Source organism: Nocardioides sp. NPDC127503 (assembly GCF_040302165.1).
In the GTDB taxonomy this organism is placed as follows: domain Bacteria; phylum Actinomycetota; class Actinomycetes; order Propionibacteriales; family Nocardioidaceae; genus Nocardioides.
This window is the reverse complement of record NZ_JBEORH010000021.1, coordinates 1-41,200: the sequence shown is the minus strand read 5'-3', so window position 1 is coordinate 41,200 and position 41,200 is coordinate 1. Positions and strand designations below refer to the sequence as shown.

51 protein-coding genes and 1 pseudogene are annotated in these 41,200 nt (G+C 33.0%); 7 read left to right on the top strand and 45 right to left on the bottom strand.

What is annotated here, in order from left to right; genetic code table 11:
• Window positions 1-656: 656 nt before the first annotated feature.
• The 4 genes from ABTW65_RS29180 to dut form a co-directional block, all read right to left on the bottom strand.
• On the bottom strand, window positions 657-1,103 hold the full coding sequence (locus tag ABTW65_RS29180) for a DUF722 domain-containing protein (RefSeq protein ID WP_002468152.1): 447 nt from the start codon (window positions 1,101-1,103) through the stop codon (window positions 657-659).
• A gap of 16 nt (window positions 1,104-1,119) precedes the next feature.
• Entirely contained in the window at window positions 1,120-1,269 is a 150-nt protein-coding gene (locus ABTW65_RS29435; protein ID WP_002468131.1) for a DUF1514 family protein, read from the bottom strand.
• A gap of 42 nt (window positions 1,270-1,311) precedes the next feature.
• Window positions 1,312-1,437 carry a transcriptional activator RinB gene (rinB, locus tag ABTW65_RS29175; protein ID WP_350666660.1) on the bottom strand — a complete coding sequence of 42 codons (126 nt, stop codon included), beginning with the start codon at window positions 1,435-1,437 and terminating at the stop codon, window positions 1,312-1,314.
• A gap of 541 nt (window positions 1,438-1,978) precedes the next feature.
• Entirely contained in the window at window positions 1,979-2,401 is a 423-nt protein-coding gene (gene dut / locus ABTW65_RS29170) for a dUTP diphosphatase (protein WP_002468111.1), read from the bottom strand.
• A gap of 44 nt (window positions 2,402-2,445) precedes the next feature.
• Here dut and ABTW65_RS29165 point away from each other — a divergent pair, with 44 nt between their 5' ends.
• The gene (locus ABTW65_RS29165; RefSeq protein WP_350666653.1) at window positions 2,446-2,775 is read left to right on the top strand and encodes a hypothetical protein; all 330 of its coding nucleotides are present in this window, start codon (window positions 2,446-2,448) and stop codon (window positions 2,773-2,775) included.
• A 207-nt stretch (window positions 2,776-2,982) separates the two neighbouring features.
• On the opposite strand, the gene ABTW65_RS29160 is transcribed toward ABTW65_RS29165, so the two are convergent.
• The 6 genes from ABTW65_RS29160 to ABTW65_RS29135 form a co-directional block, all read right to left on the bottom strand.
• Window positions 2,983-3,435 (bottom strand): DUF3310 domain-containing protein, encoded by a 453-nt coding sequence (locus ABTW65_RS29160; protein WP_002468121.1) that lies wholly within the window; start codon window positions 3,433-3,435, stop codon window positions 2,983-2,985.
• Window positions 3,432-3,791 (bottom strand): SA1788 family PVL leukocidin-associated protein, encoded by a 360-nt coding sequence (locus ABTW65_RS29155; RefSeq protein WP_002468115.1) that lies wholly within the window; start codon window positions 3,789-3,791, stop codon window positions 3,432-3,434. Before ABTW65_RS29155 ends, ABTW65_RS29160 begins: the two co-directional genes overlap by 4 nt.
• A 198-nt stretch (window positions 3,792-3,989) precedes the next feature.
• The gene (locus ABTW65_RS29150; RefSeq protein ID WP_002468165.1) at window positions 3,990-4,397 is read right to left on the bottom strand and encodes a RusA family crossover junction endodeoxyribonuclease; all 408 of its coding nucleotides are present in this window, start codon (window positions 4,395-4,397) and stop codon (window positions 3,990-3,992) included.
• Between the two features lie 8 nt (window positions 4,398-4,405).
• Window positions 4,406-4,651: a DUF3269 family protein gene (locus tag ABTW65_RS29145; protein ID WP_002468151.1), complete on the bottom strand. Its 246-nt coding sequence runs from the start codon at window positions 4,649-4,651 to the stop codon at window positions 4,406-4,408.
• 154 nt (window positions 4,652-4,805) lie between these two features.
• A complete protein-coding gene (locus tag ABTW65_RS29140) occupies window positions 4,806-5,576 on the bottom strand; it encodes an ATP-binding protein (RefSeq protein WP_038399446.1) in 771 nt (256 codons plus the stop codon).
• A gap of 12 nt (window positions 5,577-5,588) precedes the next feature.
• Window positions 5,589-6,362: a conserved phage C-terminal domain-containing protein gene (locus ABTW65_RS29135; protein ID WP_002468137.1), complete on the bottom strand. Its 774-nt coding sequence runs from the start codon at window positions 6,360-6,362 to the stop codon at window positions 5,589-5,591.
• Between the two features lie 43 nt (window positions 6,363-6,405).
• Between ABTW65_RS29135 and ABTW65_RS29130 the strand changes: the two genes are divergently transcribed.
• On the top strand, window positions 6,406-6,888 hold the full coding sequence (locus tag ABTW65_RS29130; RefSeq protein ID WP_002468164.1) for a hypothetical protein: 483 nt from the start codon (window positions 6,406-6,408) through the stop codon (window positions 6,886-6,888).
• A 15-nt stretch (window positions 6,889-6,903) separates the two neighbouring features.
• Here the strand turns inward: ABTW65_RS29130 and ABTW65_RS29125 are convergent.
• The 6 genes and pseudogenes from ABTW65_RS29125 to ABTW65_RS29100 all read right to left on the bottom strand — a co-directional run.
• Window positions 6,904-7,503 (bottom strand): annotated as a pseudogene (locus ABTW65_RS29125) (putative HNHc nuclease); the annotation flags it as partial.
• Window positions 7,504-7,586: 83 nt separating this feature from the next.
• On the bottom strand, window positions 7,587-8,141 hold the full coding sequence (locus ABTW65_RS29120; RefSeq protein ID WP_049374172.1) for a single-stranded DNA-binding protein: 555 nt from the start codon (window positions 8,139-8,141) through the stop codon (window positions 7,587-7,589).
• A gap of 28 nt (window positions 8,142-8,169) precedes the next feature.
• Entirely contained in the window at window positions 8,170-8,946 is a 777-nt protein-coding gene (locus tag ABTW65_RS29115) for an ATP-binding protein (RefSeq protein WP_061749171.1), read from the bottom strand.
• Window positions 8,947-9,432 (bottom strand): siphovirus Gp157 family protein, encoded by a 486-nt coding sequence (locus ABTW65_RS29110; RefSeq protein WP_002468176.1) that lies wholly within the window; start codon window positions 9,430-9,432, stop codon window positions 8,947-8,949.
• On the bottom strand, window positions 9,416-9,610 hold the full coding sequence (locus tag ABTW65_RS29105; RefSeq protein ID WP_350666648.1) for a hypothetical protein: 195 nt from the start codon (window positions 9,608-9,610) through the stop codon (window positions 9,416-9,418). Before ABTW65_RS29105 ends, ABTW65_RS29110 begins: the two co-directional genes overlap by 17 nt.
• Window positions 9,611-9,923: 313 nt before the next feature.
• A complete protein-coding gene (locus tag ABTW65_RS29100) occupies window positions 9,924-10,139 on the bottom strand; it encodes a hypothetical protein (protein WP_002468180.1) in 216 nt (71 codons plus the stop codon).
• A gap of 108 nt (window positions 10,140-10,247) precedes the next feature.
• Between ABTW65_RS29100 and ABTW65_RS29095 the strand changes: the two genes are divergently transcribed.
• Window positions 10,248-10,451 (top strand): hypothetical protein, encoded by a 204-nt coding sequence (locus ABTW65_RS29095; RefSeq protein ID WP_002468183.1) that lies wholly within the window; start codon window positions 10,248-10,250, stop codon window positions 10,449-10,451.
• Between the two features lie 108 nt (window positions 10,452-10,559).
• Here ABTW65_RS29095 and ABTW65_RS29090 read toward each other — a convergent pair whose 3' ends face one another.
• Together ABTW65_RS29090 and ABTW65_RS29085 are read right to left on the bottom strand one after the other, a co-directional pair.
• On the bottom strand, window positions 10,560-11,048 hold the full coding sequence (locus ABTW65_RS29090; protein ID WP_038399444.1) for an ORF6C domain-containing protein: 489 nt from the start codon (window positions 11,046-11,048) through the stop codon (window positions 10,560-10,562).
• 287 nt (window positions 11,049-11,335) lie between these two features.
• Entirely contained in the window at window positions 11,336-12,217 is an 882-nt protein-coding gene (locus ABTW65_RS29085; RefSeq protein ID WP_038399443.1) for a DUF3102 domain-containing protein, read from the bottom strand.
• A 48-nt stretch (window positions 12,218-12,265) separates the two neighbouring features.
• On the opposite strand from ABTW65_RS29085, the gene ABTW65_RS29080 reads away from it, so the two are divergent.
• Window positions 12,266-12,484, top strand: a complete 219-nt coding sequence (locus ABTW65_RS29080) for a hypothetical protein (RefSeq protein WP_038399442.1) — start codon at window positions 12,266-12,268, stop codon at window positions 12,482-12,484.
• Window positions 12,485-12,659: 175 nt separating this feature from the next.
• Here ABTW65_RS29080 and ABTW65_RS29075 read toward each other — a convergent pair whose 3' ends face one another.
• A complete protein-coding gene (locus ABTW65_RS29075; protein WP_038399441.1) occupies window positions 12,660-12,872 on the bottom strand; it encodes a hypothetical protein in 213 nt (70 codons plus the stop codon).
• 171 nt (window positions 12,873-13,043) lie between these two features.
• Here ABTW65_RS29075 and ABTW65_RS29070 point away from each other — a divergent pair, with 171 nt between their 5' ends.
• The 3 genes from ABTW65_RS29070 (at window position 13,044) to ABTW65_RS29060 (ending at window position 16,291) form a co-directional block, all read left to right on the top strand.
• The gene (locus tag ABTW65_RS29070; RefSeq protein ID WP_038399440.1) at window positions 13,044-13,655 is read left to right on the top strand and encodes a LexA family protein; all 612 of its coding nucleotides are present in this window, start codon (window positions 13,044-13,046) and stop codon (window positions 13,653-13,655) included.
• Window positions 13,656-13,869: 214 nt separating this feature from the next.
• Window positions 13,870-15,027 (top strand): CapA family protein, encoded by a 1,158-nt coding sequence (locus ABTW65_RS29065; protein ID WP_038399439.1) that lies wholly within the window; start codon window positions 13,870-13,872, stop codon window positions 15,025-15,027.
• A 214-nt stretch (window positions 15,028-15,241) separates the two neighbouring features.
• Window positions 15,242-16,291, top strand: coding sequence for a site-specific integrase (locus tag ABTW65_RS29060; protein WP_002468148.1), 1,050 nt, complete (start codon window positions 15,242-15,244; stop codon window positions 16,289-16,291).
• 1,578 nt (window positions 16,292-17,869) lie between these two features.
• Here ABTW65_RS29060 and ABTW65_RS29055 read toward each other — a convergent pair.
• The 26 genes from ABTW65_RS29055 to ABTW65_RS28935 form a co-directional block, all read right to left on the bottom strand.
• Window positions 17,870-19,333: an SH3 domain-containing protein gene (locus ABTW65_RS29055; protein ID WP_038399459.1), complete on the bottom strand. Its 1,464-nt coding sequence runs from the start codon at window positions 19,331-19,333 to the stop codon at window positions 17,870-17,872.
• The gene (locus ABTW65_RS29050) at window positions 19,308-19,763 is read right to left on the bottom strand and encodes a phage holin (protein ID WP_350666644.1); all 456 of its coding nucleotides are present in this window, start codon (window positions 19,761-19,763) and stop codon (window positions 19,308-19,310) included. The genes ABTW65_RS29055 and ABTW65_RS29050 overlap by 26 nt, the downstream gene beginning before the upstream one ends.
• Before the next feature lie 18 nt (window positions 19,764-19,781).
• A complete protein-coding gene (locus ABTW65_RS29045) occupies window positions 19,782-20,126 on the bottom strand; it encodes a YxeA family protein (protein WP_350666642.1) in 345 nt (114 codons plus the stop codon).
• 211 nt (window positions 20,127-20,337) lie between these two features.
• The gene (locus tag ABTW65_RS29040; RefSeq protein ID WP_038399457.1) at window positions 20,338-20,745 is read right to left on the bottom strand and encodes a hypothetical protein; all 408 of its coding nucleotides are present in this window, start codon (window positions 20,743-20,745) and stop codon (window positions 20,338-20,340) included.
• Window positions 20,732-21,157 carry a hypothetical protein gene (locus ABTW65_RS29035; RefSeq protein WP_002497615.1) on the bottom strand — a complete coding sequence of 142 codons (426 nt, stop codon included), beginning with the start codon at window positions 21,155-21,157 and terminating at the stop codon, window positions 20,732-20,734. Before ABTW65_RS29035 ends, ABTW65_RS29040 begins: the two co-directional genes overlap by 14 nt.
• Complete coding sequence (locus ABTW65_RS29030) at window positions 21,154-21,789, bottom strand: poly-gamma-glutamate hydrolase family protein (protein WP_502890703.1); 636 nt, start codon at window positions 21,787-21,789, stop codon at window positions 21,154-21,156. The genes ABTW65_RS29035 and ABTW65_RS29030 overlap by 4 nt, the downstream gene beginning before the upstream one ends.
• On the bottom strand, window positions 21,782-22,996 hold the full coding sequence (locus ABTW65_RS29025; protein ID WP_038399456.1) for a BppU family phage baseplate upper protein: 1,215 nt from the start codon (window positions 22,994-22,996) through the stop codon (window positions 21,782-21,784). The genes ABTW65_RS29030 and ABTW65_RS29025 overlap by 8 nt, the downstream gene beginning before the upstream one ends.
• Window positions 22,996-24,858: a M14 family metallopeptidase gene (locus tag ABTW65_RS29020; protein ID WP_049386821.1), complete on the bottom strand. Its 1,863-nt coding sequence runs from the start codon at window positions 24,856-24,858 to the stop codon at window positions 22,996-22,998. Before ABTW65_RS29020 ends, ABTW65_RS29025 begins: the two co-directional genes overlap by 1 nt.
• A gap of 15 nt (window positions 24,859-24,873) precedes the next feature.
• On the bottom strand, window positions 24,874-25,047 hold the full coding sequence (locus ABTW65_RS29015; protein WP_002504159.1) for a hypothetical protein: 174 nt from the start codon (window positions 25,045-25,047) through the stop codon (window positions 24,874-24,876).
• Window positions 25,040-26,581 carry a phage tail protein gene (locus ABTW65_RS29010; RefSeq protein ID WP_350666639.1) on the bottom strand — a complete coding sequence of 514 codons (1,542 nt, stop codon included), beginning with the start codon at window positions 26,579-26,581 and terminating at the stop codon, window positions 25,040-25,042. Before ABTW65_RS29010 ends, ABTW65_RS29015 begins: the two co-directional genes overlap by 8 nt.
• Window positions 26,582-26,608: 27 nt before the next feature.
• A complete protein-coding gene (locus ABTW65_RS29005; RefSeq protein ID WP_002468177.1) occupies window positions 26,609-27,442 on the bottom strand; it encodes a phage tail domain-containing protein in 834 nt (277 codons plus the stop codon).
• A gap of 1 nt (window position 27,443) precedes the next feature.
• Window positions 27,444-32,204: a phage tail tape measure protein gene (locus ABTW65_RS29000; RefSeq protein ID WP_049386822.1), complete on the bottom strand. Its 4,761-nt coding sequence runs from the start codon at window positions 32,202-32,204 to the stop codon at window positions 27,444-27,446.
• A gap of 28 nt (window positions 32,205-32,232) precedes the next feature.
• On the bottom strand, window positions 32,233-32,361 hold the full coding sequence (gpGT, locus tag ABTW65_RS29430; protein ID WP_396816463.1) for a phage tail assembly chaperone GT: 129 nt from the start codon (window positions 32,359-32,361) through the stop codon (window positions 32,233-32,235).
• Between the two features lie 56 nt (window positions 32,362-32,417).
• Window positions 32,418-32,780: a phage tail assembly chaperone G gene (gpG, locus tag ABTW65_RS28995; RefSeq protein ID WP_002485828.1), complete on the bottom strand. Its 363-nt coding sequence runs from the start codon at window positions 32,778-32,780 to the stop codon at window positions 32,418-32,420.
• 70 nt (window positions 32,781-32,850) lie between these two features.
• The gene (locus ABTW65_RS28990) at window positions 32,851-33,036 is read right to left on the bottom strand and encodes a hypothetical protein (RefSeq protein WP_002456405.1); all 186 of its coding nucleotides are present in this window, start codon (window positions 33,034-33,036) and stop codon (window positions 32,851-32,853) included.
• Between the two features lie 18 nt (window positions 33,037-33,054).
• Window positions 33,055-33,684, bottom strand: a complete 630-nt coding sequence (locus ABTW65_RS28985; RefSeq protein ID WP_145466028.1) for a major tail protein — start codon at window positions 33,682-33,684, stop codon at window positions 33,055-33,057.
• Window positions 33,685-33,696: 12 nt separating this feature from the next.
• The gene (locus ABTW65_RS28980) at window positions 33,697-34,101 is read right to left on the bottom strand and encodes a hypothetical protein (protein ID WP_002485830.1); all 405 of its coding nucleotides are present in this window, start codon (window positions 34,099-34,101) and stop codon (window positions 33,697-33,699) included.
• 4 nt (window positions 34,102-34,105) lie between these two features.
• The gene (locus ABTW65_RS28975) at window positions 34,106-34,510 is read right to left on the bottom strand and encodes a hypothetical protein (RefSeq protein WP_049386823.1); all 405 of its coding nucleotides are present in this window, start codon (window positions 34,508-34,510) and stop codon (window positions 34,106-34,108) included.
• On the bottom strand, window positions 34,507-34,836 hold the full coding sequence (locus tag ABTW65_RS28970) for a hypothetical protein (RefSeq protein ID WP_002456401.1): 330 nt from the start codon (window positions 34,834-34,836) through the stop codon (window positions 34,507-34,509). The genes ABTW65_RS28975 and ABTW65_RS28970 overlap by 4 nt, the downstream gene beginning before the upstream one ends.
• Entirely contained in the window at window positions 34,826-35,167 is a 342-nt protein-coding gene (locus ABTW65_RS28965; RefSeq protein WP_002456400.1) for a head-tail connector protein, read from the bottom strand. Before ABTW65_RS28965 ends, ABTW65_RS28970 begins: the two co-directional genes overlap by 11 nt.
• Before the next feature lie 18 nt (window positions 35,168-35,185).
• Window positions 35,186-36,544, bottom strand: coding sequence for a phage major capsid protein (locus ABTW65_RS28960; protein WP_038399451.1), 1,359 nt, complete (start codon window positions 36,542-36,544; stop codon window positions 35,186-35,188).
• 41 nt (window positions 36,545-36,585) lie between these two features.
• Window positions 36,586-37,107 carry an HK97 family phage prohead protease gene (locus ABTW65_RS28955; RefSeq protein ID WP_502890705.1) on the bottom strand — a complete coding sequence of 174 codons (522 nt, stop codon included), beginning with the start codon at window positions 37,105-37,107 and terminating at the stop codon, window positions 36,586-36,588.
• Between the two features lie 25 nt (window positions 37,108-37,132).
• The gene (locus tag ABTW65_RS28950; protein WP_038399449.1) at window positions 37,133-38,365 is read right to left on the bottom strand and encodes a phage portal protein; all 1,233 of its coding nucleotides are present in this window, start codon (window positions 38,363-38,365) and stop codon (window positions 37,133-37,135) included.
• 205 nt (window positions 38,366-38,570) lie between these two features.
• A complete protein-coding gene (locus ABTW65_RS28945) occupies window positions 38,571-40,328 on the bottom strand; it encodes a terminase TerL endonuclease subunit (protein ID WP_499269360.1) in 1,758 nt (585 codons plus the stop codon).
• The gene (locus tag ABTW65_RS28940) at window positions 40,315-40,785 is read right to left on the bottom strand and encodes a phage terminase small subunit P27 family (protein ID WP_038399447.1); all 471 of its coding nucleotides are present in this window, start codon (window positions 40,783-40,785) and stop codon (window positions 40,315-40,317) included. The genes ABTW65_RS28945 and ABTW65_RS28940 overlap by 14 nt, the downstream gene beginning before the upstream one ends.
• Before the next feature lie 142 nt (window positions 40,786-40,927).
• Window positions 40,928-41,068 carry an HNH endonuclease gene (locus ABTW65_RS28935; protein WP_350666655.1) on the bottom strand — a complete coding sequence of 47 codons (141 nt, stop codon included), beginning with the start codon at window positions 41,066-41,068 and terminating at the stop codon, window positions 40,928-40,930.
• Between the last annotated feature and the right edge of the window lie 132 nt (window positions 41,069-41,200).

The following is a 41,200-nucleotide window of genomic DNA, read 5'->3' as shown; positions in this document are numbered from 1 at the left end:
TGTTTACGTAACTTACGCCACTGAGAACTGTTGTAGAACGATGTATACTCTTTGTTGCGCTTATTATGCCTAACCTCTTGGTTATACCTTTGTACATTGGCTTTCCTATAGTCTTGTAGCTCGCTTTGACTATAAGTTCTGTTTCCTAATCTAACTTTTGGTTCTTTAAACAAATTTTCTTTTCAACTTCTTTCAAAGAATTTTACTTCAATTACAAATATAAAAAATAAAAGACAAAACGAAATAAGATTTATAATCTCAAATCATTCTGTCTTTTACATAAAAAATATTTTATTATTAGAATGTAAACAAATTAAGAAAACTTTTTATTCATTAATACAAACAACAAACTTCATTTCGTAATAATCTTTTTGTTTCATTCAATCTTTTAAACTAAAGAAACTTTTTAGCTTCATTGAATGTTTGTTACACATAAGAATTTACTTAAATTGATATGATAACCTTCAAAAGATATATTGAAGGTTATATACAACACATGCACTTAAGCACTGCTTTATTAACATAAGCCCTTAAATATAGGTGCTAAGAAACACAAGGTCTTTATAATTGAGGGGTAAATAACCATGTGTTTATATTAGGTACGATACAAGAATACCCTATTGACAACCCGCAATTCACTATACGCCCAATTGCGACTAATCGAAGTATATCCATCCAATCCTTTTTGCTACATCTCTCATTATTTGATTACGCATTCTAATAGCCGAATGTTGACTAATCACCTTGCCATCTTCTCTACATTTAGTTAACTCGTGAGCGATATCTTCCCACTCATATATTAATAAGTCCTTTTCCCAATATCTGTATTCAATAATAGCTTTCTGTTCAGGTGTCGCATTTCTATACACATCTTCAACCGCTGTGATAGTTGCCTGTAAGTTACGATATTTATCATCTTTATGTAGCTCAATTATTTCATTTTCTACAGGCCTGCTTGGAAGATTAGATTTACCCCCACCAGTATTTGTATCTTGAGGCTGATATAATAATTCGTATCGTCTGTATAATAACTGTCCTTTCATATCTTCATAATTACGAAAGAACTGTTCTAACTTTGGTATGTCTTCTTTACCTAGACTCATAAGAAACCTCCGATACTTATTTTCTATTATCTTTAAAATATTTAATCTGCTTATTCAATAATTCATTAAGTTGTTTATGCTCGCTTAGTTTAATTCTCAATCCAGTTTGAACACATAATGATATTAAGAGTGCAATAGCTAATATAATCGAAATGATAATCCACATTTAAAATTCATCGTCCTTTCGTATATAATTTTCTATATCTATTTAATCGTTCTTTTCATAAAAATCTTTAGGTACTTTGACACTATCATATGAGGTAAGCTTATAATATATTTCTCTTCCAATCCATTTACCTAGTTCATACATAGCGATAGTAAACCATATTCTCATTAATCTCTTAATCATTTTATCGACTCCTTTAAAATTACAATTTTGTAAGATTAAGAAAAACTCCTATAAATCTTAAAATTATTGCGTTATATTTGCAGTATAAATTTGGAGGTGTAGCTATGGACAAATCAGCAAATAATATTCTTTCTTCATTTTGTTATTTCAGTGTGTTTTTTGCACCATTTATCTTTCCACTCATAGTTTGGATATTGGCAAGTGGAGATACTTCAAGACATGCTGGAAAAGCTTTACTTTACCATATTTTGCCAATCATCTTTTTCATCGTGTCATTTCTAATCCTTTCTGCATATAGTTACGATCACAATAATATAACGCTGACAGTAGGTCTGATTACAGCCTTCCTTACATTTTACTATATAATTAAAAATTTATATTTAGGAATAAAATTACTTTTCGCATAAAAATAAAAAGTCTTTATAGGCTTTTTATTTTTCTTTTTTAATTATTAATTTATTGCATTTCTTACCCCACTTTTCATTACTCTTTGCGAAGTATTCTTTTAACCTCTTCTAATACGTCTTTATTCTCCTGTGCTTCCATATGCACCTCTATCACTTTCGTTTTCGAACCAATCCACCTGCTTAGGTTTAGGATATACAACGGGAGCTATAACCAATTGTGCAATTCGAGTGCCTTTTTCTACTGTGATAGGTTCATCCCCAATATTGTCAGTAATAACACCAATTTCTTTATTGTACGTGTAGTCTATAGTCCCAAAGTTAACGCGCAATTTAGTTTTTAATGTTTTACCAGATCGTGGTCTTACCTGTGCTTCATAACCAAAAGGTAAATCAATTGCTATATCAGTTTTAACCACTTTAGTTGTGTTTGCAGGTATGTGAATCGTTTCTGATACATAAAGGTCTAATCCGCTATCTGTAGGATTTGCTCTTTTAGGAATTGTCGCGTTCACAGATAATAATTTAATCTCTAAGTACTTCATTCTTATTCTCCTATTCTGATATAATTAACCTATATAAAGATAAGGTGGTCTTAGCTTTGAACATTTCAATGTTTTTGAAGTTGCGTACTTGCGTAAGAGAAGGCAGTGTTAAAATGCCATCTGACTATAAGCACTTTGAATATATGCTATCCAAAAATTGGATTGTTCCAACGATTGTCTACTATAATACTGATTTAAGTGAAAATACTCCTTTAATGACTCCAAAATATAGTGACTATGTTGAAGCAACAAGAGAAGGCGAAGAAAAGTATTATTCAGTAAAAGACTTTTGGATTAAATGGATACTAATTTTCATCTTCTCTTTTTTTGGAACATGCGCAGTTATTACTGGAATATTAATAAAATTGTTATAGTAATAGATAATCAGAATTCATCTCAAGCACTCCCTATTTGTTTTTATATCTTCTATTTTAACTTTCATTTTTACTTTTCTAGATGTCATACCAACTATGAATCCTTTGACACCCAAATTTCTCAATTCATGTTGTACCTCTGTAGGTGTTTTACCCTTAGTTTGGTACTTGTATGTCTGATTAATTGTGTCAGATAGTTCTATTGAGTTATCTGCCATTCTCTAGAGCTCCAACAAATCTATTAGCATATTCTTCCAATTTCTTTTGATTTTGAATATCATTTTCTTTTCTCCCTGTTCTAAGTGAATATCTCATCTGGGTGAATTTCATCGCACCTCTAAATTCCTCTTCAGTGAATTGTTGACGGCAAAATTCGATTAAGTCTATACCTTTCTCACTATTGTAATGTGACGGGTGGTTAACCTTATCATCTAACGTCTTTTTAGTTTCTTCATTTCCATTAGGTAATGAGTAAAAATCATAACAATCATCAATAGTCCAAGTTCTCTCGTCAATTGCTTCTACATCAGCAACCCATTTATCTATATCAAGACTTGACTGAACTAAACGATAAACATTTTTTATTTGCACTGTAATTTCAACACCGTTAACTTCTTGGATTCTGATTCTATCGCCTATAATCAAATCTTTAATACTCATGATCTAACCACCCTTTTTGGAAAAATATCGTACTTCATAAGGTGTACACACCATTCTCTTCTAGGATGTACTTGAGGCACTTCAAATAAGTGCGGTTTCTTGCGTTTCAATTCCTGTAATCTGCGTTGCTCCATTCTCTCTTTATAACTTGTGATTTCGTCCTCTTTAGGTTTCAAACTATCCCACTCACTACGTCTTACTCCAATAGATGCTTCTATTGCATCTTCAAACTTCCAACCAGAAGCCAATCTTTGTCTTAAGATATCTGAATTGATATCTGCTTCTTTCATTTTCTCTACTACATCTGGTGTAATAGAGAAGTATTTATTTTTAACTCTCATTTTTGTCGCTTCCATTTAATTCAACTCCCATCCAGTTTCATCTATATCTACTCTCACAAATTCTGCTTCTGACAAAAACTTGTCTTTATTATCGTGGTATAACTTGTTATAGAATTCTTCCTCTTCATACATATCGCTTACTCTGTTGACTTCAACAGGAACTTTTATTTTCATATCAACTTTCGCTTTAATTTCTATTGTCCCTTTGTACATTCACTCCACTTCCTCTACATTCATGATTATTTTTGGTTCTTCTGCATATTGCTTAAAGCTTTCAATGTGTGCAATTTGGTTATCATCTTTCCATAAGTGATCGTTAGCAGCGTCTAGCACTGTTTTGATTAAATTGTCTATATCTGGTTTCGTACGTTTGTATTGACCTATCGATATTAACTTTTGATTCTTTGTCCAACTCTTAGGTGGTGCGAAGTAAAAATATATTGATACTTTCAATCTACTGTTCAACATCTTTTTAGGTAATTGACTCTGTATATATGCTTTATGCTTCGTATAAGACGTTGGCATGTATGTTTGAATGAATTTACCTGCATTTCTAAAACGTGGACGAGGAGAGCCAATAGGTTCCTTATACGTATCATTGAAATTAATCTCTATTTCCATAACTCACCTCAAAATAATAATTCGTTAATTGTCATTTGTTGTTGCAGTTCTTCTTTTCTGAACAACTTGTGTTTACGTTTGAGTTTTTCTAGTTCATCTTTCGTTACCGTTCCTGAAAATGTGTTTCTAAAGTGTATCCCTGCACAGTTACCTAATTTATAAGTATCTTCTCCTAGCGGCGTTACACTACACATCTTCCAACCGTCAATTTGATACAACATGTATTGCTTTTTAAGTCCGTCGATAAGTCCCATTAGGACACCTCCGTTATTGCCTGTCTGTTGCCTTTTTCTTCCAATTTGTCATTGATTAACTTGATGAGTGCAGCTTGATTCCCACTGCACCAATCAATCATTTTTTTAGCATACACATCGGAACACTCAAGTATTTGCATAACATTCTCTTTCGTTACCATGTGTCACGCTCCCTGTAATCATCTCCTAGTACCTTTACAGTCCTAGCGTTATGTTTCATTCTTGAATTGATCCGTTGCCAATTCATATTTTGATTGAGTTCTTTATCACTAAAATTTGTAGTGAAAATATTATTCTTTCCAACTCTGTTATCTACAATGCTGAATAGTTTATTTAATGTGTGTTCAGTGTTTTCTACACCTATATCGTCGAGTACTAACAAATCTATGTTGCTTAGCAGTTGTACAAGTTCATCTGTTGTTTCTGCAGCGTTCTTGTTGTATGTCGCTTTAATACGCTCCATTAACATTGGAATGTGCATAAAAGCCACTGAATATCCTTCGTTTTTAATTGCTTTAGCTATGGCATACGCTATATGGCTTTTTCCGGTACCGTATGAGCCTTGTAAGATTAAAGACTTAGGTTTATCTACAGAAAAGGTTTTAACGTACTCTATAGCTGTTTTTTTGGCGTATATTTGTTTTTCGTTTTGGGGTTTGTAATTGTTTACTGTTGCATCTCTTAGCGAACCATTTACAGTAGATTGATTGAAGATATTATTTATATATTTTTGCTTACGTTTCTTCTCTGCTTCTTTACCAGCTTGTATCATTGAACAGTCACAACCATGTCTGAACTCATGCCCGTTACTAAACTTGTAATAGTCGTATGTGTTTCCACACTTATTACATTTAAGGTTGTGTTGCTCTTCTACGATGTTTTTACTAGGTTTGATATTTCTAGCTAAACTTTCCATTGATTGCATTTATAATCACTCCTAGTCCCAATAACTCTCGTCATACTTCATACGTTCTAACTGATCCATACCAGTTGATTTTGTCTTTTGATTTAGATAACCTTCAAATTTAGTACCGAATAACGTTTCAGGTCGAAGGTACTTATCACTGTCTGTGTTTAACCACTCATCAGTTTTGACATCAATTACCTTTTTAAAATCGTCCAATCTAAAATCTTGGTTCCATCTTGCTTCAATAAACTTTCTTGTTTTAGCTGTTTTATGCTTGAAGTTTTTACCAGTTTTCTCATTAAGGTAATCAACAATTTCTTTATAAGGTATTCGAGACACAGTCGGGTTGCCCGACAATATATTATTGTTAGTAGTCTCTGTAGTAATGTCTGTGTAGTCTCTGGTATTGGTTGTATCATTTTGATACACTCCATCGTTTCTTTTTGATACGCTCGTCGTATCATTTTGATACGATGGTCGTTTCACATCCTCTAACTTTCCATAATTAATGCTATACCATTTTGTTTTATCGAATTTAGCTTTGTTGTAGTTACCTACATGCAATAAATCTTGTTTTTCTAAACTATATACAGCACGCTTAATTGTCATCACAGACCAAAAAGGAAAGTGTTTTTGCCATTCAGAAAATGAATTGTATATCCAGCGTCTACCATCGTAGTTATGATTGCTTTTCTTTAACCAATAGTGCATTTGTTGTAATACAATTGCTTCATTAAGTCCTATCTCAGTAGCTAACTTTGGTAAAACTAATATAGGATAATCATCAATCAATAAGTTGTTCATCTACTCAACTCCTTTTTGATATAATATTTTCGAGGTGATAAAAATGAATTGGATTTCTTTAATTGCGTTAATAGTTTCAATAATTTCTTTATGTTTAACTGCTTATAAATACTGGCGTGACTACAAAGAAAATCAATTAAATATTTCAGTAGATTTAAAAAATCATTTTGTTTCTGGCGAAAGAAATGTATTTGAACTGAATGTAGTAAATGAAACTAAAAACCCAGTTTCTATTACTAAAATAGTTTTAATAGACGAAAATAAAGGCTTAAAATTCGAGTGTATTCAAAACAAAGTGTTATTAACTAAAGGTAAACATATTAGAAATGAAAGCAGTTTGTTACCAATTAATTTAAACGCTTATGCTTCTCATAAGATGTTTATTGTTTTTGATTTAAAACAAATTTTAGATATTTATAATTTTGAAATTTATACTAGTAAAGGTGTTTATATTACTAATTACAAAGAGAAACAATTGAAAGAACAACCGCTATTAAACTTAGGATCAGTATCGATAAATAAATGATATGATCACGTTTTTTCATACATTTTTCTCTCCTTTCAGGATGGCGTTTAATTTATCATCAACTTTTATCCAACTATCTTGTAATTGGTAATATTTGTTAAAACTGTCTATCCCCATCTGATGTTGAATTGTATGGTGCTTACGACATAACGCTAATACGTATTTATCGTAGTGGTCTATCTTGTTCCTGTTCATACCTCTACCTACTGTTTCAAAGTGTGCTAAGTCTGAATTAGGTTTGCCGCATATCACACAATTTCTGTTAATCGTTGACCAATATAGATAACTCTTATCTTCTTTCATCAACTTACTCGTCTTTAATCTCATAGGAACTTGATGATGAAACATAAAAGCAATAATCATTTCGATTAATTCTCTTGCTATTTTTTTAGAACAATTCTTTAAACTAATAGAATCATAGCCATTCATTATTTCTAATTCGAATTGAAAATCTTGCCTCATAGCTTCTTTAGGTTGACCTAAATGTAATTCAATATCTTCGCATAACAAGAAAATTGTTCTGCGTTGTTTATGAGTTATCTTTTCGTGGTCTGGCACTTCTATATCTGCGTTGAGTGAGTAACCATTTTCCAACAAATCGATATGACTTTGTTCTAATTCAACACCAGTAGCAACGACGGAATAAGTACCGTCGTTATCTCGCTAGTATCTTGTAATAAGCTGCATTTAATCACGTCCTAGAAAGCTAAATCATCATCACTAATATCAATTGGTCCATTAGCATTTGCAAACGGATTATCTTGTTTTGTCATTGGCGTTTGCTGTCCGTTAGCTTGTTGTTCACGTTGTTTCATTTCATCAGTTTTAGGTTCGGGTTTATTTACGATTTCGTCACCTTTGTTCCAAACTTTTACAAAAGATAATCTAACGAAATACTTTCCTTCATCTTCGTTAAATTTATTTTTAAGTACGATTGTTCCTATTTTGTTAATTAATCTGTCTGTATCGAAAGTTAAATCAGGTAAATTAAGTTGAATTCCTAGTCTGCTTAATAATTCAATGTACTGTCTTTCTTGGAAGTCTTGTTGGAATGGTGGTACAAATTGATTATGTTTGTATTGTTTACCTTCGTTATTTTCAAATACGATAGTGAAATATCTTCCTTCTTTGTCATTAAATTCAACATCTTTAACTTTAACTGTGAATTCTCCTGCTCCTAAGAAGTCTCCACCTTTTATAAATGCTTCTTGATTAGTTTCTTTAGTGTGTTGTGATTGTCCTGTGATTTTCATAATTTTATACCGTCCTTATTAGTTATTTTTAATTTCCATTTCTGATTGCTTGTACAACGTCTGTAATGCTTGGGTTTACAAATTTCTTATTGTTAATTGTTATATTGCTTACATGTCTTATTTTGGTTTCAAATAAATTAGAGGGTTCAGCATTAAGTACATACTCATATGACTTTTGTCCGTTTTTCTCATGCTCCTCAATTGTCATTCTTGCTAAAACATCTGATTGACTTACAACTGCTTTTCTTATTTGATCTTGTGCCTCAATCGTGATAGTGGGATTAATCGTGCTGCCCTCATCGTCTTTATCTTTGTTGATACCTTCATGACCGCTTATTGCTAAATGGAATTGATATTGTTCTTGTAACTTAGAAACATATCTGTACATATGCACAATACGTGTCGCACATTCTCCCCAATCATTAAATGTCGGTTTCTTAGTCTTACCGTTCATGATGTCATCTATAGTGATGTCACGAAGTTTTTGTATCGTTTCGATTACTATGACATCGATTTTCTTTCCGTTATCTCTAAGTTTTTCGATAATTTGAGGCAACATTTTTATTACATAAGCAAAGTGTTTGTAGTTTTTGATTTGTACTACTGCGCCATCTTCTGTAACTGTTGTTCCATCTTCATTAATATCAAGCACAAGCGCGTTGTTATCTTTGGTTAAAAAGGTCGTTTTACCTGTACCGAATTTTCCGTAGATAGCGAATTTATAAAACTTGTTAGCATTTTGTTTGCTGATATCTTTAACCCCTAGTTGAGTTAGGATATCTTGCTCTTGTTTTTCTTCAGTCATCTATCTTACCCTCAAACTTCTACTTTGTTTTAGTTCTACTCCTTTGAGTTCTAAACCGCCTTTTATAGCTTTCAATAACTCTTTTTTGTCTAGCTTTGGTTGCTGTTCGATGTAGTATTGTTTAGGTATTAAACTTTCATCTGTAACATCTAAACTAGGTGGATTGTTAGCGATGCTGTACGAATTAAGCGCAGTTTTAAACTTCTCTTTACCTGTCTGCTCCATAACTTCCTGTAAACTTTCTTTTAAACGTTTGACACCGTTTTGATTAGAAGTTTTACGTTGTCTTAAACGCTTTATTTCTTCGTCTATAGCATTGTTATCTGCTTCTAAAGACTTAATAACTGCTACATATCCATCTGCTTTTTCTTCGATTGCATCGTTTATGCTTGCTAGCGTATCTTTTAAAATTTGTTCATCTTCTTGTTCAGCGATAAGGTCATAAACTTGTTGATAATTATCTTTTAATTCAAATAAGTTGCTCATCGATTAGACACTCCCCTGCAATTACTTTTTTAGCAACTTCTAGCTTTTGTTTCATTTTATTAATAGAATCAATGTTTCTAAATTTAAGACTTTGACACCCATATTGATAATGGCTTGAATAGTGCCAAAACTCACAAACTACATTACCGTCATTGTATTTTTTAAATTCAACTTCCACATTTTGATTGCTATACATAACAAGTTCATTCAGTATTCTCGATGTATCTAATAATAATTGTGAATTCATAATTGACTTATCATCACCTTTTTTGGTTTAATTAATTCATAGTATTTTAATACTGTCTCTTTCTCTTACTGGTAGACGTTATTACGTCTACTAGTTTTTTTAGTTACATTTAGCCATTTCTCCCAAAAGAACGAACTAAAAATTAAAGCGAACATCGAAATTCCTAATACTGTCGTGAAACCAGCACCTAACATTAATGTTATTATCATTGCGTTAAACATCGTCATGTAACTTAGTAAGTACTTCATTTTGTTCTCTCCAATTCTTTCAACACCTCATCAGAAATATTATGATAAGGAAATTTTTCTCTAACTAATTGAATAGGTATCTTTCCTCTTATTGCAATGTAACCTTCTTCTTCTAGCTCTTGATTGAGCTCTCTGATTATTAATGATGCTTTTGATTTAGAAACTGATAATATTTGCGCTAACTCTTTTGCTTGAAGTGAGTTTTTAATCATGTTTATATCTCCTAATCTATTATTATTCTTTCGTCTAAAATTAATTTTTAACTCGATTATTACTTCTTTATCTTTTCATGTATAATGAATGGCAAAGGGGGTTTTATAATGAATAAGATTACGAAAGAAGAATTATCTGAGCTGATTAATCAAAGAAATGATTATGCCGAAGAAACATTTGCTGAAATGTTTCTAGAAAGGGATAGTGAAAACCCTAATGTCATAGCAAATAACTATTTTGAATCTTTCGCACTTGCTAATGACAAGATGATTGAAAAATTGTTAAAGAATCTTGATTTATTAGAAGATTAAATTTCCATTAGAGTTTCCTCTTCACTTGTAAAAGTGTGATTAGGAATCTCTTTTTATTAGGTAAATCTTATCCTCTAAAAATTCTTTTCTTTGCCCCATAATTCATTTCTATATCAAACCAGGGATATTCCAACTTGCTTTATCTTCAAGTTCGTTGGGCTTGAAATCTTTAAACGCAATCATTATCAAAAATTGTTTAGTACGGTCATAATCAACTTTTTGAATTGCTGTGTATCTCGGGACGTTGAAATACTCTTTTAAGCGTGTCCACATTGCACGAATAAATTGTCCTTTTTTCTTTTTGAATAATTCATTTTGGTACTTCATATCTACTGGAATACCATTTTTGTAATACTCTCTTGTAAATTGGTTTGCTTTTGACTGAACAATTGACTGCAGTTCCTTTTGCTGTTCATAAGTTATAGGTACTTCTTTCTTGATTTCTTCTACCATATCTTCTACATATGACACTCGATTTTCAACGTGATCTTCCATATCTAACATTCTTTCAATGATTTGTTCTAACTGTTGCCCTTGTTCATTCGTTTGTTTAATATGATTTTGTAAAAAAATTAATTCATCTTTACGCTTTGCCATTTTGAATTCCTTCTTTCTGTTATAATTTTTCTATATACATTCGGTATCTATTCCAGTACTACAACAGCTCGCTACATCTGTTGCTAAACAAATGTTTGGTTTACAGTAATTTGAACTCTAATCCATTAATTAAGACATATAAGTTTTTATTAATTTGTGGAAAGCGTTCAATCAAGTGGTCATAATTATCTACTAACTCATTAGATACAAATATTAGTCGTCTATTACCTTTCTTGTCATAGTAGTAATAGATGACTTTTTGTTTTTCTTCTTGCATTGCTTTCCTCCTAATTTACGACGATTCTTCCGTTTAACATTGCTTCTAAATTGGTTGTAAATTCTTTCAGTAATGCTACATTTTCTTGTAGTCTTTCTTTCGATTTCGTATTCGCTTTGATGACTGTATCTAGTCTGTATGTCTCAACCGAATTTTCTTTGATGAAGTTCTGAATACTAATTGATATCTTGTGTGCGTTGATACTTGATTCACGTTCTAACCTCGTTAATTCTTTTTCTTCGTATGCTTGGTTAGGGTCGCTGAAACTGTTTCTATATCGCTGCAATTCATCTCTAAGTTCATTAGCATTGTTATTTTCACGTTCGAATTTTTGCTTGAATTGTTCGAGTTGTTGCTGAATTTCATCAGGTATAACCTCTTTGATAACCTCTCGCTCAATCACTTCAGGTTCTCTATTCTGTTCATCTTCGAGTTTCTTACGTGCAATTGACTCTGAACGTTGTGCTTGTTCCACTTGTGATTGGAGTTGTGCGTTTTGTTCATCACGTTGTTTGAGTTGACGTTTTAAGTCTTCTAATTCTCTATTTGTCATATCTATAGGTTTTTTCATTTCGCCAGAAGATGTTTCAAATTCTTCCTCTCGTTGTTCCTCGGGAATGGTCGCTAAAGAATATAATGCTTTAATCCCTAAATGGTTCACCGGTGAATCATTTGAGAATTCATCACTTACTTTTATAAATTTAGTTGCTTGCCCTCTACTCATATTTATTGATTGCAACCATTCAGACCACTCACCATGTGCTAAGTCATTTTCTTTAACATGTTTCAATCTTCGACCAATCTCGAAAATAGACTGACCTGCAATATTTTGATAACTCTTGATTTCCGTTTCTATTGTGGTTAAGTCGTTGCTGAGTTGTAATTCTTTCAATCGTTTATGCTCCTTTTTGCTATACTCCTTATAAAAGGAGGTGATATTGTGAACATTGATAACATCCGACAATTTCTGGATCGATACGAGGATATGTCTTTAAAACTTCACTTAGATAATGGCGATAAAGTTGAAGTTTTAGAAAACACACCTTCAATCGCAGGTATTCTTCAAGTCGAAAAACCTGAAAAGATCATCGTTAATTTAGACAGAGTGGTTTGGATAGAATATTTTAATACTAGTTCTGAACCACCAAAATTTATCTAGTGACTTCTTTGTAAGCTAAGACCAAATTCGCAGTTGCCTCAATCAACTGTGGGTTTGGGTTTTTTTGTATTACTTTTAATAAAACGTTAATTGTTCTGAACATTTCAATTGGATCATTTTGTAATTCGTTCAATTAATCCACCTCCTCCAATGTGTCTTTTATGACACTAATTCTTCAAAAAAAAATATCGTTCATTTGGTCTCTAGTTAAATTTAGAACTTTAACTATAGTCTTAATTTCTTTAATGTCGAATTCTTGCTCTCCTCTAATCCTGCTATAATAGGCACTTTTAGAAAGTTTCAGTCCATGTTCGTTTAACTCTTTTAAAAAATAATTTACATGCATCTCTTTCATCGCCAAAGCAGAATAAAGTTTTGCTTTGTTCATTGTTTAACACCTCCGTGTCTTTTAGGATACTTTAATAATACATACTATGAATCTTTAAGTCAACACAAAAGTGTCTAAAAATACATTTTTATTTTAATTTCCTATACAAGTGTTGCTTTTAAGATACTTAAGTGCTATATTTAGTACATACCAATTAGGAGGAAATTTAACATGAAACCCGACATTAAAAGTAGACGTAAAGAATTGAATTTAACTCTAGAACAAGTTGGAGATTTAGTAGGTGTTGGAAAATCAACTGTGAGAAAATGGGAAACTGGCGACATAGAAAATATGAAAAGAGATAAGATTGTAAAATTAGCAAAAGCATTGAGAGTATCTCCTTCATATATTATGGGAATAGAAGAAGAACAACCTCAAATAGAAACCCTACCAGTCAAAAAGATACCAGTCGTTTCTAAAATATCTGCAGGCTTACCTATCTATAGTGAAGAAAATTTAATCGATTATATATACTTTGCTACTAACAAACTTAATTCTGATAAAGAAGAATTTGGCTTAAAAGTGTCTGGCGATAGCATGGATAAAATATTTCAAGACGGCGATATAGTTGTGGTAGAGAAAGATTCTATAGTAGAGAATGGTCAGTTAGGCGTTGTTATGATTAATGGTTATAACGCGACTGTTAAACGTATTAGATACAATGGTGACCAAGTTATATTAATTCCAGAATCAAACAATACAAACCACTATCCACAGGTATATGGCAAAGATGACGAAGTAAAAATAATTGGTAGAGTTGTAGCAAGTCAAAAGTTATTTTAATGAAAGGTCAATTTAATAAACTACATACAAAAGGGGTCTATGAATGAAAATTTTAAATTATCATATTAGCTATGATCATATTGAAGATTTATACACTGTTACAGCCGAAACTGATAACGGAAAAACTTTCTGTTACACATTTTCAGATATGTATACTTTAAAAGATGTTAGAGAAACATTAGAGAGAATTGCAAGTGAAATAGATAAATAAACCATGAAGAAGGTATGTAAATTGAAAAAGATAATAGCTATAGTTTTTTTTAGTCTATTAGCAGTTATAACTATAATATTTGCTGAAATTGACACCCACTTTAATCATGAAAAAGTTTCTTTTGTTGCAGTTGGAGATAATTTAATTCATCCAGTTGTATATAACGATGCAAAAACCCGTCACAATGACTATGATTTTTCACCAATGTATAAAAACGTTAAACCTTATATAAAAAAGTTTGATATTGCTTACATCAACCAAGAATCCCCAATGGGAGGGGATGATATACCTTATTCAGGTTTTAAAAGGTTTAATACTCCTAGCGATTTGTCGAAATATTTGGTTGAATCAGGATTTAATTTAATTAACGGATCAAATAATCATGCTCTCGACAAAGGTACACATGGCGTTAATCATAGAGTTAATCTATGGGAAAAGTATAAAGAAAAAGGAGTTATGTTCACTGGTGTATACAAATCTAAAAAAGATAATGAGAAACTTCAAATTATAAATAAAAATGGAATAAAGATAGCAATACTTAATTATACATTTGGTACTAATGGACTTAAACCAGAAAATAAATATCAAATTAATTATTTAAATGAAAATAAAATAAAGCGAGATGTCAAATACGCTAAAAAAAATAGTGATGCTGTTATCGTTTCAACTCATTGGGGACAAGAGAGTCATCATTATCCAAATAAAAAGCAAGAAAGATATGCTAAAGTATTCGCAAATTCAAATGTCGATGCCGTAATAGGTATGCATCCCCATGTAATTCAACCGGTAAAATGGGTAAAAGGCAAAAATAATCACAAAACACTGGTAGTTTACTCATTAGGTAATTTTTTAAATGGTCAAAATACTGGTAATGAAAGTAATAATCTTTGTGGTAGCATAAATTTTGATATAACAAAAAAAGGGCAAAAAATTGTAATTAAAAATGTTCATTGGAAATCCCTAGTAAATTTCTATAGAGAAAGAATACCAGGCAATAAAGATTCTAGATATGATTTTACTGTTTACCCACTAGACAAATATAACGATAAAATAGCAAATGAACATGGTATGCAAAGTGGTGAAAACAAGGATATGACTAAAGAACATATGGAAAGAATTACTAATGAAATTATTGATAAAGAATTTTTAAAATCTAACTAAATTTGTTGATAGTTTATGAAATAAAAAAGATAACCCCAGGCACATAGTAATGCTCAGTGCTTATGCACTTACTCCTTTTCGGGACCAGCGTTAATCCTTCTCGAGTTATCTTAATTAAATTATAAGTAACATTGACTATTATTTAGAGAGCATATTATCGGGTAGCCCGTCTACCCTTATTATTTTTTACTTTTTTAAGGAGGAATGAGTAAAGATGCCAGTATATAAAGATGAAAGTACAAAAAAGTGGTATTTCTCTATACGATACAAAGATGTTTACGGAAATAACAAACGTAAATTGAAGCGAGGATTTGCCACAAAGCGTGAAGCGAAGAGTGAAGAAGCAAGATTTTTAAATGAAGTTAACGAAGGTTATAGTGACTCTAGAACTTTTGACTATGTTTTCAATCATTACCTGGAAAATAGCGATCTTCGACCTAAAACAAAAAAGCGTAAACGAAACGAATATAATAAACATATAAAAGATAAATTCGGACACATCAATATGAATAAAATAACTCAAAATCAGTGCCAAGAGTTCCGTAAATACTTAATGGAAACTGTACCTTCAACTAATACAGCACGTACCATATGGTCTGGTTTCAAAGTAGTTGTTAACTATGCTAAAAAGTATTTCGGGTTGCGTATAGATCCAACTATATCCATCAAACCTATTCCACGTGTAAAACCTAGACCGAAGTATATGCTAAGAGAGGAATTTGAAGAACGTGTAAAAGATATTAAAGAACAAGACTATAGAGAATTGTTTACTTTGATGTTTTATACAGGATTAAGGGTCGGAGAAGCAATGGCGCTAGTTTGGACTGATTTTAATAAATATAAAAAAGAGATATCCATTAGTAAAACAATGGACATCTCTAATAGAACAATATATCCACGACCTAAAACAGATAGCTCAGAAGATATTGTTCCCTTACCTAAGTTCATCAATGAAATGTTAACTCAACGCTATCAACGTGAGAAATCAGCAAACAAATACTTTGATGAACGTAGTTACTTTATTTTTGGTGGAATGGCTCCTAAGCACTACCAGCATGCTCAGAAGAAATTCCAACAAGCTTTCCCTAATTATAACATACACACGTTAAGACATTCTTACGCATCTTACCTTGCAAATAACGGTGTAGATATTTTTGTTTTACAATCGCTTATGAGACATGCTCAAATCACTGAAACGATGGGCACTTACAGCCATTTATATACTCAGAAAAAACACGATGCAATAGCAATATTTGACGAGTAAATGGTATCAAAATGGTATCAATAGCTGTTTTCAGTGATAGAGAATGGCTCAACCACGCCTTTGAAGGCTATCCAATTGCACCTTCCATTTCGTGTAAAATATCTATTTTCTGTATTTTTCAGATACTAAAAACGTTGATTTTAAGCGGTTTTGGTATCTGAAAATTTTACAATATTTTTAGTTTTAAATTAAATTGGTATCAATTATGGTATCAAAAAACCACGTTCTGTTAAGAACGTGGTTATTAAATAAATACATGAAAATTTGAGAGGAAAGTTAAATTGTATACTTATAAATTAGCACATTTAAAGATATAAAGAAAGTGGTTTAGAATATAGTATTAATATTAAATTAGGGCAAGGGTTATTTTAATATAATGGCCACCTCGAAGTCGAAATAGTTATAGTTTTATCTTAATTGCAAAATCATATAACTTTTCACATTGTTTTAACCCTAAATTATCAAGTGTGCGTTCTCCAAATCTTAGTCGATGAATAGTACTTTGTTCTACACCTGTTTCTGTTGCTATGCAATTGCTTGTTAGATCACTCTTTAATAACTTCTCTATTTCTTTTCTCATTATTCACTTTTCACTTCTTTGATATGATTTTATGTAAATAGTGTTCCATTTGCCTTCAACATAAACATTATGACTTTTGTACTTTTTAGTCATTCATACCATTCAAGTACTTTTCACTAGCTCCCCATAAACAACACACCAGTCTTCATTATAATTGTATTCTATCCTTATTATAATACTTTGTAGCATATTCATATAGTTTTTTGCAGTATGTTATCAGCTTCTATATTTTCAAGTCGTAGTTGTGAGATGACAAATTGTTTTATGCTTGCTCTTTGAAAATCTGATATCCTGTTATAATACTACTAATCAATTCAAGTATTTTTGATTTATACTCGCTCAAGTTTTCTACGTCTATTCTTTTTATCTAAATAATAAAAATGGATCTCTCTTCCTATAAAAGTAGTAATGGTACGCTTAATATTAATAATACAAATATATTTGTTCTTTCATAATTGAAAATATCCCAAAAATATTTTATCATATGATATGGAGAAGTTCTGAAGCTCCAGGTATAATCCTTTCTTTGTTATTTGGCCTTACGGTTTAGTTACCGAGAGGCCATTTTCTTAGTTGCATAACACTTCTTGAATAACCAGTACTGACAATACTGGATGTTCTAGGAGTGTTTTTATTATGTCTAGCATGAGGTTTTATGAAAACTTTTACATAAAAAAAAGGATAGCCGTTAAGACTACCCTTCTGTGAAATGACTTGCAATTTAATTATAACATAGTTACGACAGAAATTGTTGGCGTTCGCAAAAATAACCACGCTCACAAAGAGCGTGGTAGCAAAAAAGTTATAAAGGAGTATAAAAAATTAAATTGTATGTAATTTAATTATAGCACAGACCGTGTAACCAATGTAGTGTTAAACTATGTTTTTTTAATATCAATCTAATATCTTCATATTATAGACATAATTAATTGTAATTTATGAGAGGTAGCCATAGCGACTACCCTTGTATAATGACGTGGTAATTTTATTATAACAGATTAATTGATTGTACCCCACAATTTACCTAAACTATCATTTGTTTTATTCCATGTTCTCACAGCTAACCAAACGTCATTACCATTATAAGCTGTATAACTCACCCAAACGTGACCGTCTTGTTTACATACAGTGTCATATTTTATTGTTTGACCTGGCTGTAATACACCGCTCACAGGACAACTTCTAAACGGTCCAACATAATGAGTTTTAATAGGAGTGTTTGGCGTAAAGTGAGCTATTTCTGATTTATAATAAGTTCCATACTTATTGATTTTCCAACCGTTCATATCTCGTCTATTAGCTGGAGTGGATGCACTGCCAGGTTTGTTTTTAACTGTAGTAACTTTAGGTGTACTACCTTTCATATATGCCCTAATTTGCTTAATAAAGTAATCTTTTAACTCAAGCTGTGTTGCCTTAGTCCATGCTTGTTTTGTTGGATCAATGCCAGCATGTAATTTAGCAGAACGATGAGGACAAGCTGTATAACTAAATTCATTGTGTAAACGAACAGTATTTCTGTTAGCTGGTAACCCCCACTTTTTAAGTTTATGCGCTGCGAATTTAAGCGCAACTTGTTCATTTTTAAGAAAATCTTTATCTCCGGCATACATCGATTGGTTAACTTCGATTCCGTAGAATTCAAAATTACCTGAACCTGGTTGGACACCATCTGATACATGCCAAGCAATTCTATCTTCTGATATAGATTCCCAAATACCGTTTCTATCAGCGTATGCGTGAGCTATGCCTCTTGCTAATCTATTGTAATCAGCGTTTACTAGATTGTTGTAGTATTGTTTTGAATTCATTGTGCCGGCATCGTTATGAATGACTACACCTTTAGGTTTACGACCTCTCTTAGTCATAGTCCAACTTTTTATATGATTAGTGTTGACTTTGATGCTACTATTTTCCTTAACTGACTGTTTAGGAGCTGATTTTGCATCTTTTTTAGGTTCTTCTATTTCTTTCGCTATAGGTGGAACTATAAAGTGTGTTAAACCATAATAATTATCCCATCGTAAGCTAGGTTTTTTATTAGCCCAGCCATTCCAATTTTGTTCTAAAATTTGGAAACTGGTAGTATTACCACCATCATATACTATACCTATATGCCCATAACGTGAATAGGTTCCAGCTGTATATACAGCTATCCAACCTTTTTTGGGTATCGTTGACGGTTTGTTTTCTACAATCTTCCACCCTTTAGGGAATTTGTTTATTATAGAGCTTTTAGCATCGCCCCACATCTCTGTTTGATTATCAGTTAACCACATTACATAATCTATCGCCAAGTCCATACACTGTGCGTGATAAGCACGGTCTTTATCAATGCAACCTGGTTCCATAGCACCAAAGGAAGCGTCATAACTCGTCCAACGTTTAACTCTGTATGGACTATCTACTACACCGTTTTTATAATCTCGTAAACGTTTATTGATTTGAGATTGCGTTTTCATCTGGAGCTCCTCCTCCATCATTATTAAATTCGAATTCTTCTTCATCAGAATCATCAGTAAACGATTCGTTAGTGTCGAAAACTTCAGGTTTCACTGCCCCTGACTCACTTTTAAACTGTACAGGGTGCGTTTTTTGATTACGCGGTTTATTTAGTTCTAGGTCAATACCAGCATCAGCAACGCCTTTAGTGTTAGGGTTTGTAACAATACCTAAAGCTACAAGTATTGTAATAATACTTCCCAGAATACTACTGATTGTTTCAAGTTCACTTGATATATCTATACCAAATGCTTCGGTTACTTGTTTAGAAAATAATAATACTGCACCAACTAAAGCTGTGAGTGTTGTTCCGTTTTTAAAACGATTAATCCAGTTAATTTTCAAAAAATACATCTCCTTTATAGTAAAATAAAAGAGCCTAGGATTCATGTCCCAGACTCTAAGATATTAATTTAAATGTTTACGTGCTTCTTTAGGAATGTCATCTTTTTTAACTTCTTCATAACTTTTAACTGTATCTAATTTTTGTTTAATTTTTAAATAGTGATTGAGTTTTAGTCTTTTCATTCCTACATATTTGATTTTTTTACTGTTACCTTTTTTATCATAACCTGTTGTTTCGTATTCATGAGTTTGATCTGCCTCTTTTTTAGGCTTTTCTTTTACTGGTTTAGTAGTTTTTACATAATATTCTTTTGTCGGCTCAAGAGGGTTCTTCATATTCAAACTTTTTACATTTTCATTACTTGGATGATAATCACCGTAAATTCTCAATCCGAAAAGTAATCCCATTACTAATAATATAATGATTATTATAGGAATTAATAAAATTTTTAAATCTCTCATTAATGAACTCTCCTTCAATTTAATTACAATTTAATTGTAGAAGATTCTAATGAAAATTACTTTTATCTATTCTTACAAAATGACATCTTAAACTTACAAAGTTGAAAGATTTTAAAACTATATATGCCTTACTATGATTTTTTCTTTAAATACCACTTTAATTAATCACATTTTTTAAAAAGTCGAACAATGGGTGGATAAGCCAAGCCACACCGCCTCCACCAACAAATATACCGGTAGCTTTTAAAATAAACTCTTTATTTTCTTTACCTTTCTCTTTTGCTTCTTGTTCTTCTTGACTTAAATGTTTCCTAAACATTTGAGCATCCTTTTCGACGACAGACAATCGATGGCCTTGTTCTATGATTTGTTGGTTTGTCTTTTTCTGTTCAGCACTCATCTCTTTAGTTGCTTCAACCATTTGATTAAGTGTAGGTTTAAATTCTGCTAATAGCACACTTAAATTGTTATAATTATTCGTATGTTTTTCATCGACTTCTCTTATTCTTTTATGAATAGCATCCCTATCGTCATAATAACTTTGGGGTAATTCATTGTTTGGCATAATGCAACACTCCAAAGTAAGCATAACCACCACACGTTAAAGTAGTTAAAAAGTAAATGAGAGGTGACATCCAATTTAAAGAATCACTAATACCAGCTAACGTGATTACAAAGAAAAACACAGAACAAATAATCCCTCCTAAAATAAGAGTGATACTATAGACTTTGTTAATATTTCTATAAGGTAAAGCCATAGCTGCAATAGCTAAGCATAAACCACCTATAAAGAATGGAATACCCCAAATACTTAAGGGTATTATTTCATTAATACTGCTATACAATGGACTTTTATCGACTTGAGTTTCAGAAGCAAATATAAAAAAAGACCCACGAGCCATACCTATTGTTCCAATAAATAATAAAGAAATAACATTAATATATTCCATTTCAGTCATACTGTGTGTTTTCTTCATGTTTCTACCCACTTTCTATCATTAAGTGCAGCACAAATAGCATTAGCATAGTAATACATATCTTCTGTCCAATTATGTGTATTTTCTCTATTCTTTTGACTAAAATCGTTTCGACTAAAAAATTCTTTTCTTTGTTGAGTTGATATTTCAATCTGTACACCCATGCCATAGGCATTTTTATTAGTTATATTATTAATTTCTCTGCCCGCAATTCTGTCAGAAGCAGCTTCCACATTAAAACCTGAAACTTTTAAATTGTGAGTAATAAGAGATATAAGTCTTTCATCTAGTCCACCAATATAACTATTCGCTTCACTGCTTGAATAACCATGTATGGCTATCGTTACATTCATAAATTGATTCCAATATAGTAAATTGGGGTTATCATAATTTGTTGAAGTGACGTGTAGAGTTCTATTGTTTTTCGGTTTTAAACCTTTAAAAGTGAAATAGTTTGAATTCGATAATTCTGCAACCAATAACGCTAATTCAGAAGTGCCGCACTCTATACCACCTCCGTGTATAGCAGTTATAAGTGATTTACTATTTCTATCTTGCGTCTCAATCATCCAATCTTTTTCATTTCTCACAAGTTCAGTCATAGATTTATAAGTATCCATCACTTTATTCACCTCCTTTATCTATCATTCTAATTTCTCCGTAAATATAAGCTTCACGACTTACTGACCACTGATCGCTCTGAGAAATATAAACTTTAACATCTCCATTAGGTTCAATAGTTAATTGAGCACCACCAGCTTTAACAGGCACCGCTCTTAGGAACGCAGTTTGCGTACTTGTAATTAATTCACTCGGTAACTTCGCTATAACAGTTCCACTTTTAAAGTTGTCAGCGTTAATTCTTAAAATCACTTCCTTGTAGTCTTGATGTTGAATGATTTTATAAGCGCAATTAAAACCATTTTGTCCTTCAGCTTTATAATGCCTATTTTTTATAGCTCCATTAATCAAATCATATTCAATCCAATCTGAAGATTCAGGTAACTTTTCTTGTATTTCAGTAATGATTTTACGATGTTCATCAATTGTGACGTATCCCTCTTGACTTAATATATTTTCAATATTCCTAACTTCGATTCTTAAATCTTTCAAATATTGACTTCCTTTTGTGTCAATTTCGTTGTCATATTCTTCATAAAGATTTTGAATTGTATTTTTAGCCGCGTTAAGAGATTCCTCGACGTCTTTTACACTTTTACTATGTTGTTGATTAAGTTTGTCCAATCCTTTTTTTGTTTCAATCTGAATCTTTGTAATTCCTTCATCACTTGCATCTTTCACTTTAACAACGCAATCTTCTAAATTATCTAATTGTTCTTGTATTTCAGTGGCTCGTGCATTAATTTGTCTTTTTAATTCATCAAACATACGGATATATTTAATTTTAGTTGCACCATTAATTTTATTTATTATTGCGTCACCCACTTCGAATTCAAATTCAGTTAAAACTGCAGTTGATGATTTATCGCTATCTACCTGATTTTGATGGTTAATCGAAATATATATTTGACCTATAACAGTTGTATTCGTTGAAGCTTGTAAGAATTCAATAGGTATAGTTACTTCAATAACACCATTTAAAGGGTCAATAAAACGCACATTTTCTACTACTTGATTAGAACCGTTAGAGGACTCAAGATATATGTACGTTTCAGTGTTTTCTTCACTAATTAATAAAGGCTTTTTGTTTTTAGTCACATAAAACCTTAAAACAGCAGTTTTATCATCTAAATTATAAAAACCGATACCTTCATCAGATATCGGTTTTAAGTAAGGCTCGTTTTTAACTTCAATTTTACCAATCTTTTTTAATTCCATTATTTATCCTCTCCATTTATAACGTTTCTTAAATCATCATCGTATATAGTATTAGGGTAAATTTGTGTGAACGTATCTTCTTTAAGATTACCGTATTCTCCAGATTTTAATATCTGAATAGAATTAGCAGAATGCGTAGGAGTGAACTTCGCAAATAATTTAATTTGTTTGATTGTTACAATACCAGCACCTTTTTTCTTAACATCTAATACTGGCATTACTGTATCAGTACGTTTTGTACCTGGTTCAGTAATCGTCGACATTTGAACTCCAGCAGCAGCGTAAATAGGGAAAGTTGTATTTCCTTTGTTGAGTCTATGTTCAATTGAAAATAGATTACGTTTTCTACTTTTATTAAACCCAAAGAATGGATGATAATTCTGAACAATATTAGGACTAATCCCGACTGTGACATCTCTATCAACGTTTATAGTCACATATCCATAGAGCTCTACAAATCCATTCGCTAAAACTTTGAAACGCTGCTGACTCATCATTATACGTTGCCATTCATTCCTTTCTGCACGTAGGGTAATGACTTCAGACGTTTTATTGTTAAATCTATCATCATATACCATCACTTTAATGAAAGGATCTAATGATGTTTGACCATTTTGATAAGATTCAAATTGTGCCATTCTGAAAATTACATTACCAACCCAGCGTACTGAACGTCTCATTTCTTCGGGACTTTTCTTTTCACCGACACGTTTTTCATTTATTTCTGAAAGATATGACGTTGTTTTATTTCGGATTCCTACCCAATTACTAAAAGATGATAATGTACTGGAACCCCAAACAACGAGATCTCCCTTACTTTTTAAATTGTTAATAAGATGAGTCATATTATTATTTTTTTGATTAGCCCAACGCGGATAAAATAAACAGTAATCATTATTTACTGAAATAATATCATGCAAATCTAAGTGAGCAGTTAAATTATCTATACGTTGAACTAAGCTACGCATATTTTGTGATTCTTTTTCAGAAAAAGGACTTTTACCTTTGAAGTTAGATTTATCAGGATCTGTCCCTTTACCTGCCTTCCAGTTATAATCAAAATTTCTGTTTAAATCTACATTGTTCACATTCTCTCTTTTTTGATTTGCGAATCCCCACGGGTTAACCATAGGAACATAAATTAAACGTACATTTTTTCTTAAGTAAGTTAGTTGAGGATACTTTTCCCACTGATTGACCAATAGGTTGAGTATATGGCACATATCAAAAAATCCAGTAGTTTCATTACCGTGTATACATGAAGTAATAAGTAGCGTTTTATTGTAATTTTGTGGTTCAAACGTAAATTTGTACACATTATATTTTCCTGATGTATCTTCTCCTATAACTTCTTTTGTAACGTATTGATTATCAACTAAAGGGTTTAAAAATGCTTCAATATGGGCTTCTGGTTCCCAATTATTTGGTGTCCCATTTTCTCCTAATCTATTTCCTGATATATATGGAGGATTCCAAATAAAGTCAACTGCACCATTAGAATGTATTTCTTTATCTAATTTTCTGTTAATTCCTAAAAAGTCATGAAGCAGTCTTTCTTGCAACAAAGGATGTACGGTACCATCTATTGATACTCTGGCTTGTTTTGTTTCAGCTATACCGTCTCCATTTGCTCCTAAAACAAGCCCATTAATATTACCGTTAAGATAATCCAAAAATGCAGAAACGTTTGTATTTCTATAATCAACCTGCATGGCTTGATGTGCATGAAGGTTAGTTTCTGTGTGTGCGCGATGCTGATGATCTAATTCATTATAATAATTAAGTATTGTTCTAAAATTATTTATCATCTTGGTTCTAAATGTGTGTCCTATTTGAATAGGAAAGTCTAAAGTTAATAACATTTTATGAACCTCCTTTTATTCCTTCTCTAAATGAGATATTCTCTTTTTAAGTTCTTCATTTTCTTTTTCCAAAATTTCTATTTTATCTAAGTAAACACCTAAACCGATGACTGCCTCTATGTGCGTGACTGGAAAATATTCTTCTCCATCTCTATCTTGTAGATATCTTATCGATACTTCTTTACTCATCAATCAATACACTTCCTACTGTTTCGTTATATTCCTCTAACACATTTAAAGAATAGTCACTAGTTTTGAATCCTTTTTTCATAAGATTATTAACCTTTCTTAACCTACGATTGAACTGTGATTGCATTTGTATAATATCTTTCTGAGCATTACTGAATTCCACTTCAATAGGCTGCGAAACAAGGGGGTGATATTCAGTAAGTTTGACAACTTTTAAATCAGTATTAAATCCGATAGGTTTGTGAATAAATCGAATAGTATTATTTTCATGAATACTTTCTAATCCTAAATAATTCGTTGCTACTTCGATTGTTGGAATATCATCAAGCGTTTCTTTTAATTTCTTCTTTAACTCTGATTGATTTGTAATATTATCATCATATATTGTAGGGGCTTCTGATTTACCATATTGCTTATAATATGGAGACTTATATTCAGCATATACATGATAAATATCTTTGCCTTTAAGAACTGCAGTTAGATTTAAAACACTACTTTTACTCGTACCAACATACATGACTGGATTAGACTTCTTATAATCAATACCAGGTTTTTTCGATTTAAAAACGCCTCTAAAAGAATGTTTACCTTTTGATAATCCTTTAGCTAAAATAACTTTTTGCGTCGAAGCATGAGCGCTGTAACAATCAAAAGTCCCTTTCGACTTATCATCAATAAATACTTCGATAATTCCACCTTTAGGTCCTTTTTTTAGATTCCAAGTTAAGGTTTCATTCCCCCACTTACAATCAAATGTCTTATAAAACGAATCTCCTATATGTTCAGTAGACCAAGTCCCTTCTTTATTAAAATTTCCAGAGTATGAGAAATCTTTAGGTTTTATAGGTTTATAGTTTTTCGTTTCGGATTTTGACTTTTTCTTTCCATATCCTTGAATATAGGTGCGTAATTCAGTTGTGATTGTTTTAGCCGAAACCGAACTATTATTATATTTATAAACTAATATTTCATCTGATTTTTTATAAAAATTATCAGGTGTATAAATATGGAAAGTTTTATTATTAGCAAAAAATATATAGCCAAAATACTCAGCACCTTCAATAAGATGTTCTAAACCATTTTTATCTCCTAACTGTTCAATATATTTACTCTCATTAAATTTTCCATGTAACTTATAATCGAAATTAAGTTTATTATTTTTGAATGCAAAATCAAGGTACTCTTTAACTTTCATGGAAATTTTTGCTTCAGTCTCATCTTCATCATTCAGTGACTCATCATCTAAATCTTTAGGTACATAATGATTTTGAAATTCCATAGAAATATGCTTAGCCTCAATTTCATTAAGTATTACACCTTCTTCATACTTAAGCTCAGTCGATTTAATAACATATTTCTGGCCCTTCCAAATTAAATAATTTTCATTAATCAAACTATCGAATATATCGGCGTTAACATTAGTTTTATAAGCAGTGAGAGATATGGATCGCTCATTATTTTGTTCATATTCATATTTAAAGGAACCAAAATCAAAGTCATTAACAATTTCCGAAAATGTCCCTTCTCTATTCATAAATATTAGATTTTCCAATATTCTCACCTACCTATAGATGTAATTAAATATAAATTCTGTTTTAGGACTATTGGATATATTGTGACCTCTAATTAAAATTTCATTCCAACCCGGCGCTAAAGTAATAAAATCATAATTTGTGTCTTTACCAACTCTTTTATTATTAATATAAGGATGCACTCCTATAATAGAAACCGTATTACGCTTTTTGAGCGGTTTTTTATATTCAAATATATCATTTGTGGTTAGATTAACGATTTCAAATCCATAAGGTGCTGTAAGTGTGCAATTAATATTTAATTTGTGTCTTAATAAAGGGTTAATAGTATCTTTAGAACCGTTAAATATTTTAAAGTAACGAATATTGTGTTTATATTTAACTTCATCACTTCCTATAACACCTTGTTCAAATTGCCAACTTTCATCAGTCCAACTAAATTCAGAAGTATCTTTTAATGATTCTGCATATCCTTTGTAGACAGAATAAGTCACCTCAATAAGTCCAAATTGACTTGTTAAATTTTCATTACTGACACCCTCTGGTATAACTGCATATTTTTTACCTGGCATATCTGAATGCCATACGAAATAAGGATCTCTCCTATTTATCAATTGACGTAACTTTTCTTTTGCTAATCTATATTCTTTATAATCCATGCCTTTATATGAAAATCTCAGTATCAAATTAAAAGGACCGAAATTCATCGGTCCTTGTAAAACGCCATCGCTACCATTAACTTCAATCTGATTGGACTTCCTATCTAAATCCTCTTCTTCAAATTCTAGAAACTTAAGATGAGGAATATCCGTTAGTGTTTCTTCGAAATGATCGTTAAATATTTTTACTTTTTTATTTTCCAATTTATAAACCTCCCTGGCTATAAGCAGCGAGTCTTAACCTTGAACCTTGTGCCTGACTTACATCGCGTTCTGAAAAACCTTTCGGTTGTTTTTCAATAGTTTTATTACTTCGTGCTATTTCCATTAACACGTTTATTTGTTTCTGTTGATTTTCTATCATTTGTAGTAGTAATTCTGCATTATCAACTGTATTACTAGTAACATTAGGTGTACGTAATTGGTTAGGTCGTTTATTTCTGTTATTTCCACTAATTTTACTTGCAGCAAGATGTAACAATTTCATCGCATCTGATTGTCTGCTTGGATCTGTAGGGATTACTATCTCAGGGTATCCATCTTCTGCCAAATTATATAATCCAGCAGTGTTAATAACCCCGCCTGTAGCATAAGCATAATCTCCAGCACGTTTAAATGCACTTCTCCAACTCCCCATAATAGGAACCCACTTACCTACAATGTAACGCATAGCAGATATAGCTTCGTCAGTTGGATTTAAGATGTTTCCGTGTCCTGGTTTAGCATATGCTCTAAAAGATGGTTCAATCATTTGGAACATACCTTTAGAAGGCGTTCCTTTTTGTGCGTTGATGTCCCAGTTATTAACCGCATCTGATTGGAAGTTAGACTCACGTTTGGCAACTCTCATCATTTGTTCGGTAATATAAGACGATTTATAACGTCCACCTAAAATAGATTGTGCTTTTTGAATTGCTCTACGTGCGTTTGCAGAACCACTACCACCAACTTTTCCGCCACCGCCATGACCTTTAAGCCATTTAGCAGGGTTTACTGTCCCTCTGTTTGTGATGTCATCATGGCGACCTCTTTCAACTTGGAAGTGTACGTGTGGACCAGTAGTCCATTGACCTGAATTACCTGTTTTAGCCATTGGTTCTCCAGCTTTGATTTTACCTTGTTTTAATATTTTAGATAAGTGCATAAAGAACAATGTGAACTGACCTGTTAAAAGTCGTGCAACAAGTCCTCCACCTAAGTTGTGGATAGCTTTTACATTTCCATCATTGGTAGCATTGATAGTTGTACCATATGGAGCGCCATAGTCAATACCAAAGTGAGCACCACCATTAAAACTATAACCAGGAGCACCACCATTAGGATAATACCCCGTAGTAATTGGGAATTTAGTGAACGAAGAACCATCTCCACCGCCTGCAGAGTCTAAACCTTCATTAAAGAAGTCTTTAATACCATTTTTAAGTTTCTTAATCATAGCTGTCATTAAATCAAATGGTAATGGTGCATTTTTCATAAAGTCTAGGTTAAAACCAACTTTCTCAAAGACTTTATTTACCAATTTCATAGGATGACCTACATAATCAAAAACATCTCCAATACCCTTGATAACAGTGCTAGACACATCTTTAGCTTTATCAAGTGCTTTTGTACCTATGTCTTTTGCTTTGTCAAACGTAGTACCACCTATGTCTCTTGCTTTACCACCAATGTCTTTTACTTTATTAACATCATTTTTTACACCAGAGCTAATAACATCTAATATACCGTCTTTCTTTTTAGTACCTTTACTAAATTTAGGTAGTTTTTTCTTCTTAGTGTCATATCCTGAATTAGATAAAATAGCATGTGTTTGGGCGCCATTATAAACTTCTGATTTCTTAGGTAAGAATGTTAAAGTATCTTTATTAGGAGTTAAAGCTAGTTTTCCATTAGGGTAACGAATCATTTCATTTCTGAATCCATTAGGACCATTACCTTTACCTTTGTCCCCTACTGTTGCCATTGTACCTTTATTGATTTTACCGTTGGTAATATAACTTTGTGTATGCGTAGATTGAGTACCTGTAGATAATTTAATCTTAGGTATTTTATCCATACCTAATTTATCTGCGACCCAGTTAACACCTTTGATTAATCCATTAAGGCCTTTTTTAACGCCTTTAACCATTCCGCCAAAAAGATTCCCAATTTTACCGGTAACTGTTTTGATACCGTCTCTCATTTTATTCATGGTGCCCATAACTTTCGATTTCATGCCATTTACTATAGATACAGTAGTACTTTTAATTCCATTCCATTTCTTGCTCATGAAGCCACCTACAGCATTCATGGTGTTATGAGTACCTTTTTTAAGTGATCCCCAAGCACCTTTGACGCCTGACCATAGAGCTTTCGCTTTATTAACAGTACCTTTTTTAATACTGTTCCATTTAGAACTCATGAAACTGCCAACTGCTTTAAATATGCCAATTGTACCTTTTTTGAGTGCATTCCATGTATTTTTAACTCCAGACCATAATGCTTTTGCTTTATTCACTACTGATTTTTTTATAGCCGTCCAGATTTTAACTGTGGCATTCTTTACAGCATTAAATATTACAGAAACACCTTTTTTTAATGCGTTAAATACAGATAGAACACCTTTGCGCAAAGCTCGAACGATTCCTAACACACCATTTTTTAATGCAGTCCACACTTTAATAGAAAAGCTTTTAATAGCATTAAATATCGTAACTACAATGCGTTTAATAAGGTTGATATTAAATTTTACTTGCGCAACATATGCTTTAATAATTGCTATAACGCCGTTCTTTAAGGCGGTCCAGATTTTAATAGCAGCATTTTTCATGCCATTCCATAAAGCTGATAAGACATTTTTTAATGCTTGAATAGGATGTTGAACAGCAAATTTAATAGCGTTCCATATTATTACAGCACTTCTTTTAATCGCGTTCCAAATGGCAATTGTAGAGTTTTTAATTGCGTTCCAAATATTAATAATATAAGGTTTGATAAAACCAAATATAGCTATTGCAGCATTTTTTATTGAATTCCAAATGCCGATAACTGCATTTCTAAACGAGCTATTTGTTTTCCATAAATGAATAAGCCCTGCTACTAATAATCCGATGGCTGTAATAACTATACCGACTGGTCCAGTCATAAATCTTATTGCTAATCCCAAGCCTTTAGTTGCTAAAGTTGCACCTTTAGTAACTGTAGTCCAAGCTGTTGTTGCAGCTGCAGCAATTTTAGTTTTCATAGCCTGTATTGTCTGAGAAGTGGTTAATGCAGCCACCGCATATCTATAACCATTTGCGATACCACGAGCAGTGGCAGTAACGCCATTCCAAATACCAGTCGCTGCTGCACTGGTTTTAGATAAAAATGATAGTGTTCTCATACTCGTCATTAAAGATCCTAATACTGTTATAGCAGTGCCAATTGTTGATGCCATAACGCCAAAGACCATTAGTAGTGGACCAATAGCTGCGGCGAGTAATCCTACAACTGCAATCGTTTTTTGAACGCCAGTAGGTAAATTAGAAAACTTATTCGCTAATGATGTAATCCATTTAGCAGCTTTATATAACATTGGGGCTAATGCATCACCTAATGAAATCGCTAAACTTTCAATTGCCGATTTCATTTTACGCATTGCGCCACCAATACCGCCTTCCATTTCTTTAGCCATTCTTTTTGAAGCACCTTTAGAGCCGTCTATGGATTTAGTTAGCTTTTTATAATCTTCGTCTGATGCATTGATAACTGCTAATGCACCACTCATAGCCTCTTTACCGAATATTGTACTAGCTGCGGCTGCTTGTTGATCTTTGGATAAACCACCCATTTTAGTTCTAAGCTGGTCCATTACATCTCTCATAGGCAGCATTTCACCGTTGCTATCAGTAATAGATATTCCCAGTTTATCCATTTCGTCTTTCATTGCTTTTGTTGGTTTAGAAAGGTTGGTAAACATTGTTCTTAATGCTGTGCCGGCTTTTTCACCTTTTATCCCAGCATTAGACATCAAACCAATAGCTACTGATGTATCTTCTATCGTGTAACCTAACGCACCAGCAACTGGAGCAGCGTATTTAAACGCTTCACCTAAACCACGTACATCAGTATTAGCTTTCGAACTCGTTTGAGCCAAAACATCAGCAAAGTGAGTACTATCTTTAGCTTTCATGCCAAATGCAGTTAAGTTGTCGGTTACAATATCAGACACGCTTGCCAAATCTTCACCAGATGCGGCAGCTAAATCCATTACACCACCAATACCTTTTAGCATATCTTTGGTGTCCCAACCTGCAAGTGCCATGTAGTTCATCGCTTCAGCAGATTCCGAAGCAGTGAATTTAGTATCTCGACCCATTTGAAGTGCTTTTATTCTAAGTTGGTTAAACTCATCGCCAGTAGCACCAGATGTGGCTTTTACTTTGCGCATAGTATCATCGAAGTCTATACTTTTCTTCATCGCAGCACCAAAACCTGCCACAATTGGTGCGGTAACGTGTAAACTCATGTTACGCCCAACCGACTTCATTGAGTCACCAATAGATTTTATCTTAGGTCCTATTTCAGAAAATGTTTGCCCAAGTCTACCGACAGACGATTTACTTACTGCAATCATTTCTCTATATTTATCTCGCGTTTGGTCGAGTTCGTTTTGTAAATAATTAAGATTGTCAGCTTGTCGACTATATTCCTGCCTTAATTGAGCAGCTTTTTTGCTATTCACACCAGATGCTCTTGCTGCTTCTTGGTATTTTGCTTTCAACGCTGCAACGTTAGCTTTAGATTCTTTGACTGCTTGCGATAATTCTCTAGTTCTTAACTTATATGAATTTAAACTTTTTTCGGAATACTTAAAGTTGTTGTTAGATAGTTTTAAGTCAGCGTTTAATCCTTTGAAACTACGTTTTATTTCCGAAATACTACGTTGAACGCCCATATCTTTCATAGATAGGTCAATCTGCAACCCTTTTATTCTTTCTGGCATCACTCCACCTCCTTACTTATAAAATGTATTACATGAACGCGTCGATCATACTGTTTGTTTTCTTGACGTTTTTCTTATTACTTTCGTCAACTAACTCCATGAAAAAAGCAAAAGGCATATCTAAAATATCGTTAATATCCTTACCGCCTTCTTCCATCATTTTCAACATTAACTTCTTCATATTTTCCTTATGTTCTTTATAATTGATAGGTTTTAAATCATTTTGGCTAGTTGCTTTTTTCTTTCTTCATCCATTTGACCTTGTGCAATAAATTGAATTTGTTGTTGTAACTCTTCTACAGCATCTGGTGCATGCAATCTGTCTAGTAAATCATCTTTTGTAAATTGATTGTTGTAAATATCAACTACCATGTCTAACATTTGATCGATATTTTCTTGCGCAGAAGTGTTCTCATCTGATGCACCGTCCATTAAATCAGCTGCATCATAGATTTTACGAAAAGGAATTTGTGTAGGTGTAATATAAGTGTCGAATTTTGCGTTACCTTCTGAATCAGTTACTGCGTTACCCTTTTTATCGATTTGAATTAATTTAATAAAATTACGTTTAGCCATATTTTAATTGCTCCTTTAATTTTGATTTTTATTTGCAAATAAAAAGAGGACACGAAGTCCTCGATAATAGTTATTCTTCTAATTCTTTGATTAACGCTTTTCCACGTCTGTTGTTGCTTGTAGAAAGCTCTGAAATACGCTCATCAGAGATTTTTTTGTTCGCTGGTTTAGGATAAGTATCTCCAGTATCGTAAACTTTCTTCTTATCCTCTAAATCAATGAATTTGTGTAAAACTTCATACTTATTTTTAGCCATAATCAAACCTCCTGTATGTTATGCGCCTAGTTCTGATTCTGTTCCACTAGATTCTTTTGGATCACTGCTTGGTGCAGATTCGCCAAAAACAGCCTCCCAAATAGCGTCTTTCATAACGGATGTACCTTTAGCATCGTGACCTAATAACATTGCTTTTTCTTCTTCGAAGCCTTTAACTTTAGCTTGCATGAATTCAGCAGTAGTAGAGTCAGAACTGAATTCTACGCCATCTTCTTTTGTATTACCTTCTAATTCAGGGAATGTGAATAATCCTTTAGGTAATCCCACATACTCGCGTGAACCATCTTCCATAGTTTTCGCAAACATAACAGCTACATATGGTGGTGTATCGTTACCAACTGACACGATGCCGTCCTCTGATTTTTCTAATCCGAACAATGCAACTCTGTCCTCTAATGGTAACTTATGGAAACCAGCTTCTACTTCGATTGTTCCGTTAGCAACTGCCATTTCTGCTACTTGGTTATCACCATATGCTTTTTCGATGTCTTGATCTTTGGATACTGAAATTTCTTGTAAATATTTAATGCGTTCTGGATCAGCAACTTTTTTAACGCCACCTTCACCATGCACTTTATAATAAAATTCTGTTAACCCTGTAAATGAACGATAGTTTTTCTCTGCCATATTAAAACACTCCTAAATTTTAAAATATTGTTTACCTTCAAACCTTTTAGTTTGTCGGTAGATACTAAATTCTTTGATATATTCGGGTTTTATTGATGATGTCTCTCCAAAACCTAATACTTCCCACATCATTCGTTGTATTAAAAAAACGAGTCTATCTGATAAGACTCGTCCGTTTACTCCTTGTTTTTGTTTTACAAATACATCTATTTGATAAAAATATTCGTAAGTGAGATTATCATTATCACCAAAATCAGTAGGTGTAGGTGTATCTAATGGATCTATGACAATCACTACATCTTTAATTTCTTGTGCGTTTGGATAATCAAAGAATTTAATATTGTTCTTTTGAACATGATTCATAATTTCTTTGTTATCTATAATCGCTTCGTATATTTTCATTGTGATGTCATCCAATAAATTACACCCTCTTTCTCATTTCTTCTTTTACTGTTCTGAAATACGTTTCTCTGCCTTCACGCATAGCGTTTTCAATAACACCTTTACCAGCTGTATTAACCCACTTTCCAGAACGATCAAAGTGACCATATTCATTTAGGTGGATAATACGATAACGTTGTTTAGGACCTCGCCAATGAATTTTAACGGCCCTTACTCCTTTTATCGTCATCGGCTTTGAAAGTGTAGTTTCTTCTACTGATTCTCCAGTATCTTCAAAACTTTTCATATTACCTTTGATAATACTTACAACTTTATTGCCAGCTTTAGTTAGTGTAAAGTCAGTTATGCGTTTAGTAGCAGATTTACCGTATTTCGTTTCTAAATAGGCGATTATTTCTTTATCACCTTTCAATGTCATAGTCATTCTTCTTCACCCACCACTTTGACATAGTTAGGCGACTTAGCAGGTGCTACATTTTTGACATTAAAAAACAACCCTGCATACATACCATTTTTTATCTCAAATACGTGTTTTGAGCTTGGTATAAATTGAGGTTGTGCATCTCTAATATTTAATGTAACTGACCTTTTACTAAGTTCTAAATTACCTAACTGTACATCTTTTTGTGTTGGTTCGTACATTCCAGCGAAACAACTGTATATTTCTTTTTGTTCATTCATTCCTGCTTCTGGACCATCATTCACAACTTCATAAAAAGTAACTCTGTAATCTAATTGGTTAAGGTTCATCGACTATCACCTCAATGTTATCCTTACGCCATTTAATCAAGCTACTTCTTAATGTCTGAACGAGCTTTACAGAAGATGCAGGTACTTCGAAAGTTTGTTCGTTGGAAGTAGTTGAACGGTTATCGTAGTGATGTGCTACAACATTCAATACTGCAAGGTTAAACAATCCGTTATTTTCATAAAAAGGTTGATCTTCTTCCCTTAAAGATACAGCTGTTTTAATTTCGTTAATCGCACCTGGTAAATACACTTCCATAATTAAGTCATCATCGAAATCATGGTCGACGCGTATCGCTTGTTTAATGGCTTCAACGTCATCTATTTTGAACATTGAAATCACCTACTTTACTTATGCTCCTAGATCCCCACTAGGTTCTGTTGCATCTTCAAACGTTACGAAGAAACCAGCATTTTTATCAGCCTGTTTCACATCGAAACGGAAAGCACCCATTAAGTATTTACCGTAGATTTCATTTTCAATCCATTGAACAGAAACATCTGTACGGTCTGCAAATAACACACCACGTTTTACATCACCGATAAATGCTAGTGCATCTCCATTTTTACCTAACAAGTCATCACGCACAACTGTTACATTCATACCTAACACAGTATTACCTGCAGTGTTGATAATACTGTCTTGTAGTAAATAACGACCGTTACCATCTTTTAATGTATCAAGTTTTTGATAGAAACTTTGTGTACAGATGATTTGGCGGTCATAACCAGGATCTAATTTAACGTTGATAATTTCTTTTAAGTCGTCAACATTAGAAACACTAGTAGGATTGAATGCTTTTAAAACTTCACCAATACGTTCATTTAAAGTGTTGATTTTTTGTTCGTTAATATTTTCAGAAACAATAGCAGTTAAGTTAGCAACTGAATCATCTAATGCTTCTTGTGAAATCGGAATAGATCCACGATAAGTGTCTACTTCCCAAGTGATTGTTTCGAATTCCGGACGAGCTAACTCAGGGTTTTTCTCTAATTCAGCCACAGTGTTGAATTTAGCGTTAGCACGTTTTAAGATCGGGTATTTCCCACTTGCAGTTGATACTGAAGTTTTTTGTACCAATTCTGATAAGTCTTGGACTGTCTTAACTTCTTTTTCAGGAATATATTTAATATCCTCTGGGATAGTTACGCCAACGTCATCAGATTTAACATTGTCACGTTTAGCCCCTTTTGATTTCATGTACTGTTCAAATGCTAGAACTTCTTCGTTTGTTTCTGGGTTTTGGTTTAATTTCGCCATAGAACGTTTCGCTCCTTCTTTTTTGTCTTTTTCTTTTTTTAATTCTTCTTCTGTTGGCTCTTCCACCTTCTCAATTGTAGGTGCCTCTGGTTTCGGTTTTGCTTCAGATTCAGGTTTGTCATCTGGTTTTGGTTTATCATCAGGTTTTTCTTCGTCAGACGGTTTCTCCTCTTTGTCATCAGATGGTTTACTTTCTGACCCTTCTCCAGTGTCATCACCTTTGTTATCTTCGACTTCTGCACCCTCGTCTTTGGGTGGTGTTTCTTCTAACTTAGGTGCTGATGCTTCAATTTCTTTTGAAAGTTGTTCGAGTTCTTCGTACTCTTTCTTTTGAGCATCAATATCAGCTTTTAAATTACGAGCAGTTTCGAGGTCGCCCTTTTCGACTGCTTCTTGCGCTTTAGAAATCAGATTAGCGATTTCTTTTTTGCGGTCATCTAAATTGGCCATGCAATATCACTCCTTATTAAATTTGGGTATAAAAAATAGCCTCACGTTTCAAAACGAAGGCTTTCTAAATCCAATGCTATCTTCATTTGTTCCAACTGTTTGAATTTCTTTAAGTCTTTCGCACGTTGACCGACTTCAACCGATGTATCTTTGTAGGCTGGCACTGTAACAATGCTAACTTCAATCAGTTCATCAATTTTATTTATGGTTTGAACATACTCATTATCTAGGTTTTGCCATGTACGAGCTGTTGAATCATTAGGAGGTAATGTATAGAAGAAACTACACTGATTTACGTTGCCCGCCTTAATATTTTCATAAATATCTCTGGCGTAAGATGTGTTAGGTAGGTGACATTTAAAGTACAAGCCTTTTTCATCTACTTTTAACTCAAGTGTTCCAGCCTGTGTGCGTCCTATAACGTAATTGAAATCATGATTGATTAAACATTTCACATCGCTTATATCTACATCATCTAAGGCGTTAGGTGCTACAATTTCTCTGAACCCACCCAAGTCATCACTCATTATATTAAAGATAATTGCGTACCCCTTAATAACCATATCTTGTGGTCCAGTGTCAACGTTACTATTCGTCATACTCATCACCCCCTTTAATGGAGTTCTTTTCAACTTCTTTGTCAATTTTCGATTTTTGATAATTTTCTAAAGTGTTAAGTGGCGCTCTGTTAAGGTCAACCAATGGTTGTTCACCATGTTCAATAGGTTGATAACCAAATACACTTCTTGCTTCGTCTGTTGAAATAATTCCTTTACTATGCAATTCGGTAATACGTTGTAATTGTAGCTCTGGATCAATGTCGATGAGACGTGATGAATCAAACTCTAATTCGTAACCCGAATCAATAAACTTAAATATTTTTGTTTCGAGTTCTGCAATCATCATTTTAAATATTGGATCTAATGTACTTTGCAAATATTCTAGGTTAGCTTGTGTGATAGATGTGTTTACTGTTTCAATACCTAGCTTCGATACTGGTAAACCAAACGCTTTAGCAACTTGAGATGTACTGAACTTATAACTATTTAAGAAGTTCAATACTTCGGTAGGAATTTGCAACCTGCTGAATTCCATTGTGTCGTCGATAGCAACTAAGCCACTATTGTTTTTTAATTGGCTTTCTGAGAAATTCTTTTTCAAATCTCTTAATTGTTCAGCATTGATTTGCCCTTTTCTATACTTCAATACTGATGTCGAAGTCCCACCATTATCGAAGAAGTTACGTAGGAAGCTCTTAGAACCTTGAGAAATACCAATTTCGTGTGCTAAAGCATACAAAGGACTATAACCCACATATCCATCTAATGTAATGTATCTAAAATGCAATATATCCTCACTGGTTATCTTTGCAGCGTTACCTTCCACATCTTCGCTCACGTTGTAGACAATATCTCCGTCTTTTTCCTCAACTCCTACTAAATCATTATGTAAGAAATAGAAGCCTACGGGGAAATCGTTTTTATCACGTACAATTTCAACAAAAGATTGACCGTTAAGCAGCATATTCGCGATGATTATAAACTTAAAGTGCCAACCCGGTAAGTCCGAATACGGATTGTTATTAAATAGATCCAGTATTTGGTCCATCACTGTATTTGTTTCGTGACCTTTAACTTTCAACTTGGTGCTTGCAATGTCTGCAGATATAATACGTGTAGCAGTAAATACATCACTGTTACGTAGCGCGTTTATACCAACATAGCTTGCATGTGTGCCATGTTCTTGCCAATACAATAATCGTTCTAAATCTCTGTTCATCTTTTCTTGTTTGCTTGTAAATCCTAAATCAAGTAATGGCATCTTTAACTGTCACCCCCTTTCTGACTTATCGAGGTATTGTCGTACGCTTGATTTAAAACGCCTGAGAGGCCTATGAGCAGCAAGCCACCAATAATATATAACGGCTTCCAAAGTATAAATAAGCCATAGAATAGACCTATTAAGCCCACAACGAATAATAGTATTACTACAAGTGCGTATAAGAATTTTTTCATCATCACACCTCCTATAAGAACAATGGCATTAAAGTTTCACTATCCCATTCATGTTCACAAGCCATCACATAAGCGAATATAGTCGACATGAGCGGATCTATCTTTTCTCTATTCATTTTCTTTTCAATCATCAATGAGTCATTAGTATCTTTAGCTACTGCATTTTTTATCGCAATATCTAGTAACGGATTTTTATGATGTTTAATGTCGCCATTAATTACTTTCAATCTAAAATCTAGTATCGGATTAGATAACGTTTGTGGTCCTTGTCTGATTTCTACTAAATCATAAGGCCAATCTCTACGCTCAATTTCTGCAATAACACCATGTATTGAGTAAGGATCATAACATAACGCTTGTACGTCTAATTTATATTGGTCGATATAATCCTCTATATAATTCAAAACTTGATCAGTATTGATAATTCCACTTTGTAAATCGGTAATCGTACAATAACCGTTTTCTGCAATTTGTCTATAATCTATAAAATCTCTATCAATTTTTCCATCTAGTCCACCTTTAGTAGCCACAAACGAATGACTGGTTACATAATACTCTTGATTATCTTCATTAAGATGAACGAACGACACTGCGGTTAAGTCATCAGCACGTGATAAGTCTAGGCCGATATAAGTTTTAGACCCATGTATATCAAAATCTGTTTCATTCTTTTTCCAATCATTGAAATCTAAGTAAGATTCTGTACTTGCTTGTAACCAATAATTGAAGTTTTTAACAAGCACCTTGAACATAGATCCTTTTTTATTAGCCTCTGATACGCGTTTTTCCAAATACTCTTCAATTTGTTCTTTTAAGTCGTCTGATTCATTGATTAATGGATTGGACTTGGCCCATGTTGTTTTATCTTGCCATTCATCTTCCGAGTCTTGTTCATAGATAATCGCAAAGTATTCTGGATCATCATAAATTTCAGCTAAAATATCTTTAGCATAAGGCCATTCATTTACAAACATCGGTGAATTTAAGTTAAAACCTGCGGTACTGATGATAAATATAAGTGATTGGTATAAGTTACCTTGACCTGATTGGATTAATTCGACCATTTCATCTGTTTTCGCTGCATGGTATTCATCAATAACTGCTAGGAATGGTTCGAAACCATCGACTGCACTTGTATCACGTGATAATGGCATAACGAAAGAGTCATCACGCAAGTTATTAAGCAACTCGCGTACTTTTTTAACGTCTTTCTTTAATTCTGGTACTTTTGATACTAAATGCATAAGTTGTTTAGTTACCATGTTGAATACTACGCTTGCTTGTTTCTTGTCATTAGCTGCACAAAATATCTGTCTGCCTTCTGCTGGTTCCCTATCGAATAAAAAAGAATAAAGTACAAGTCCACTTACTAAAAGTGACTTACCTCCTTTTCTTGACATTGAGATAAAAGCTTTTCTAAATCTCAGCATATCTCTGTCTTTCGTGAACCAACCTCTGACATTTGCGACAATGAACTTTTGAAACAATGTCAATTTGTGTATCTTACCTTTTGTATCAGGTAGTGTTTCCATGAATTTAATAACCTTTTTGGCACGTTTAGGTTTATAGATATAATTCCATTCAGGATTATCTATTGACTTGTGTATGTCTTTTAAATGACGAATACAGGCAAGTCTAGTATCCTTACATGTAATGTATGCACCAGATAGAACCATGACACAGTATTTGTATGCATCATCTCTTAAATCATTGGGTATATTTAGAAGCTTTTCATACACTTTAGGTATTTTAACGTTAGTCATCTTCATCAACACCAAATTCATCGTAAACCGATTTTGCTTTATCCTTTTCAACCGGTACAACTAAACGCATACGACTATCAATTGTCATACCCAATTTGCCACATATGCTTATAATTTCTCTTGTAGTATCCATGAATGTGACATATGGTCCTGTTTTACGATGGTTATCTGGTTGATACGTACCAACTTGTTGCATTTCTTGGTATGCTTCGTCACTAATGTCGACTAACTGGCAATATTTCTTGATTAAACCATAATCTAGTTCTGCAATTGGTAATTGTTGTAAAAGAGGAACAACACGCACCCATTCTTTAGCCGCACCTTCGGTTAAATCTTCAGGTAATTTTTTTGCATCAATCTGATCAAACTCATAAAGCCCATTTTCAACGTTTTCTGCTTCTTGTAATTCTTCTTTGGTACGGTGCCCTTGTTTTTGTAGGTTCAATTTACGTGGTCTAGCCATCTGACCACCTCCTTTTGTAAAATTACAACATTAAGTTTTGGGAATTTGGTCGGAAATGAGGCCGGCTCGTTTAACTCGAAACTTAGAGCCACAGGGGGTTTAGAACGCCCCGTTAATTTTATAAGAACATATATTATAAAAATTATTTTTTGTGAATTTTATTGTGACACCCGATACAGACTACCTCTAAATTATCCATATCCAGTCTTTTACCCCAGTCCTCTTTTAGTTCTACCTTATGGTGAACAATCAAATCTTTATCATTCACTATGCCCTTATTCAAACAGTGTTGACACAAGTAATTATCACGTAATAATACTTGTTTACGTAACTTACGCCACTGAGAACTGTTGTAGAACGATGTATACTCTTTGTTGCGCTTATTATGCCTAACCTCTTGGTTATACCTTTGTAC

Bases quoted from the DNA above. Each gene is read 5' to 3' on its own strand.
- ABTW65_RS29180 (WP_002468152.1), bottom strand. From the start codon at position 1,103: ATGAGTCTAGGTAAAGAAGACATACCAAAGTTAGAACAGTTCTTTCGT.
- ABTW65_RS29435 (WP_002468131.1), bottom strand. From the start codon at position 1,269: ATGTGGATTATCATTTCGATTATATTAGCTATTGCACTCTTAATATCA.
- rinB (WP_350666660.1), bottom strand. From the start codon at position 1,437: ATGAGAATATGGTTTACTATCGCTATGTATGAACTAGGTAAATGGATT.
- dut (WP_002468111.1), bottom strand. From the start codon at position 2,401: ATGAAGTACTTAGAGATTAAATTATTATCTGTGAACGCGACAATTCCT.
- ABTW65_RS29160 (WP_002468121.1), bottom strand. From the start codon at position 3,435: ATGAGTATTAAAGATTTGATTATAGGCGATAGAATCAGAATCCAAGAA.
- ABTW65_RS29155 (WP_002468115.1), bottom strand. From the start codon at position 3,791: ATGGAAGCGACAAAAATGAGAGTTAAAAATAAATACTTCTCTATTACA.
- ABTW65_RS29150 (WP_002468165.1), bottom strand. From the start codon at position 4,397: ATGGAAATAGAGATTAATTTCAATGATACGTATAAGGAACCTATTGGC.
- ABTW65_RS29145 (WP_002468151.1), bottom strand. From the start codon at position 4,651: ATGGGACTTATCGACGGACTTAAAAAGCAATACATGTTGTATCAAATT.
- ABTW65_RS29140 (WP_038399446.1), bottom strand. From the start codon at position 5,576: ATGCAATCAATGGAAAGTTTAGCTAGAAATATCAAACCTAGTAAAAAC.
- ABTW65_RS29135 (WP_002468137.1), bottom strand. From the start codon at position 6,362: ATGAACAACTTATTGATTGATGATTATCCTATATTAGTTTTACCAAAG.
- ABTW65_RS29130 (WP_002468164.1), top strand. From the start codon at position 6,406: ATGAATTGGATTTCTTTAATTGCGTTAATAGTTTCAATAATTTCTTTA.
- ABTW65_RS29120 (WP_049374172.1), bottom strand. From the start codon at position 8,141: ATGAAAATCACAGGACAATCACAACACACTAAAGAAACTAATCAAGAA.
- ABTW65_RS29115 (WP_061749171.1), bottom strand. From the start codon at position 8,946: ATGACTGAAGAAAAACAAGAGCAAGATATCCTAACTCAACTAGGGGTT.
- ABTW65_RS29110 (WP_002468176.1), bottom strand. From the start codon at position 9,432: ATGAGCAACTTATTTGAATTAAAAGATAATTATCAACAAGTTTATGAC.
- ABTW65_RS29100 (WP_002468180.1), bottom strand. From the start codon at position 10,139: ATGATTAAAAACTCACTTCAAGCAAAAGAGTTAGCGCAAATATTATCA.
- ABTW65_RS29095 (WP_002468183.1), top strand. From the start codon at position 10,248: ATGAATAAGATTACGAAAGAAGAATTATCTGAGCTGATTAATCAAAGA.
- ABTW65_RS29090 (WP_038399444.1), bottom strand. From the start codon at position 11,048: ATGGCAAAGCGTAAAGATGAATTAATTTTTTTACAAAATCATATTAAA.
- ABTW65_RS29075 (WP_038399441.1), bottom strand. From the start codon at position 12,872: ATGAACAAAGCAAAACTTTATTCTGCTTTGGCGATGAAAGAGATGCAT.
- ABTW65_RS29070 (WP_038399440.1), top strand. From the start codon at position 13,044: ATGAAACCCGACATTAAAAGTAGACGTAAAGAATTGAATTTAACTCTA.
- ABTW65_RS29065 (WP_038399439.1), top strand. From the start codon at position 13,870: ATGAAGAAGGTATGTAAATTGAAAAAGATAATAGCTATAGTTTTTTTT.
- ABTW65_RS29060 (WP_002468148.1), top strand. From the start codon at position 15,242: ATGCCAGTATATAAAGATGAAAGTACAAAAAAGTGGTATTTCTCTATA.
- ABTW65_RS29055 (WP_038399459.1), bottom strand. From the start codon at position 19,333: ATGAAAACGCAATCTCAAATCAATAAACGTTTACGAGATTATAAAAAC.
- ABTW65_RS29050 (WP_350666644.1), bottom strand. From the start codon at position 19,763: ATGAATCCTAGGCTCTTTTATTTTACTATAAAGGAGATGTATTTTTTG.
- ABTW65_RS29045 (WP_350666642.1), bottom strand. From the start codon at position 20,126: ATGGGATTACTTTTCGGATTGAGAATTTACGGTGATTATCATCCAAGT.
- ABTW65_RS29040 (WP_038399457.1), bottom strand. From the start codon at position 20,745: ATGCCAAACAATGAATTACCCCAAAGTTATTATGACGATAGGGATGCT.
- ABTW65_RS29035 (WP_002497615.1), bottom strand. From the start codon at position 21,157: ATGAAGAAAACACACAGTATGACTGAAATGGAATATATTAATGTTATT.
- ABTW65_RS29025 (WP_038399456.1), bottom strand. From the start codon at position 22,996: ATGGAATTAAAAAAGATTGGTAAAATTGAAGTTAAAAACGAGCCTTAC.
- ABTW65_RS29020 (WP_049386821.1), bottom strand. From the start codon at position 24,858: ATGTTATTAACTTTAGACTTTCCTATTCAAATAGGACACACATTTAGA.
- ABTW65_RS29015 (WP_002504159.1), bottom strand. From the start codon at position 25,047: ATGAGTAAAGAAGTATCGATAAGATATCTACAAGATAGAGATGGAGAA.
- ABTW65_RS29010 (WP_350666639.1), bottom strand. From the start codon at position 26,581: ATGAATAGAGAAGGGACATTTTCGGAAATTGTTAATGACTTTGATTTT.
- ABTW65_RS29000 (WP_049386822.1), bottom strand. From the start codon at position 32,204: ATGCCAGAAAGAATAAAAGGGTTGCAGATTGACCTATCTATGAAAGAT.
- gpGT (WP_396816463.1), bottom strand. From the start codon at position 32,361: ATGGAAGAAGGCGGTAAGGATATTAACGATATTTTAGATATGCCTTTT.
- gpG (WP_002485828.1), bottom strand. From the start codon at position 32,780: ATGGCTAAACGTAATTTTATTAAATTAATTCAAATCGATAAAAAGGGT.
- ABTW65_RS28990 (WP_002456405.1), bottom strand. From the start codon at position 33,036: ATGGCTAAAAATAAGTATGAAGTTTTACACAAATTCATTGATTTAGAG.
- ABTW65_RS28985 (WP_145466028.1), bottom strand. From the start codon at position 33,684: ATGGCAGAGAAAAACTATCGTTCATTTACAGGGTTAACAGAATTTTAT.
- ABTW65_RS28975 (WP_049386823.1), bottom strand. From the start codon at position 34,510: ATGACTATGACATTGAAAGGTGATAAAGAAATAATCGCCTATTTAGAA.
- ABTW65_RS28970 (WP_002456401.1), bottom strand. From the start codon at position 34,836: ATGAACCTTAACCAATTAGATTACAGAGTTACTTTTTATGAAGTTGTG.
- ABTW65_RS28965 (WP_002456400.1), bottom strand. From the start codon at position 35,167: ATGTTCAAAATAGATGACGTTGAAGCCATTAAACAAGCGATACGCGTC.
- ABTW65_RS28960 (WP_038399451.1), bottom strand. From the start codon at position 36,544: ATGGCCAATTTAGATGACCGCAAAAAAGAAATCGCTAATCTGATTTCT.
- ABTW65_RS28955 (WP_502890705.1), bottom strand. From the start codon at position 37,107: ATGGTTATTAAGGGGTACGCAATTATCTTTAATATAATGAGTGATGAC.
- ABTW65_RS28950 (WP_038399449.1), bottom strand. From the start codon at position 38,365: ATGCCATTACTTGATTTAGGATTTACAAGCAAACAAGAAAAGATGAAC.
- ABTW65_RS28945 (WP_499269360.1), bottom strand. From the start codon at position 40,328: ATGAAGATGACTAACGTTAAAATACCTAAAGTGTATGAAAAGCTTCTA.
- ABTW65_RS28940 (WP_038399447.1), bottom strand. From the start codon at position 40,785: ATGGCTAGACCACGTAAATTGAACCTACAAAAACAAGGGCACCGTACC.